This is a genomic window from Streptomyces adelaidensis (assembly GCF_016598475.1).
GTDB lineage: Bacteria > Actinomycetota > Actinomycetes > Streptomycetales > Streptomycetaceae > Streptomyces > Streptomyces adelaidensis.
The window spans coordinates 1-57,671 of sequence record NZ_JAEMUX010000024.1; the positions used below are offsets into that span (position 1 = coordinate 1).

Below are 57,671 nucleotides of genomic sequence, written 5' to 3' on the forward strand. Positions count from 1 at the left end.
AGGTCGCGGAGGTCGCGGAGGTCGCGGAGGTCCCGGAGGTCCCGGAGGTCGCGGTCACGTCCGGACGGACCTGGGCCACGAACCCCTCGGGCGGCGGCGGGAGTTGCCCACCGACCGCCGCCGCGGCGTAGACGTACCCGTCCGGCCGCAGGGCGACAGTGGCCGCGCGGTGCCCGGTCAGCCAGGCCCGCAGCACCCCGTCGCTGTCGACGACCGTGCCCTCGGCGGGCCGGGACCCGGCGGGCGTGACGGTGAGCGAGGGGACACCGGCCCGGTCCCAGGCGGGCTGCGGCCGGGGCGCTCCGGCGTGCAGCAGCAGCCAGCGGCCGCCGAGCAGGTCGTCCAGCCGCACGCGCTCGCCGTCGGGCCCGGTCACCCACGGCTGGGGTATCTGATGCCCCGAGGCCTTGGCGCGCGGCCGGGCCTGCAGGCCGTCGGCGTAGTGGGCCACGGGGATCCAGTTCGAGTCCTGAACCCACTCGGCGAAGCCCGGTACGCGGCACAGGACGCGCAGCGCGGAGTCCCGGACCCGGGCGACGGGCAGCCGCCGTTCGGTGATGATCCGCCCGACGAACACCGCCCGCCTGGTGACCTCCTTGACGTGCGGCTTGCGCTCGGTCTCGTAGGAGTCGAGGACCGAGGCGGGCAGTGCGCCCCGCAGTACGGCGTCGAGTTTCCAGCACAGGTTGGCCGCGTCCCGGACGCCCGCGGCCATGCCCTGGCCGATCCACGGCGGCATCGCGTGGGCGGCGTCCCCGGCGAGGAAGACCCGGCCCGACCGGAAGCGGGCGGCGAAGCGCACATGGTGGCTGTAGACCGTGGCCCGCAGGATCTTGATGCTGTCCCGCCCGATCCCGTACCGGGACACCATCGCGTGGATCGCGTCGTGGCTGGTCAGATACTCCTCGTCGTCCCCCGGCAGGATCGGGAACTCCCAGCGGTGGTGCCCGAGCGGTGTCGGACAGTCCACGGCCGGTCGGGCCGGATCACAGCGGAACCGCAGCTTGTCGTGGTCCGGCCACGGCTTCAGCATCTCGGTGTCGATGACCACCCAGCGGTCCTCGTACGTCCGCCCCTCGTAGCCGATGTTCAACTGTGCCCGGGTGAGGCTCGACCCCCCGTCGGCGGCGATCACATACTTCGCGCGCACCCGGCGCACCGAGTCGTCGGCGGTGCCGACCACCGTCAGCTCCACCCCGTCCGCGTCCTGCCGCAGCCGCAGACACTCGTGCCGCAGCAGCACCTCGACGTTCGGATAGCGGCCGACCCCGTCCCGCAGGACCTCCTCCACCGCCGGCTGGTAGATGAACATCTGCGGCGGATGACCATGGCCGCGCGGTGTCGGGCACGCGTCGATGAAGGTACGTCCGGACGCGTCGACGAAGTGCACCGGCCGCTCGGCCAGCATGTCCCGCTTCAGCCGCTCGGCCAGCCCGATCCGCTGCCAGACCCGCATGACCTCCTCGTCCGTGGAGATCGCCCGGGCCCGCGAGTAGACCTCGGCGTCCCGCTCCACCACGACCACGCGCAGCCCCGCCGCGCCCAGCAGATTGGCGGCGGTGACCCCGGTGGGCCCGAAGCCGATCACGGCCACGTCGTACGTGAAGCCCGGGTCCTCGTCGTTGTCGTCGCCGTTGCCGTTGTCGTCGCTGTCAGCTCTGCCCTCGGCACTGATGCCTTTCACCGGGCCACCTCACTGTCGTCCCTGCGGGTCCTGCCTGCGGCTCTTGCACGCGGCTCCTGCTGTAGCGATCGCTACAATTGGAATATTCGCTACGGTAAGGTGGGTGTAGAAGAGGGTCAAGTGGTGAGCACGACAGGAAGGGCACATCCCATGGCCAGGCCGCAGACGACCCGCAAGAAACGCGCGAACGGGGTCGAGTCGCGTCAGCGGATCCTCGACGCCGCCGTGGAGATCGCCGGCGAGCGCGGCTACGAGGGCACGTCCATCGCGGCGGTCAGCGCCAAGTGCGGACTGCCCGCCAGCTCCATCTACTGGCACTTCAAGGACAAGGACGACCTGATCGCCGCGGTGATCGAGCGCAGCTTCGGGACCTGGCTCGCGGCCGTGGAGCTGCCGGACGAAGCCGCCGGTACGCCGGTGGAGCGGGCCGCCCACATGGCGGCCGGCGTGGCCAGGTCACTCCTCGAAGCCCCCGACTTCCTCCGCCTCGGCCTCATGCTCGCCCTGGAAAACCGTCCCACCGAGCCCCGGGGCCGCACGGTCTTCCTCCAGGTCCGAGACATCGCCGCCCGCAAGATCACCGACGTCGTGACGGAACTCTTCCCCGACCTGGACGAGGAAGCCGTACGCCTCCTCACCACCTACGCCGTCGCCGGCGCCGACGGCCTCTTCGTCCAGCGCGAGATCCAGGGCGAAGCCGTCGACCTGGTCGCGATGTTCGAATTCCACGCCCGCATGGTCCACGACGCGGCCCTCAACCTGGCGGCAAGGCCGACGACATGACCCTGACGCCCGCCCAAAGGGACGAGGCCGCTCGGCTCCTCCGCGAAGCCGAGCACCACACGTCCCCCATCGCCCCCCTCTCATCCCTGTTCCCCGCCCTCGACGTCTCCGACGCCTACGCTGTCCAACAGTCGAACATCACCCGCCGCCTGCGGGACGGCGCCACGGTGATCGGCCACAAGGTCGGCCTGACGTCAGCCGCCATGCAGCGCCTCCTGGGCGTGGCCGAGCCCGACTTCGGCCACCTCCTCGACGACATGACGCCCCCGCATGGGCGCCATCGGGAGCCGTATGGCCAGCGTGACCATGACCTTCGTGGGTGCTGTCGTGCGGGGTGCCGGTGTGGTGAGCGCCGTGGTCCATGACCTTCATCCCCTGTTCCCGTCCAGTGCGGTGGCCCGTCCCGGGGCCCACGCTGACAACCTTATACCCCCTGGGGGTATTCCTGGGCTGCTGGCCCCCTGAGTGAGACCCCGGATCCGCTGGTGTCCCCCTCCCGTCGCCCAGGCATGAAGGTGGGCGCGGACAGGGCCGCAACTTCTCGCACTACCCGGACACCGTGACCGAGGTGGTGGCCCTCGCACCCGACGACACCCTGCGCGCCGACGCCGAACAAGCCGCGGCCTCGGCACCGGCACCGGTAAGGATCACGCTCGTTACCGGTGAGGCCACCGAACTCCCCAGCGAGACGGGCGAGTTCGACGCAGTCGTCGCTTCGCTCGTGCTGTGCTCGGTGGACGACGTACCCGATGTGCTGGCGGAGCTGGCCCGCGCCCTCAAGCCCGGCGGCGAGCTGCGCTTCTACGAGCACATGCGCTCGCCCCACCGCTGGGCAGGCTGGCTGAAGGCCGTACGGCGGTGCCCAGAATATGCAGCGCCTTCGGCGTGAACGTGGACGGAGAGAAGCCGAACCGGTCGACGTCGGTGATGGCGAATCCGGCGGCCCGGATGGCGACTTCGCTATCCCGTTTCGGGTGACAGCCTCCTCCGGCCCGGCTCCAGAGCAACGGTCAAAAGACCGTGTGCGTTTTGCCATGAACGCAAGAAACCCTGATCTGCATCTCTGCAGGTCAGGGTCTTGATCCGGAGTGCCCCCGGCAGGATTCGAACCTGCGCACACGGCTCCGGAGGCCGTCGGACTCCCGCGTGTTTCCCCAGGTCAGCGGCCTGCCTGACGGTCCGTTAGCCGTGCGGTCCCACGTATGTCCCGCGAAGACGAAATACCCCGTTCTGCGCGATCCGTCCAGGTTGTTTCGTTGAAGTGGTCGAATCGCCGCGGACTCCGGCGGCCTTGCGGGCCGAGGTGGCCACATGCGCTGACCGCCGAGCCAGGCCATCACAGCAGCCGCGGTCACGTCGTGGCCCGAGGTGGGAGCGGCCCGGTATCTCCGAAGCGTGGTGGCGAAGAGCGGAGCGCGCCGGGAGGCATCGGTGAGGCGGGCCACCGTCTGCCGTTCGACCTTCCGCAAGGGCGTCCTCCGCGGCCTGTCGCTCCGCCCTCCCCGTGCGGCATCAGGTGGATGACGCACGCCGCCAGGGCTCGGTGGGAGAGCGCGACCACGAGCAGATCCACCTCGCGGACGTGGCCGGTGTTCCCGGTGAAGGTGAAGTTCGACCAGGCGTGCCATGGGGCGCCGTCGGGACGCTCGGCGCGGGTGGCGTCAAGACCTCGGCGCTCATGCGGGAACTCCGAGTCCGTGACCGTCTCCCAACGACCTTTCTGCATGTGCCGTCCCCGCTTCGTGAGGTTCTGTGCAGATTGCTGCTGCTCAGCGGCAAGGTTCCCCGCTCGGATCGTAGCGGTGCAGGGTGCGGGGCGAAGCCGATCGAGGCGGGGCGCGGGCGCGGGGGGACGCGTGATTTGGCATGTGCGGAAATTCGCGCGTGTCCGTCGAAATCAGTTGGCAGTGGAAGTTAATTATTCGCATCCTATCTAGTAGCTCGCGGCTACCTAACGGACTGCTGCTCTCGAACCAAACCGACTGCTGCGTGAGCTAGGATGGCGTGGAGGCGGCGGGCGGACCCTGTCCACCTGTCTGTTTTGTGCTGTTTGGGGATGTGCAGGTCAAGGGAGGGCAGATGAACGAGCGGTTGATCATGCGCGCGGTGCTCGCCATAGCGATGGGGGTGATCTGCGCGTTGCTGGCCGCCTTCTGGCGGTTGGCGCGTACGAGCAGCGTGGATCAGGCGGTGATGACTGGTGGGACTGTGTTCGTCGGCGCGGTCATGGTGGCCTTCGTGGTGCTGACCTATCTGCGGTCCGACTGAAAGCCACCAGGCATGATGGGCGGACCGGGGCCGGCCGCCCACGGATGGAACAGAACGAGGACTGCGGGAGTCGAGGATGGAGAGAGCGTCGAAGGGTTCGTCACTGGCGCGCGCGCTGGACGCCATGCGCGGGGCGCTGGCGCCCCAGGACGCCCTCCAACTCCTCATGGTGCTGGTCCTGCTGCGCCACAAGGCCGATGCCGAACGGGCCGACGAGAAGGGCGACCACACGGGTGCCCTGCCTGCCTGGGATGCCCTCCTGACCGGGGACCTCTGGAACCGGTCGGGGCATGAGGTCATGTCGGAGGCCCTGCGTGGCCTGGAGGCGTGGGGGTCCCGATACTTCCGGCTGCCGGACCTGCCACCGGCTCTCGTGGACGTCCGCGGACCTCAGTTGGCTCCCCTGATCGAGTGCGTGGCTGCGGCACGGGATCCGGCAGCACTTTTCGAAGAGTGCATGGAACAGGCGCAGACGACGGCGAAGGGCGGCGACTACTACACACCGTTGGACATTGCCCGCCTTCTGACTGCTCTTATGGAGCCGCAGGCGGGCGAGGCCGTCTACGATCCCGTCTGTGGTTCCGGCGGCTTCCTGCTGCGGGCCCGCGAGTACGTCGAAGCGCATGGCGGACCGGCCGACGAGCCTGCCCTGTACGGACAGGACGCCAGCCGGACCGCGCTGCAGACCGCCGCAATGAATTTCACCGTGCATGGCGTTGAAGGGGTTTTTCTGTACGGCCCTTCGTCCACCTTGACCGATGACCGGTTCCCGGACCTGACGTTTGACGTGGTGGTCGCCAACCCGCCTTTCAACCAGTTTAGTTGGGAGGAAGGCGGCCACGGGCGTTACAACCGTCCTTGGCGCTACGGGATTCCTCCGGCGGGAAACGCCAACTTCGCCTGGGTGCAGCACGTGGTGAGCAAGATGATGCCTTCGGGACGAGGACGCGGTGTGCTCCTGCTGCCGACAGGGGCCGCCACCACCTCCAAGCCGGCGGAACGCCAGATCCGCGCCGGACTGGTCGAGGACGATGTCCTGAGCTGTGTGGTCGAGCTGCCTGCCGGACTGCTTCCCCACGTTCGCAACCCCGTGAGCCTGTGGCTCTTCACCAGGAGTAAAAAGCCTCATCAGGGCTGGGGCCACGAGGACCGTTCGGGCCGGATCCTGCTGATCGACGCGCGTGACACCGCGGCCAAGGTCGGGCGGGGCCGTCGCGCCCTTCCGGACGAGGCGAGGAGGCGCATCATCAGTACCTTCGCCGCCTGGCGCGGCGCACCGGGCCAAGCCCTGTACGAGGACGTGCCCGGCTGGTGCAGATCGCTCTCCACGCAGGAGATCGCATCACACGATCACGATGTACTGCCCTCCCACCATGTGGGACTGCCCGCCGCCGAGTCCGCGCACGGCGACGGGGAGGAGCTGGTGACCGACCTGACCCACGAGCTCTACTCACTCTTCGAGACGTCCCGCCACCTCGAGGCTGAGCTCCGTGACCTGCTGGGGCGGTGGTGATGCCTGACCGTCTGGAGGAGCGGCTGAGCCGGCTCCCCAAAGGCTGGGACGTGGTGCCCCTGGGCGGGCTGCCAACGGCGCGTCTGATCGGTTACGGCATCACCCGTCCCGGGGAACACACCGACAGCGGCGTGGGGATGGTCCGTGCTGCGGACGTTCGGAACGGACGACTGCACAACGGCGAGCCGAAACGGATCAGCCGACAGGTACACGAAGCCAGCCTGCGCAGTCAACTGGAAGTCGGCGATGTCGTCGTGGTCCTGGTGGGCCGGGTCGGCGAGGCGGCGGTCGTCACCGAGGAGTTCCATCACTGGAACGCGTCCCGCACCGTCGGGATCATCCGCCCCGCAGAGCCCGGCGATGCCGCCTGGCTGAAGCTGTGGCTCGGGTCGCCGGACGTACGCGAGTGGTGTGAGCGGCGCACCACCGGTTCCACGCTTCAACGAACACTGAGCCTCGCGGCGCTGCGTGACCTGCCTGTACCGATTCCACCCGCAGCGCCGAGGGCCGCCTTCTTGCGAGCGATGAGCCTCCTGGAAGCGAAGACAGCGACTAATGTGCGTATCGCTGAGTGCGCCACAGAGCTGACCGACGCGCAATTCATGGTCGAGAACCGCAACAGCGAGGTCTGGCCCGGACAGCCCTTCGGGACCCTGGCCGAGCTCGCTGCGGCGGATGCGCCTCGCCCCCCTGCGGACAAGGACGGGATGCCGAAGGAGGACGGAATCCCCTTTGTGGCGCCTGGGGACATCCTGCAGAGCGACAAGCCTCACCTGTACCGGACGGAGCGAAGACTCCCCCTCGGCCAAGCGGGCAGCGAGTGTGCCCCGGCTTCCCTTCTGGTTGCATCAAGGGAGGACGGCGTGCGGGCCGTCATGAATCGAGTGCCCGTCGCCGTCGGCCGTGGAGTTCTTGTGCTGAGGCCGAAGTCGGTGATTGACGGCTACTGGCTGCTGCATGAGATTCGTTCACGCGGTATTGAACTGGTGGCCGCCGCACAGGGATCCGCCGGGCGGGAACTCAGCCGGCGCGCATTCGGAGCGACCCAGGTGCGGTGGCCCCCGCAGGACGTGCGTGAGCGATTCGCCCGGCTCGCCGACCGCCTCCAGGCCCGGGCGCGCACCGCACACGCGGAGAACGAGACACTCCGTGTCCTGCGAGGCCAGGCTCTTGACGGTTTCCTGGCCGGTTCTTTCGGCGGGATGGCCGCAATGTGAAACTCGGTGTGTCGACGGACTCCGCCCGGTGTTTCGCGGCGAGCAGTAGCTTCGGACGGCACCCCGCCCGTCAACCACCGAGTGTCGGTGCCACCCAGCAAGGTGATCGATGTTCTGGCGGCCCGCCGGGCTTCTGCCCACGCAAGCGGACATGCCCCCACCCGCACACGCTTCTTCGTGCTGCCCGGGGATGTCCTGTGTTGCGCTTCCACGACGGGTACCACCGACGGGATTACCACTCTGACCACCTGTCAGGACTGGCTGCCGCGGTGTCTCTGGCCCTACCTTGGGCGGCTTGGTCGCGGGTCAGGTCCAGGCGGCGAGGAGGTCTTCGGGGGTGAGACTGGGGATGCCTGGGGCAGTGCAGCCGTTGCGGGTGACGGCGAGGAGGGGGGTGGTGTCGTCGGCGCCGGGAAGTTGAGAGCGGTGGGTGATGAGGCGGGCGAGGTCGCGGGTGTCGAAGGGTTTGTTCTCGAGCCATTTGATGGATCCGATGAGGGTGATCTTTTTGGCGATGGGGGAGCGGTCGGCGGCGATAATGTCGATCTCGGGGTCGTTGGTGCGGGTCCAGTAGCCGCCGATGGCGTTGCTGTCCGCGGGGAGCCGGTCGTCGGCGAGACGCCAGAGGGCTTCGCGGATGACCGGCTCGACGGCGCGTCCGCGCCATGCCGTCCAGCTGGTGCGGATGGAGTCCAGGACGCGGTCGCCGCGGCCTCGTTCGACGGCAGGGATGCCGGGGCCGATGAAGGAGAGCCAGAAGCGCAAGTAGGGGTCATCGATGCGGTAGCGGGTCTCGCGGCTAGGGCGGGTGGACAGGGGGAGTTCGGCGGCGACCATGCGGCGTGTGGTGAGCAGTTCCAGGGAGCGGGCTACGGAGCCGGGGTTGAGACCGCCGGCTGCCCGGCCGATCAGGGTGAAGGTGCGCTCGCCGTGGCCGATGGCGCCCAGTACGGTGCGGGCCTGAGCCTCGGTGGGGAACTCGGCGGCCAGGGTGCGCTCGCCGCTGACGAGGAGGGCCGAGGTCGGTCGGCGCAGAGCTGATGCGAGGTATTCCCACAGGTCGGCACCGTGCGGCCACTCGTCGAGGATGAGCGGGAGTCCGCCGGAGACGAGGTAGGCGTCGAAGGCGTCGGCTGCGGGCAGGCTGAGCATCGCGGCGACGTCGGCGGGGCTGAGCGGGGGGACGACCATGTCGGTGCCGCGCTGGTAGAAGGGCCGTCCGTAGGTGTTGAGTTTCTCCATCATGGCGATGTCGGAACCCACCAGGATCAGGAGCACGGGCAGCTTGGACAGGGTCCGGTCGAAGACCTTCTGCAGGGCGCCCTCGAAGCTGGGGTCCTCGCGTACGAGGTAGGGCATCTCGTCCAGGACGACCACGCTGGGTCTGTCCATAGGGAGCGCTCCGGCGAGCAGGCTCAGGGCCGCGTCCCAGGTCTGCGGCGCCGTGAAGTCGGCGAAGCGGGCCGCATCGGGAAGGGTAGAGGCCGCCACCTCGGCGGCGAAGCCCGCCAGATCCTCCTCCTTCGAGCCGCCGACAGCGGTGAAGAAGACGTGAGGAAGCCCGGCGCGCTCCAGGAACTCCTCCACCAGCCGGGACTTGCCCACACGCCGGCGCCCCCGCAGTAGCACGGCCCGGCCGGGCCGCCCGCTGCGTCCGCCGGTCCGCACGGGGGCGAGTAGATCGTCCAGAAGGCCGAGTTCGGCCCGGCGGCCGATGAATCCGTTCACGGCGACCGACCTCCGTCAGGATGAAACGGGAAACTTTCATCGACGATACTTTCATAGATGCATGTATTGCAAGGTCACGGCCGACAGTGACTGCCCGTCCGAATCGGCCCTGGCGGCTGCAGGGCGCACCGGCATAGCCCCGGACCGGCCCGACGCTTTCACGATGAGTGCCACCCGCTCTCTCCCGGCCCCTCCCACTACACCTCGCGAAGCTGACCGAGGAGTACTTCCTGCCGCTTGCCGTGGGCCAGTCCTCGGCTCCGGCGGCCGGGCAGGACTCTGAGTAGCCGCCTGCGACGTGACTCTGGCCGCTTCACGGTTCGCTCGAACTGTGGAGCGGCACCCGGTCGTCTCCACCAGGAGGAGGAAAGGCCCCGTATCAGCAGGAGCTTTCCGCTGGTGCCGAGGAGCGTGGCGCTCCACGGGATCTGAAGCCCGTGAGGTACTCGGTTCCAGGGTTCTGCACTCTGTCGGAACGCCTGCCGTGTTGTCCTCCGGGCCAGTTGGACGGGCTCAGAACAGAGCTGACCCGTCGGTCGAGGAAAGTGGAACGGCCCGCTATGGCGTGTGCTTTGTTCGCTTCTCTGGCCACAAACATGCAGCTCGCAAGCGCGTCGTGGCTCGAGGAACTCCGATTCCGGCGTCTCCGTCCCGCACATGTCCCGCAGGGGGCGATGTCATGGGATCGGACAATTGGGGATTGGGCTGAGCAGTGCGGTAAAACCCAGGTCGGAGTACGTGGACTAGCGAGCGCGCACGCTTGTTGGCCGTTGCTGTTTTGGCATGCACAAGAAAGGCCCTGACCGGCGTTTCCGCTGGTCAGGGCCTAAATTTCCGGTGCCCCCGGCAGGATTCGAACCTGCGCACACGGCTCCGGAGTGATTGTCGGATCATGCCCCCATTGCGCGCTGACCTGCGGCGGAGCCAGATGGGGGGCGTACCCCGACACGGAGCGTGTCGGAGGTGTGTCGCACGCCCCCGGCGGATCATCCGCGTGTGCGTCAGGCGGGTGTCGTCGGAACTCTGCCGTGCCGGGGCCGAATCGTCCCTCAAGTGTCCCCTGAAAGGTTCCGTTTCCACGGGGAGGCGGCGGGGGAGGCGCCAGGGAGGCGGGGAGTTCTCCCTGAGTGCCTCCCTGGGGTGCCTCCCCGTACTTGACCTGCGTAGATCAACGATCAGGGAGGCGGGGAGGCGCGCAGGTCACACCCCCGAAACCCCCTCTGGAGGCGTCCGGCAGGGGGTGTCCCCGCCTCCCTGGATCGTCCCCCAGATGATTCCGCTTACCCCGGTACTTGCCTGAGTCATCCCCAGGCGGCGCCCCGGGGTAAAGGGGGCCCGCGCTGCCGGTGCGGTCTGGCGCGCCGTCACCCGGGTCTGAGCGGTCTGCGCGAGGGGCGGTGGGGTAGAGGCGCCCCCTTACCCCGGTAAGGGGGCGGGTAGGGCCGTCTGAGCTGCGAGGTAAGGAGGGTAGAGGGGGGCGTCTCTTCTCTCCTGGGGGTCCGCCACGCCGCCACAGCGCAGGTCGGAGAGGGTGACCGTGTGGCGGATCGGTGCCGCCACAAGCTTCAAAGAGCAATGAGGACCGCCCTGCCGGGCGGGCGACCCCGGGCGCCTACTCGTCTGGGAGCTCCCGCCGGACCGCGACCACCACCCTGCGGCGGTCACCACGCGTCTCGTGCGGACAAGCAAGAAGAGCACCACCGCCCCTGAGGCGGGTGCTCCTCTTGCTGTTCGACGCGCAGCGTCGCGCCAAGGACGTGCCGCGTCGCGGCCCCTTCTTCACGCTCTGAGCGGCACCGCACTACACAAGAACGCCCCTTCCTCTTTTCCTAAGTAGGGAAGGCCTGCGTCATTGCGTCACATGATCATGAAAAAAGAGGCTCTGACCTGCACATACAGGGGATGACGCAGACGGAAAATCCTGCGTCATCGTGCGTCATCTGCGTCATCCCTACGTCACCCGATGACGCAAGGAATGACGCACGGATGACGCAGCCCACCCCTCTGCGACATCGAAAAACCGCAGGTGAGGAGCCTGTATGTCGCAGTGAACGCAGATGACGCAGAAATCCACACCTCGGACAGGTGTAGGGCGCCGTACCGATCCGCCACACGGTCACCCGCTCCGCCCCGCGCTGTGGCGGCGTGGCGGACCCCCCGGACGAAGGTGGGCGGCGCCGGGTACCTCGTCCACGAATCCGTGCTCCGCTGGCCGTGCAGGGCGTTGGGCCAGCCACCCCGAGACGCGCGGTCCGCCGTTGACCGCACCCCCCTGGCGGACGGTGCGGACATGCTCGAACCCTTGGCGAAGGTAGAACTGTTGGAGCCCCTCGTTCGTCGTCCAGGCATCGAGCCTGAGCCACTTCGCCTGAGCCTGGAATGCGCGATCCCCCGCCCAGTCCAGCAATCGGCCACCGAGGTTCCGCCCTGCGTGCGTCCGAGCCACGGTCAGCTTGTTGACGAACATGGACGGCTCACTCAGTTCCGCTTCCGCCCAGAGTCCTTCCTCAGCGTCAGGTGTCAGGGTGATGGTCGCTGCGGTCACCTCGCCATCGCGCACCATGAACACGCCGCCGGATTCGATGGTTGCTAGTAGCAAGTCAGCCGGATACGGACGGCTCCATTGGTCGGTGCCGAGCTTGCCGAGCCAAGCGGCAGCCTCCTCGCGGAACGCGAGGAGTTTGGGCAAGTCGTCTGGCACAGCAGGGGTGATCTTCACTGAGGCTCGCTCTCGGTTCGGGCGGACAGGTCGCCGATCTCGTAGTTCATCCGGTTCAGGTCGCCCCGGAACGTCGTGACCGTGCATCGAATCGGCCGCTCCTGCGAGTAGCCCGTCCGCGTCCACAGCAGCACCGGTACCCCTGCCCCGATCTCCAACAAACGGGCTTCATCCGGCGTTGGCATACGTGTAGCAATCTCGTCGTAGTAGCCGATTTGCTCAATGCCCAGCCCCGTCATGTAGCGGGTTGTCCCCTCGGCGATGTCGCCGGGCTCAGTGAGTCGCGGAGCCTTGGTCACGAGCCACTCGGGGTACTGCGTGGCCTGAGTCGACCACGGCACGTCATCTACGAATCGGTGGCAGAAGCGCAGTACCGAGGTGTCTCCCACCGCAACCTTGAGCCGCTGAGCGATGTACTCCGAAGCGGGAGCCAGCTCAACACGGAAGGTCTGGTGCGGCCGGCGCCCGGCGTTCGTGACGTCGGTGCTGAACGCGTCACCGTTCTGCGGGAAGGTCAGGTTCTCGAACCGAGACGCGTTCAGCTCGAACACCTCGTGCTTCCGCACCTCGTACCCGAGTCCCTGACTCGATGAAATCAGTCCTTCACTGGCCAGCAGCTTTAGCCCAGCTCGTACCGTGTTCCTGGACGCGACGAACCGTTCCTGAAGTTCGCTCTCCGACGGAAGACGCGCGCCCGGCGGGTACGTGCCGCCGACGACGTCACGGCGCAGGACATCGGCCACCTGGTGGTACTTCGGCTGCTTAGTCATGCACCCATGATGACGCACTCGTGCAACTTGTTGGTACATGACGTCGCCCACCCCTTGACGCATCGCATTCCGTCGGGGCAGCATCAGCACATCAGCTTGTACCAACAAGTTGAGCAGGTGGACCAACGGGCCTAGGTCTGTCCCATCTGTGCAGACAGGAAAGCCCCGGCAGCAAAGCTCTCGGGGCTCAGAACAGGGAGCGGCTCCCTACCGCCAAGCAGTCAGCCGCTCCCCGACCCTCGAAGGGGCAAATTCATGATGCCTGGAACTGTCGTGGAACGGCGCACCGAAGAGGTCAAGTCTCCGGTCGTCGTGCCGGTTGTCGTGGCTGACCTGACGGGCAGCGAGCGGACCGTGGCGCTGTACGCGTCTGACATGCCGACGCGTCGCAGCTACGGCACGAAGGACCAGGTCCGCGAGTGGATCGTGCAGGGTGCTGAGCGGCTCGGTGCTGAGGAACTGCGCCGCCGTGCCGAGTTCCACAACGGGCACTTCATGCTCGCCGTGGGCGGCATGGCCACGGCGGACGTGCAGGCCCGGCACGAGGAGCGTTTCCCCGACGGCCGACGCCTCGGGATTGCCGAGCTGGCCACGGCCACAAGCAAGTGCTTCGACGGTATGAGCAAGGCTGCGATCGTCAGGAACGCGGCGGCGCGGGTCGACGGCGAGTGCGCCTGCGGCGGAACCGGCCTCATCACGTTCACCGAGGACTGGGACCCGGGCGCCTCGTACAGCCTTCACTGCATGGTCCACCGTGCCGCCGTGGCCGGGGCGGACGTCTGATGACTGCCCTCGGTCCGATCAACGCGCTGTACGCCCGTGTGGCGGCCCCGGTTGCTCCCGCCGTGCCTTTGGCATGGAGGGAGCGCCGCCGGGGCGGTGAGGAGTTCCCCACCGTCCCTATCCGGGGCTTGGAGCTGTCCGTGTCCGAGGTGGCCGCTGCGCTCTTCGAGACGGAGGCTGACGAACTCGCCGTTCCGGTGCCTGACACCGATGTGCTGTACGACGCGCTCAACGGCGCGGTACGCACATTGGGCCCGGTGGGCATCGCGGACATTGTCGGGACCTTCGCGGGGCTGGACTCCGAGGAGTTCTCCGAGGTGGGTGTCTGCCGGATGTTCGCGTACCGGCTGGCCCTGTCGTTCTGGTACGAGGGGGCCCGCTCCCGTCCGATGACGGCGGGGGAAGCGGCCGTTGCCCTGTACCTGTCGGACGCCTACCGCCACCAGACCGACCCCGGTACGTTCCGGCGCTCCCCGCTGTTGGTCTCCCGCGCGATCCGGCAGGGCGCCGCCCTGGTCCCCGGTGAGACGCTGCTGAGGCTCGGGGCGGCCCTGGTACGGGAGTTCGCTGCCCCTGCCCCCTACGGGGGTGTGACGCGTACTGTGACGGCGGGAGTCACGCAGGTCAGCGGCGCGGACTGGGCGAGGTCGCAGGAAGCCGTCAAGCCCGTGACGGCGGGCCGTGACTGGCTCTACGGTCAGGCCCTGCCCGACCGGCGCCGTCGCCGGTTCTGCTTCGACCTGATGCGCTCCGACAGGCGCCAGCCGTCTCCGCTCATCGTCCGCCTGGACGGCGGGGGCTACGAGGTGGGGGCGACTCCTCCGGCGGGACCTGACGGCACGTGGACACGGTCGCTGCGGGCGGACTGGTGACCGTGACCACGGCCGCTCGCCGGATCAAGACCGAGACGCGCCGCTTACGCCGAAGGCAGCTCGCTGAGCGCTACGGGCTGCGCTGCGCCTACTGCCGCCGTCCGTTCGCCACCGTGCGGGAAGCGACGCTCGATCACATCGTGCCCAACTCGCTGTGGCGCACGGCCACGGTCACCGCGCTCGTACTGGCCTGCCTCGACTGCAACCACCGCAAGGGCGACCGCTTTCCGCTCTCCCTGGCCCTGTTGCTGCTGCGCCAGATCGACCCGACCCGACCCGTCATCCGCCCGACCGATCTGCCGGTACTGGCCCGACTTGCATACGCCAACCACCCGATCCACACGGCCAGTTCGCGGCCCGACTCGGCTGCGCGACGGTCTACCCGTGGCCTGCCCGAATCGACCCCGAACGACCCGATCGAATCCGAAAGGACGGCGGCATGAGCGCCCGCCCGATGGACGAGAAAATGACCGTTTCCGAGGTGCTCGCTGACCTGAAGGTCGCCCCGTCGACCTTCTACCGGTGGCGCCAACTCGGGAAGGGGCCCCGCGCCATCAAGCTGCCGAACGGTGACGTGCGCATCCGCCGATCCGAGTACGAGCGCTGGCTTACCGAGCGGGAGGACGCTGCGTGAGCACCGAGAACGAGCCCCCGACCGGGCGTCCCCGGGGGTCGGCACGACCGGGCTACTCCTTCGATGTCAAGCTGTGGAAGGTGTCCAAGACCGGACGCAAATCCCGCCCCTACCGCCTCCGTTGGGTGGTGGCCGGTCACGTGTACGGCGACACGTTCACCACGTCCGCTCTCGCTGAGAGTCGCCGAAACGAGCTGTGGCAAGCCATGAACCGGCGCGGTGAGGCGTTCGGGATCGACTCTGGCCTGCCTGAGTCCGAAGTGCGCGCGGCGGCGGAAGATGCCGAAGCGGCGGCTGAGGCCGAGCCGTTCTTGCGGTGGTTCGAGTTCTGCCGGAGGTACGTCGCAGGGCGGTGGCGCATGAGTGCCGCCAAGTCGCGTGAGGGCATGGCGGACGGACTCGCGGCGGTGGCGCTGGCTATGGTGAAGCGGGAGGGGGCCCCTGACGACACGCACCTACGGCTCGCGTTCCGGTGGGGGATCGTGCCCGCGAACTCGGGAGAGGAACCGCCGGCGGAACTGAAGGCCGCGTACGAGTGGCTCACGACGGAGGACCGGCCGGTTGCCGACCTGGTCGACGCGGGGGTGTTCGAAGACGTGCTGTACCGCCTCAGCTACCGCCTGGACGGCACCCCGGCGGCGGGGGAGACGCACAAGCGGCGGCGCCGTGCCCTGAACACCGCCCTCGAACACGCGGTGGCCACCAAGGAACTCCCGGAGAATCCCTTGCAGGGGGCCTACAAGAAGCGTGTGGGTTCCGGCGCGGTGGTGGACCGACGCGTTCTCGTGAACGCCGTACAGGGGCGCCAGTTGCTCACGGCCGTCTCGTACGTCGGCTCATGGGACCGCAACCGTGGGCGGCGCCTGGCAGCGTTCTATGCGGTGCTCTACTACGCGGGACTCAGGCCCGCCGAGGCGGTGGGACTGAGGCTCTCTGACTGCCACCTACCGGACGCGGGTTGGGGCACGCTGACGCTGCGGGAGACGCGCCCTGTCTCAGGCAAGCAGTGGACCGACTCGGGGGAGCGGCACGACCGCCGGGGGCTGAAGGCGCGCGAGGCGGACACGGACCGTCCGGTCCCGATCCCGCCCGTTCTGGTCGCCATCCTTCGGGCCCACCTGAAGGAGTTCGGGACCGCCAAGGAAAGGCGCGTGTTCGGCAACGAGCGCGGGGGAGTGGTCGGCTCATCCACGTACTGGCGTGTGTGGGAGGAAGCTCGGCTGTTCGCCCTCCCGCCCGATCGCGTCGCATCGCCGCTCGCCGGGCGTCCCTACGACCTGCGCCACGCCTGCATCACGCGATGGTTGAACGCAGGGGTCCCGATCGCTGAGATTGCCCGGCGCGTCGGCAACTCGCCCGAGGTCATCCACCGCCGGTACCACGGCTGCATCGACGGGCACGAGGAAGCGGCCAACGCAAAGATCACAAAGGCTCTGGAAGAGGAGGGCGACACCGCCGCGTGAGTGTGTCGGAGGTGTGTCGCGAACAGTGAGAGAGAGCAAGAAAGAGCGGGAGTCAGTGAGACTCACTCCCGCTCTCTCATGTCGGCATCCGCACTGGTCAGAGCATGATTCTTGCTGTCTGACTGGCGAGTGCCCCCGGCAGGATTCGAACCTGCGCACACGGCTCCGGAGGCCGTTGCTCTATCCCCTGAGCTACGGGGGCGTGTCGGCCGCTTTTGTGGGGCGGCGACGGGTTGAACACTACCAGCTCTCTGAGGGAGATCATGAACGGGTTTTGTGGGGGCGAAGGTGGGGGTTGAGCTGGGGGAGACCGCCCGCAGGGGGCGGAAGTGGGGAAAACCCGGACGCGGTGGTGGGTGCGGACCTACTCTCGAGTTGTGCCAGGCGCGTCCGGTCGGGTGCTTGTTGTGGACGACAACAAGGTCATCCGGCAGCTGATCAGGGTCAACCTCGAACTGGAGGGCTTCGAGGTGGTGACCGCGGCTGATGGTGCCGAGTGCCTGGACGTCGTTCATCAGGTGCGGCCCGACCTCGTCACCCTCGACGTCGTGATGCCCCGGTTGGACGGCCTCCGTACCGCCGCCCGGCTTCGCGAGGATCCCCTGACGCGGCGTCTGCCCCTCGCCATCGTCAGTGCATGCAGCCAGTACGAGGTCGAGGCCGGGCTCGATGTCGGTGTCGACGCCTTCCTCGCCAAGCCCTTCGAGCCCGCTGAACTCATCGCGCTCGTACGGCAGTTGGTGGAGCGTGAGCAGGATCGGACCGAGGGCGCCGCACCGTTCGGCGCCGGAGGCGGTGCCCCTGCCTCCGCCAGCGCCCGCCTCGGCAGCACGGGCAGCGGGAGCGAGCACACCGAGCGCGCCGGCCGTACCGGGAGCTGACTTCGCCCCCGACGTCGACTCCGCATGGCTCCCCATCGCTCCACATGCTCAGCCCGCCCCGGCCTGACCCCACCCCGTCCACATCCCGGACCCCGACCCAAACCGGCTCGCATACCCACCCCCCTCCTCCCCTACGCTTGTCCCGTGACCCCCGTCGAGCTCTCCCGCACCGTGCTGCGCGCGGTGCGTCGTGCTGTGGATGAGGGGGAGCTGAGTGTGGCCGTGCCCGTACGGGCCGTGGTCACTCCGCCGGGGCCCGGCGGGAGCGGGGACTACGCGACGAACATCGCGTTGCAGCTGGCCCGGCCCGCGGGGCGCCCGCCACGGCAGGTCGCCGAGATCCTGCGGCCCCACCTCAGCCGGACCGAGGGCGTCGCCGCCGTCGAGATCACCGGGCCCGGGTTCCTCAACATCCACCTCGACCGGGCCGCCGTCACCGCCCTCGTGCGTCGCATCCAAGGGCAGGCTCCTCTTCCGTACGGTCATGGCGACACACTCGCCGGGCAGGTCGTCCGGCTGCGGATCCCGTACGACATCCGCGCCGAAGTCGTCGCCGACGCGCTCGTGCGGATCGTCGCCAGCCAGGGCGGCCGCGCCGAGGTCGACCACGCCAGGCCCGGGCATCCCGACGAGGCCGACACGGATCACACCAACCACACCAGCCACACCAGCCACACCACCACCGGGCTCGACCGACCCGTCGACCTCCGGCCGGTCCCCGCCCCGGAAGACCCCACCCCCCTCGGCCCCGACGCCCTCCGCTGGGCCCTCCTGCACCCCGCCGCCCACGACCGCCCCCGGATCACCGCGGACCTCCTCGTGCAGCGCGTCGGCAACCCCCTCTTCCGGGTCCGTTACGCCCACGCACGAGCCCGCGCACTCACCCGGAACGCCGCGGCCCTCGGCTTCACCGGCACCCCGGGCAACCTGGACGTCCCGAGCGATGTCCCGAGCAATGTCTCGGACGACGTCCCGGACGACGTCCCGGACGGGCCCGCCACCCCCCTCACCCCCCTCACCCCCCTCACCCCCCTCATCACCGCCCTCACCGAATACCCCTCCACCCTCACCCGAGCGGCCACCCACCGCGCCCCCGACCGTCTCGCCCGGCACCTGGTCGTCATCGCCGACGCCCTGCTGGCCGTCCAGCACACGGTGCTGCCGCGCGGCGACGAGAAACCCTCGGCCGCCCACCGGGCCCGGCTGGCGCTTGCCGAAGCCGCCGGGACGGTGCTGGCCGGCGGCCTGTCCCTGCTCGGCATCGACGCACCCGAACACCTCTGAGCGAGCCGCGAAGCCCAAAGCCCGCCCAAGCCCGCCCCAAGCCCCACCGCGCAAAGCTCCAGAGATTCCACAGAAAGCCGTACAGACATGAGCCGTTCCGCACACCCCGCCGGGCCCCGTCACGCCGACGTCCTCCCCGAGGGGCACTACGCCGCCCCGCCCGCCGACCTGAACACGCTGGACCCGAAGGTGTGGGCGCAGACCGTCACCCGTGCGGACGACGGGGTCGTCAGCGTCGGGGGGATCGATGTGAAGGCGCTGGCGGAGGAGTTCGGTACGCCGGCGTACTTCGTCGACGAGGCCGACTTCCGCGCCCGGGCGCGCGCCTGGCGTACGGCGTTCGGGCAGGAAGCCGACGTGTTCTACGCGGGCAAGGCGTTCCTGTCCCGGGCGATCGTCCGCTGGCTGCACGAGGAGGGGCTGAACCTCGACGTGTGCTCGGGCGGCGAGCTCGCCACCGCCCTCTCCGCCGGGATGCCCGTCGACCGCATCGCCTTCCACGGCAACAACAAGTCCACCGGCGAGATCCACCGTGCCGTCGAGGCCGGCGTCGGCCGTATCGTGCTCGACTCCTTCCAGGAGATCGTGCGGGTCGCCCACATCGCCCAGTCGCTCGGCAAGCGGCAGAAGGTGCAGATCCGCGTCACCGTCGGCGTCGAGGCGCACACGCACGAATTCATCGCCACCGCCCACGAGGACCAGAAGTTCGGAATTCCGCTCGCGGGCGGGCAGGCCGCGGAAGCCGTACGGCGGGCCCTCAGGCTCGACGGGCTGGAGCTCATCGGCATCCACTCCCACATCGGGTCGCAGATCTTCGACACCTCCGGGTTCGAGGTCGCGGCCCACCGGGTCGTCGGGCTGCTCAAGGACATCCGCGACGAGCACGGTGTCGAACTGCCCGAGATCGACCTCGGCGGCGGGCTCGGCATCGCATACACCAGCGACGACGACCCCCGCGAGCCGCACGAGATCGCCAAGGCCCTGACGGAGATCGTCAACCGGGAGTGCGAGAGCGCCCGGCTCCAGGCACCCCGGATCTCCGTCGAGCCCGGCCGCGCCATCGTCGGGCCCACCGCCTTCACGCTGTACGAGGTCGGCACCATCAAGCCGCTGGACGGGCTGCGCACCTACGTCTCCGTGGACGGCGGCATGTCCGACAACATCCGGACCGCGTTGTACGACGCCGAGTACAGCGTCGCGCTGGTGTCCCGCGCCTCCGACGCCGAGCCGATGCTCGCCCGGGTGGTCGGCAAGCACTGCGAGAGCGGGGACATCGTGGTCAAGGACGCGTTCCTGCCGGCGGACCTGGCACCGGGTGACCTGATCGCCGTACCGGCCACCGGCGCGTACTGCCGTTCGATGGCCAGCAACTACAACCACGTGCTGCGCCCGCCGGTCGTCGCCGTCAATGATGGAGAGGCCCGGGTCATCGTCCGGCGGGAGACGGAGGAGGATCTCCTCAGGCTCGACGTCGGGTGACCTCGATGTCGGGTGACCTCTTGGGTGACTCGCCGAAAGCCCTGAAAGGCCAAATAACCGGGGCCGAAAGATCTCCCGTCTTCCGGCCCCGAGAAAATGAAATACATGTCTCACGATCCGGACGAGGGATAGAAACTCCCGTCCGGTGAGTGAGACTGGTCCCACCGTATTCGGTATGTGAGGAAACGAGGTCGGATGATGCGTACGCGTCCGCTGAAGGTGGCGCTGCTGGGCTGTGGGGTTGTCGGCTCAGAGGTGGCGCGCATCATGACGACGCACGCCGACGATCTCGCCGCCCGCATCGGGGCCCCCGTCGAGCTTGCCGGAGTGGCCGTACGGCGGCCCTCCAGGGTCCGTGCGGGCATCGACCCCGCCCTCGTCACCACCGACGCGACCGCCCTGGTCAAACGGGGGGACATCGACGTCGTCGTCGAGGTCATCGGCGGTATCGAGCCCGCCCGCTCCCTCATCACCACCGCGTTGGAGCACGGCGCCTCCGTCGTCTCCGCCAACAAGGCCCTCCTCGCCCAGGACGGCGCCGCCCTGCACGCGGCGGCGAACGAGGCCGGCAAGGACCTCTACTACGAGGCCGCCGTCGCCGGCGCCATCCCGCTGATCCGGCCGCTGCGCGAGTCCCTCGCAGGCGACAAGATCAACCGGGTGATGGGCATCGTCAACGGGACGACCAACTTCATCCTCGACAAGATGGACTCCACCGGCGCCGGGTATCAGGAGGCGCTCGACGAGGCCACCGCCCTCGGGTACGCCGAGGCCGACCCGACCGCCGACGTCGAGGGCTTCGACGCCGCCGCCAAGGCCGCGATCCTCGCCGGCATCGCCTTCCATTCGCGGGTACGGCTCGACGACGTGTACCGCGAGGGCATGAGCGAGGTCACCGCCGCCGACTTCGCCTCGGCGAAGGCGATGGGCTGCACCATCAAGCTGCTCGCCATCTGCGAGCGGGCCGCGGACGGCGGATCGGTCACCGCGCGCGTGCACCCCGCGATGATCCCGCTGACCCACCCGCTCGCCTCCGTGCGCGGCGCGTACAACGCGGTGTTCGTGGAGTCGGACGCCGCCGGACAGCTGATGTTCTACGGCCCCGGCGCGGGCGGCGCTCCCACCGCCTCCGCCGTCCTCGGCGACCTCGTGGCCGTGTGCCGCAACCGGCTCGCGGGCGGGACCGGACCCGGCGAGTCCGCCTATGCCGCGCTGCCCGTGTCGCCGATGGGCGACGTCGTCACGCGCTACCACATCAGCCTCGACGTCGCCGACAAACCGGGAGTTCTCGCCCAGGTGGCGACCGTGTTCGCCGAGCACGGAGTGTCGATCGATACGGTTCGGCAGCAAGGCCGACAAGACGGGGACGGCGAGGCCTCTCTCGTCGTCGTCACTCACCGCGCCTTTGACGCCTCCCTCAGCGGGACCGTCGAGGCGCTGCGGAACCTCGACACCGTGCGGGGTGTCGCCAGCATCATGCGGGTTGAAGGAGAGTAACCAGCAATGACCCACCAGTGGCGCGGAATCATCGAGGAGTACCGGGACCGGCTGCCCGTCTCCGCCGGCACGCCGGTCGTGACGCTCCGGGAGGGCGGCACGCCCCTCGTGCCCGCGCAGGTGCTCTCCGAGCGCACGGGCTGCGAGGTCCACCTCAAGGTCGAGGGTGCCAACCCGACCGGGTCCTTCAAGGACCGCGGTATGACCATGGCCATCACCCGGGCGAAGGAAGAGGGCGCGAAGGCCGTCATCTGTGCCTCCACGGGCAACACGTCTGCCTCCGCGGCCGCCTACGCCGTACGCGCGGGCATGGTTTCGGCGGTGCTCGTCCCGCGCGGCAAGATCGCGCTGGGCAAGATGGGCCAGGCCCTGATCCACGGCGCGAAGATCCTCCAGGTCGACGGCAACTTCGACGACTGCCTCACCCTCGCGCGTGAACTGAGCGACAACTACCCGGTGGCGCTGGTCAATTCGGTCAACCCGGTGCGCATCGAGGGCCAGAAGACCGCCGCCTTCGAGATCGTGGACATGCTCGGCGACGCGCCCGACATCCACGTCCTGCCGGTCGGCAACGCGGGCAACATCACGGCGTACTGGAAGGGCTACAAGGAGTACGCCGCCGACGGCATCGCCGCCAGGACGCCCCGCATGTGGGGCTTCCAGGCCTCCGGCTCCGCGCCGATCGTGCGCGGCGAGGTCGTCAAGGACCCGTCGACGATCGCCACCGCGATCCGTATCGGCAACCCCGCGTCCTGGCAGTACGCCCTGGCCGCGAGGGACGAGTCGGGCGGCTTCATCGACGAGGTGACGGACCGTGAGATCCTGCGCGCCTACCGGCTGTTGGCCGCGCAGGAGGGTGTCTTCGTGGAGCCCGCCTCCGCCGCCTCGGTGGCCGGTCTGCTCAAGGCCGCAGAGCAGGGCAAGGTCGACCCGGGCCAGACCATCGTCTGCACGGTCACCGGCAACGGTCTGAAGGACCCCGACTGGGCCGTCGCGGGTGCCCCGCAGCCCGTCACCGTCCCGGTCGACGCGGCGACGGCGGCCGAGCGCCTCGGTCTCGCGTAGGACGCCGCGCGAACTCGCGCCGGGGGTCGTGCCAGAGTTCGCGTATGGGTTCGAAACAGCCTGAGAGCCGCGCGTAGACGCCGATTCTCGGGGGATAACCCTGACAGGACCCGACCGGGGGTGCACAGGGGGCTTACGACACGCATCGTGCGCCTCCTGTGCGCCCTATGTCGCCACAGAACTTTCCTTCGATAAGCTGTAGTGAACCCGCCCGCCGCATATGCCCCGCAAGGGTGCGGCGCCGCGCCGTCTTCGGCGGCCCAGGGTCCTCACGCACGTATCGAAACGCATGTATCGAAACGCACGTATCGAATGTCATTCGACAATCGTCAATCTCGCAGCTCAAGGAGAGTCATCGAGCGATGGCCGGTCCAGCGTTCCGCGCCGCCGCCGTACGGGTGCGCGTCCCCGCCACCAGCGCCAACCTCGGCCCGGGCTTCGACGCCCTGGGCCTGTCGCTGGGCCTCTACGACGACGTGGTCGTCCGGGTGGCCGACTCCGGGCTGCACGTCGACATCGCGGGGGAGGGCAGTGAGACGCTCCCGCGTGACGAGCGGCATCTCCTCGTCCGCTCCCTGCGCACCGCCTTCGACCTGCTGGGCGGACAGCCCCGAGGCCTCGAAATCGTGTGCGCCAACCGCATCCCGCACGGCCGCGGCCTCGGCTCCTCCTCCGCCGCCATCTGCGCCGGCATCGTCGCCGCCCGCGCCGTGACCATAGGCGGGGAGAACCGGCTCGACGACGCCGCGCTGCTCGAACTGGCCACGGAGATCGAGGGACACCCCGACAACGTCGCGGCCTGTCTCCTCGGCGGCTTCACGCTCTCCTGGATGGAGGGCGGCGCCGCGCGGGCGATCAGGATGGAGCCCGCCGATTCCATCGTTCCGGTGGTTTTCGTCCCCGGAAAACCGGTTCTCACGGAGACGGCGCGCGGACTGCTCCCGCGCACCGTCCCGCACGTCGACGCGGCCACCAACGCCGGCCGGGCGGCCCTGCTCGTGGAAGCCCTGACCAGGCGTCCCGAGCTGCTGCTGCCCGCCACCGAGGACCGGCTGCACCAGGAATACCGGGCGCCCGCCATGCCGGAGAGCGCGGCCCTGGTCGAGCGACTGCGGGCCGACGGCGTCCCGGCGGTCATCTCCGGCGCCGGACCCACGGTTCTGGCCCTGGCCGACGAGGCCAGTGCCGACAAGGTGGCCGATCTCGCGGGTGTGGGGTGGGCCGCCAACCGGCTGGACCTCGACGCCCGAGGGGCGTGCGTCCTGCCGCTCACCACCACCGTCGCCGATACCGGCGTCGGCAGTGGCGACGAGTAAGGGCGTTCGGTTGCCGGATTTCGAGAGGGGGAATGTTTGTTGGATCCGGTAGTGTTAACCTCAAGTCTGCACCTGCCCCAGCCATGGCGAGGTGCTTATCGTCCCAGTCCGGGACAACCATTCTTCCGGGAGTCTCCCAAGCCGCACTGCGCTTCGTACGTCAAGCTGTACGCCGTACGCAGGCACTGAGCGGTCTGCCGAGCAGGCTCCGGAACCGGCGTGACCGAGCCGCGTGACACAGACACTCAGTGCCACGGCCCGGGTAAGCGCCGAATCATTCAGAAATTTCCTCCGCCGCCTTTGGCGGACCACCGCCCCGGCACGGTCCACCCGAATAGGGCCGAAGTCGGACAGCAAAACCGGTCGCCGAGCCAGAAGGCCGACGTCCGCTCCAGGGAAGGACCCTTCGTGAGCGACACCACCGATCTGATGGGCGCACGTGTCGAGGAGACCGCTGCCGCGCCCGCCACGGACGCCGCGCCTGCCAGCGGTGCCGGCTCCCGGCGGCGCCGCGGTACCGGCCTTGACGGCATGGTGCTGGCCGAGCTGCAGCAGGTCGCATCCGGCCTCAACATCAGGGGCACCGCGCGTATGCGCAAGAGCCAGCTGATCGAGGTCATCAAGGAGGCGCAGGCGGGAGGGGGTGCCCCGGCCAAGGCCGAGGCAGCCACCGAGACCAAGCCGAAGCGCCGCGCCACCTCGAAGGCGCGTACGGGCGAGGACGCCGCCCCGGCCGAGAAGGCCGTCGCCGCCAAGAAGGCCGAGGCGCCCGCCGAGAAGGCCGTGGCCCAGCAGCAGATCGAGATCCCCGGCCAGCCGGCCGGTGGCGACGAGGCGCCCACCGAGCGCCGTCGTCGTCGTGCCACCGCCGACGCGGGCAGCCCCGAGACGGTCACCGTCGAGGCGAAGAGCGAGCCCAAGGCCGAGACCCCGGTCCAGGCCGAGGCCAAGGCCGACGCCGCTGACCAGGGCGCCGAGGGCCGCCAGGGCCGCCGCGAGCGCGGCCGTGACCGTGGTGAGCGCACCGACCGAGGTGAGCGCACCGACCGGGGCGAGCGGGGTGACCGCGGCCGTCGGGGCAAGGGCGACGAGCAGCAGGGCGGCGGTGGCCAGCAGCAGCGCGACCGCGGCCAGCAGCAGAGCCAGCAGCAGGGCGGTCGTCAGGACCGTCAGGACCGTCAGCGTGACAACGGGCCGCAGGACGACGACGAGTTCGGCGATGGCCGGCGTGGCCGTCGCGGCCGTTACCGGGACCGTCGTGGCCGTCGCGGGCGTGACGAGATCGGCACCGCCGAGCCGCAGGTCGCGGACGACGACGTCCTGATCCCCGTCGCGGGCATCCTGGACATCCTCGACAACTACGCCTTCATCCGTACGTCGGGCTACCTGCCGGGCCCCAACGACGTGTACGTCTCCCTCGCCCAGGTCCGCAAGAACGGCCTGCGCAAGGGTGACCACGTCACCGGTGCGGTCCGTCAGCCCAAGGACGGCGAGCGCCGCGAGAAGTTCAACGCGCTGGTCCGTCTGGACTCCACCAACGGCATGGCGCCCGAACACGGCCGTGGCCGCCCGGAGTTCAACAAGCTGACCCCGCTCTACCCGCAGGACCGCCTCCGTCTGGAGACGGACCCGGGCGTGCTGACCACCCGCATCATCGACCTCGTGTCGCCGATCGGTAAGGGCCAGCGCGGTCTGATCGTGGCCCCGCCGAAGACCGGCAAGACCATGATCATGCAGGCGATCGCCAACGCGATCACGCACAACAACCCCGAGTGCCACCTGATGGTCGTCCTGGTCGACGAGCGTCCGGAAGAGGTCACCGACATGCAGCGGTCGGTGAAGGGCGAGGTCATCTCCTCGACCTTCGACCGTCCGGCCGAGGACCACACCACGGTCGCCGAGCTGGCGATCGAGCGCGCCAAGCGCCTGGTGGAGCTGGGCCACGACGTCGTCGTGCTGCTCGACTCGATCACGCGTCTGGGCCGTGCGTACAACCTGGCGGCGCCGGCCTCCGGCCGCATCCTGTCCGGTGGTGTCGACTCGACCGCCCTGTACCCGCCGAAGCGCTTCTTCGGTGCGGCCCGCAACATCGAGGACGGCGGCTCGCTGACCATCCTCGCCACCGCTCTGGTGGACACCGGGTCCCGCATGGACGAGGTGATCTTCGAGGAGTTCAAGGGCACCGGCAACATGGAGCTCAAGCTCGACCGGAAGCTCGCCGACAAGCGCATCTTCCCCGCGGTGGACGTGGACGCGTCCGGTACCCGTAAGGAAGAGATCCTGCTCGGCAGTGACGAGCTGGCCGTCACCTGGAAGCTGCGCCGGGTGCTGCACGCGCTCGACCAGCAGCAGGCGATCGAGCTGCTCCTCGACAAGATGAAGCAGACGAAGTCGAACGGCGAGTTCCTGATGCAGATCCAGAAGACGACGCCGTCGCCCGGTAACGGCGACTAGTCGGTCGGTCTGAAGAAGCCGAGGAAGCCGAAGAAGTAGTCGGTCGGTCTGAAGAAGCCGGGGCCACCCTCGTTGTGAGGGTGGCCCCGGTTTTTTGTGTGGCACGCGTGTACGATCACGTTCTTCACATCGCATTTCTTGACTCTCAGGGGGGACTTGAGTGGCTAGACCCTTGTCCGGAGCCGTTGCCGCCGCTATAGCCGGGGCGCTGCTGGTGTCGTCGGCGAGTGCGGCCACCGGTGCCGACGCCTCGACGCCCGACGCGCTGGACGTACGGATCGCGAAGGCGATGGCGGCGGACGACACCGCCGGTGAGACGGCCAGGACGGCGAATGAGCCGTCGGCGAGCGAGAGTTCGGACGGTCCGACCCAGGACGCCCAGATCATCGGCGGCTCGGAGACCACGATCGGCTCGGCGCCGTGGATGGCCCAGCTCTGGTACTACGACCCGACCCTGGACCTCGGCTTCTTCTGCGGCGGCACGGTCGTCGCGCCGACGAAGATCCTCACCGCCGCGCACTGCGTCGACAAGAACAACTACGACTGGGCCAGCTACGGCGCCATCGTCACGGGTACGAACCAGCTGCCCACGGCCGTTCTCGACGACGACGGCAACTACGTGAGCACGGACTACCACGGCGGAACCGCCACCGCGCTCTCGCGCCAGTGGAACCACTCCTCGTACGACGAGGACACGATCGACAACGACATCGCGGTCCTCACGCTGGCGACGCCGGTCAAGGCCACGCCGATCAAGATGACGACGTCCGGCGACACGGCCTCGTACGCGGCCGGCACGACGGCCAAGGTCTACGGCTGGGGCCGTACCAGCTCCACCACCGACGACGTCTCGCAGACGCTGAAGACGGCCACGCTGCCCGTCGTGAGCGACACGAACTGCGCGAATGTCTGGCCCGACTACTTCATCAAGGGCCACATGGTCTGCGCGGGCAAGCCGTCCGGCGGCACCGACGCCACGACCACCACCACCTGCAACGGTGACTCCGGCGGCCCGCTCGTCGTCAACAACAAGGTCATCGGCGTCGTCTCGTGGGGCGTCACGGACTGCGTGTGGGAGGGCGTCTACCCGGTCTTCGCGAAGGTCAGCAAGTACGTCGGCGTGACCTACCCGCGGATCGACGACAGCGACATCAGCCGGGACGGCAAGGCCGACGTCTTCCTGCGCAACAAGGAGACCGGCACCGGCTATGTCCGCGCCTCCAAGGGCTCCTCGCTCGGCGACCGCGCGTCCCTGAACTCCCGCGGCAGCTGGAAGGGCTACAACCTCGTCCAGCAGACCGACCTGAACCGGGACGGTCACCAGGACTTCGTGCTGCGCCGCTCCTCCGACGGTGACGTCTTCTGGCGGCGGTACGTGCCCTCGTCCAACACCTGGACGACGACGCAGATCTTCGACAACTGGAAGACCCGCACCCGGATCCTCACCCCCGGTGACGTCACCGGCGACGCCCTGCCCGACCTGCTGTCGGTCGACTCGGCGGGCGCCCTGTGGATCTACCCGGGCAAGGGCAACGGCACGTTCTCGACCCGCGTCAAGGTCGGCACGGGCTGGAACACGTACAACGCGGTGCTCGGTCACGGCGACTTCACCGGCGACGGCAAGGCCGACCTGATCGCGCGCACCAAGACCGGCTCGAACGTCTACCTCTACAAGGGCGCCGGCAAGGCCGGCACGAGCGCCTTCGCCGCCCGTGTGAAGGTCCGCTCGGACTGGAGCGCGTACAACACGCTCATCACTCCCGGTGACGTCAGCGGCGACGGCAGGGCGGACCTCCTGGCCCGTACGCCGGCCGGCACGCTGTACCTCTACAAGGGCACGGGCAAGGCCACGAGCGAGATCTTCAGCACACGGGTCTCGGTCGGCACCAGCTACGCCCAGTACGACCTTCTCGGCTGAAACACCAGGTGAGCCCGGTCCCGCCGGGCTCATCCGTCACACACGGTGCCCACCGCTCTTTACACGATGGGCACCGTTCGTCGTGCAACCCTTTCCCGGATTACTCCGTCTGACCGAACGGAGTGACCATGAAGCGGTACGGCCACATCCGACCCGACAGGCCTGGGCCTGAGCGCAGGGGGTAACCGACCGGAAGAGAACCGAGGAGCAGATGTCCGCCGAGAGCACGGCCGAGAGCACGCTGGACCCCGGCACCACCGGCCCGCGCCACCGCGCGGCCAAGGGCCGCCGCCGCAAGTCGCGCGAGGGGCACAGCAGGGCGGCGCTCGCCGTCGTCTGGACCGCCGCGGGCGTCCTGGTGCTGGGCGGTAGCGGAATCGGCTACCTGTACTTCAAGCTCAACGGCAACATCAAGAGCGTCGACATCAACCACGCCCTCGGCACCGACCGGCCTCTCGACGTCGACAACGGCTCGCAGGACTTCCTCGTCCTCGGCTCCGACACCCGCTCGGGCAGCAACAAGAAGCTCGGCGGCGGCACGGACGACGGCAGCGCCCGCTCCGACACGGCGATGGTCGTGCACGTCTACGAGGGCCACAAGCGGGCCAGCGTGGTCTCCATACCCCGGGACACCCTCGTCGCCCGGCCCGAGTGCACCGACGCGAACGGCAAGACGTATCCGGCGGCCTCCACGGCGATGTTCAACTCCGCGTACTCCACCGGTGGCGCCGCGTGCGCGGTGAAGACCGTCGAGTCCATGAGCGGCATCCGCATGGACCACTACATCGAGGTCGACTTCGCGGGCTTCGAGAAACTCATCAACGTCCTCGGCGGTGTGGACATCACCACCACCAAGGACATCAAGGACGCCGACAGTCATCTCGACCTGAAGGCCGGCGAGCACACCCTCACCGGCAAGCAGGCGCTCGGCCTCGTCCGCACCCGGCACGGCGTCGGCGACGGCTCCGACCTCGGCCGCATCCAGCTCCAGCAGGCCTTCATCAAGGCCCTCATCGAGCAGGTCAAGGAGGTCGGCATCCTCACCAACCCCAAGAAGCTGTACGACCTCGCGGACTCCGCCACCGACGCCGTCACCACGGACTCCGACCTCGACTCCGTCAAGGACCTCGCCTCCTTCGTCAACGGCCTCAAGGGCATCAGCTCCAAGAAGATGACCATGGTCACCATGCCCGTCCAGTACGACCCCGCCGACCCGAACCGCGTCCTGGTGGCCGAGGCCAAGGCCAAGCAGGTCTGGGCCGCCCTCAAGGCCGACCGGACCATCCCGAAGTCGGCGACGAAGAACACGGCGACGGGCACGGCGGACGGGGTCGTGGAGTCCGCCGCCGGATGACCGGGGGCCGCCAGGAGGCACCCCTGACGCGCCCCGGGAATACCTGACCGCACCCCCCGGTTTTGGGAGATACGGCCAGTCCTGGCAGACTGGTACGTCGGCCCCGGTTCACGCTTCCGCACCCCGCGACAGCGACCCGGCGCCCTCCCGAAACTAGGAGACACCTTGAAGCGCGACATCCACCCCGAGTACGTCGAGACGCAGGTCAGCTGCACCTGTGGCGCGTCGTTCACCACCCGCAGCACGATCCAGAGCGGCACCGTCCGTGCCGAGGTCTGCTCCGAGTGCCACCCGTTCTACACGGGCAAGCAGAAGATCCTCGACACCGGTGGCCGCGTGGCCCGCTTCGAGGCCCGCTTCGGCAAGGCTGCCGCTGCCAACAAGTAGCGAGCCCCCAGCGCCGGTCCGCGGTGCCCCCACGGGGGCGCCGGGACCGGCGCTTTGCGGTGCAGCCCACTCAAATCGTCGTACAGGGAGTCGGAGAGATGTTCGAGGCGGTCGAGGAACTGGTCGGGGAACACGCCGACCTGGAGAAGAAGCTCGCCGACCCGTCGGTCCACGCGGACCAGGCCAACGCGCGCAAGCTGAACAAGCGCTACGCGGAGCTGACCCCGATCGTCGGCACGTACCGCTCCTGGAAGCAGACCGGCGAGGACATCGTCACCGCCCGTGAGTTCGCCGCGGACGACCCGGACTTCGCCGCGGAGGCCAAGGAGCTGGAGAAGCGGCGGGACGAGCTGACGGAGAAGCTGCGGCTGCTCCTCGTCCCGCGCGACCCCAGCGACGACAAGGACGTGATCCTGGAGATCAAGGCGGGCGCCGGCGGCGACGAGTCCGCCCTGTTCGCCGGAGACCTCCTGCGCATGTATCTCCGGTACGCCGAGCGTGTCGGCTGGAAGACCGAGATCATCGACTCCACCGAGTCCGAGCTCGGCGGCTACAAGGACGTCCAGGTCGCCGTGAAGACCAAGGGCGGTCAGGGCGCCACCGAGCCCGGCCAGGGCGTCTGGGCCCGGCTGAAGTACGAGGGCGGCGTGCACCGCGTGCAGCGCGTGCCGTCGACCGAGTCGCAGGGCCGTATCCACACCTCCGCCGCCGGTGTGCTGGTCACGCCCGAGGCCGAGGAGGTCGATGTGGAGATCCACGCGAACGACCTGCGGATCGATGTCTACCGCTCCTCGGGGCCCGGCGGCCAGTCCGTCAACACCACCGACTCCGCCGTGCGCATCACGCACGTTCCCACCGGAGTCGTCGCCTCCTGCCAGAACGAGAAGAGCCAGCTGCAGAACAAGGAGCAGGCGATGCGTATCCTGCGCTCCAGGCTGCTCGCCGCGGCGCAGGAGGAGGCGGAGAGGGAAGCCGCCGACGCCCGCCGCAGCCAGGTCCGTACCGTCGACCGCTCCGAGAAGATCCGCACGTACAACTTCCCGGAGAACCGCATCTCGGACCACCGCGTCGGCTTCAAGTCCTACAACCTGGACCAGGTCCTGGACGGTGAACTCGACGCGGTGATCCAGGCCTGCGTCGACGCGGACTCGGCCGCGAAGCTGGCAGCCGCGTAAGGCACGTACGAGTTACGACGGAGGACTTGCGTGAACCTGCTGCTCGCGGAAGTGGCCCAGGCCACCCAGCGCCTGGCCGACGCCGGCGTGCCCTCGCCGCGCAACGACGCGGAGGAGCTCGCCGCGTCCGTGCACGGCGTGAAGCGGGGCGAGCTGCACACCGTCAAGGACTCCGACTTCGACGCCCGGTACTGGGAGGTCATCGCCCGGCGCGAGCAGCGTGAGCCGCTCCAGCACATCACCGGACGCACATACTTCCGCTACCTCGAACTCCAGGTCGGGCCAGGGGTGTTCGTGCCCCGGCCGGAGACCGAGTCGGTCGTCGGCTGGGCCATAGACGCCGTCCGCGCGATGGACGTCGTCGAGCCGCTCATCGTCGACCTGTGCACCGGCTCCGGCGCCATCGCCCTCGCCCTCGCCCAGGAGGTGCCGCGCTCGCGCGTGCACGCCGTGGAGCTGTCGGAGGACGCCCTGACGTGGACCCGCAAGAACATGGCGGGCTCGCGCGTCGACCTGCGCCAGGGCAACGCCCTGGACGCCTTCCGCGACCTCGACGGCCAGGTCGACCTGGTCATCTCCAACCCGCCGTACATCCCGCTCACGGAGTGGGAGTACGTGGCACCCGAGGCCCGCGACTACGATCCCGAACTCGCCCTGTTCTCAGGGGAGGACGGCCTGGACCTGATCCGAGGCCTCGAACGCACAGCGCACCGGCTCCTGCGCCCCGGCGGTGTCGTCGTCATCGAGCACGCCGACACCCAGGGCGGCCAGGTGCCGTGGATCTTCACCGAGGAGCGGGGCTGGGCCGACGCGGCCGACCACCCGGACCTCAACAACCGGCCGCGGTTCGCGACCGCCCGCAAGGCGCTGCCCTGATGAGCACGCGCCCGACGGCAGATTTTCCGGAAGCCCAGCATTACGTGTACGAGGAGGCCCGCTAGATGGCACGGCGATACGACACCAACGACGCGACCGACCGCGCCACCGGTCTGCGCGAGGCCGCGTCCGCCATCCGCCGGGGCGAGCTCGTGGTGCTGCCGACGGACACCGTGTACGGCATCGGCGCGGACGCGTTCACCTCCGAGGCCGTGGCCGACCTGCTGGAGGCCAAGGGCCGGGGCCGCAGCATGCCCACGCCGGTCCTCATCGGCTCCCCGAACACCCTGCACGGCCTGGTCACCGACTTCTCCGAGATGGCCTGGGAGCTCGTCGACGCGTTCTGGCCGGGCGCGCTCACCCTCGTCGCCAAGCACCAGCCGTCCCTCCAGTGGGACCTCGGCGACACCCGCGGCACGGTCGCCGTCCGGATGCCGCTGCACCCCGTCGCCATCGAGCTGCTGACCGAGGTCGGCCCCATGGCGGTCTCCTCGGCGAACCTGACCGGCCACCCGGCGCCGGAGAACTGCGACGCCGCGGAGGCGATGCTCGGCGACTCCGTCTCCGTCTACCTCGACGGCGGCCCGACGCCCGGCAACGAGCCGTCCTCCATCGTCGACGTCACGGGCAAGGTCCCGGTCCTGTTGCGCGCGGGCGCCCTCTCGGCGGAGGAACTGCGCAAGGTCGTACCCGACCTCGAGGTGGCGAATTGACGGCCCCTGACGCGGGGCGTGGCATATGGGACGGGGAAGAGACGCGGACCTTCACGGGTCTGCCGCGTGACACCTTCCGCATCCTCCACGTCAGCACCGGCAACGTATGCCGCTCACCGATCACCGAGCGGCTGACCCGGCATGCCCTGGCCGACCGGCTCGGGGACCCGCTGTGGGGCGGCCTCGTCGTCGAGAGCGCGGGCACCTGGGGGCACGAGGGCGCGCCCATGGAGGCGAACGCGGAGGCCGTCCTCGCGGACTTCGGCGCGGACGCCTCCGGCTTCACGGGCCGCGAGCTGCTGGACGACCACGTCATCCGCGCCGACCTCGTCCTGACCGCCACCCGCGACCACCGGGCCCAGGTCATCTCCATGGGCCACTCCGCCGGCCTGCGCACCTTCACCCTGAAGGAGTTCACCCGCCTCGTCCGCGCCATCGACCCGACCACCCTCCCTCCCCTGGAGGAGGGCATGGTCGTACGCGCGCGGGCGCTGGTCCGCGCGGCGGCGGCTCTACGCGGGTGGCTCCTCGCCCCGACGGCCGAGGCCGACGAGGTCTACGACCCGTACGGGGCGCCCCTGCCCTTCTTCCGCTCGGTGGGCGACGAGATAAACCAGGCACTGGACCCGGTGGTGACGGCGCTGACGGGGGTGCCCGCACGCGCTTGACTTACGGGGTGCCCGCGCGGGCGTGATGCCGGGCGTTCCGGGGGGTGCGGGCCTACATTGGACGTACGTCACCGTCGACGCCCCGGAGTCCACCATGTCGGTCACCCCTGTCCTCGAGGCCGATGTCCTGCGACGGCAGGACCCCCAGCTGGCCGAGATCCTGCTCGGCGAGCTGGACCGGCAGTCGACGACGCTGCAACTGGTCGCCGCCGAGAACTTCACGTCCCCGGCGGTGCTGGCGGCCCTCGGCTCGCCGCTCGCCAACAAGTACGCGGAGGGCTATCCGGGGGCCCGGCACCACGGGGGCTGCGAGATCGTCGACGTCGCCGAGCGGCTGGCCGTGGAGCGGGCCAAGGCGCTGTTCGGGGCCGAACACGCCAACGTGCAGTCCCACTCGGGGTCTTCGGCCGTGCTGGCCGCGTACGCCGCCCTGCTGCGCCCCGGTGACACCGTGCTGGCGATGGGGCTGCACTTCGGCGGCCACCTCACGCACGGGTCGCCCGCGAACTTCTCCGGCCGCTGGTTCGACTTCGTCGGCTACGGCGTCGAGGCGGAGTCGGGGCTCGTCGACCACGAGCAGGTGCGCACCCTGGCCCGTACACACCGCCCCAAGGCGATCGTGTGCGGGTCGATCTCGTACCCCCGCCACCTCGACTACGCGTTCTTCCGGGAGGTCGCCGACGAGGTGGGCGCCTATCTGATCGCCGACGCCGCCCATCCCATCGGGCTGGTCGCCGGGGGAGCGGCGCCCAACCCGGTGCCGTACGCCGACATCGTCTGCGCCACCACGCACAAGGTGTTGCGCGGGCCGCGCGGCGGGATGCTGCTGTGCGGGAGCGAGCTGGCCGAGCGGGTGGACCGGGCGGTGTTCCCGTTCACCCAGGGCGGCGCGCAGATGCACACGATCGCCGCGAAGGCCGTCGCGTTCGGGGAGGCGGCAACACCGGCGTTCACGGCGTACGCCCATCAGGTGGTCGTCAACGCGCGCGTGCTGGCCCGGGGGCTGGCCGCGGAGGGGCTGGCCGTCGTCACCGGCGGCACCGACACCCATCTGCTCACCGTCGATCCCGCGCCACTCGGCGTCGACGGCCGCACCGCCCGAGGCCGGCTCGCGGCCGCCGGGATCGTCCTCGACTGCTGTGCGCTGCCCCACGGCGACGCCCGTGGTCTGCGGCTCGGAACGGCCGCGCTGACCACGCAGGGCATGGGCGAGGCGGAGATGGCACGGCTCGCCGTGCTGTTCGCGGGGGTGCTGCGGGACGGCGGCGACGGCAAGCGGACGCGTGAAGAAGTGCGGGACCTGGCCGGAAGATTTCCGCCGTATCCGCGCTGAGGCGGGGTAGACGCACCACTGGACACAGCATCACGTGCAACCATCGTCGCTACCCGGAAGTCCCCAACCATATGCATGCATCGCTAGGGTGTGGGGCTGTGATGGCCAGCGAGACCTGTGGGGAAGCCTGTGCGTGAATACCTCCTGACGCTCTGCATCACGGCCGCGGTGACGTATCTGCTGACAGGGCCGGTACGGAAGTTCGCGATCGTGGCCGGAGCCATGCCGGAGATCCGTGCGCGTGACGTCCACCGGGAGCCCACGCCTCGCCTCGGCGGCATCGCGATGTTCTTCGGCCTCTGTGCCGGTCTGCTGGTCGCCGACCACCTGACCAACCTCAGCGAGGTCTTCGCCGAGTCCAACGAACCACGGGCGCTGCTCTCCGGTGCCGCGCTGATCTGGCTCATCGGCGTGCTGGACGACAAGTTCGAGATCGACGCCCTGATCAAGCTCGGCGGGCAGATGATCGCCGCGGGCGTGATGGTCATGCAGGGGCTGACGATCCTGTGGCTACCGATCCCGACCGTCGGCATCGTCGCGCTGACCCAGTGGCAGGGCACGCTGCTCACGGTCGCCCTGGTCGTCATCACCATCAACGCGGTCAACTTCGCCGACGGCCTCGACGGTCTCGCGGCCGGCATGGTCTGCATCGCCTCCGCCGCGTTCTTCATGTACGCCTACCGCCTCTGGTACAGCTACGGCATCGAGGCCGCCGCCCCCGCCACCCTCTTCGCGGCGGTCCTGATGGGCATGTGCCTGGGCTTCCTGCCGCACAACATGCACCCCGCGCGGATCTTCATGGGCGACTCCGGCTCGATGCTGATCGGCCTGGTGCTGGCGGCCGGCGCGATCTCCATCACCGGGCAGGTCGACCCGGACGTGATGGGCCTGTACGGCTCGGAGCGCAGCACGGTCTACTCGATGGTGCCGGTCTACATCCCGCTGCTGATGCCGCTGACCATCATCGCGATCCCGGCGGCCGACCTGATCCTCGCGATCGTGCGCCGCACCTGGCGCGGCCAGTCGCCGTTCGCCGCGGACCGGGGGCATCTGCACCACCGGCTCCTCGAGGTCGGGCACTCGCACAGCCGGGCCGTGCTGATCATGTACTTCTGGTCGGCGGTCATCGCCTTCGGCACCCTCGCCTACACGGTGAACTCGGCGTCCATGTGGATCGTCCTCGCGATCGCCATGCTCAGCGGAGTCGGCCTCTTCCTCCTCCTGCTCCCCCGCTTCACCCCCCGCGCCCCGCGCTGGGCGCAGCGCTTCGTACCGCCCCGCTACCGCCGCCGGGTGCCCACCGCCGACGCCACCCTCCAGCCCGCCCTCGACTGGACCCCGTCCCTCAACGGCGCGACCGCGATCGGCGGCCGGACCAAGGACGAGGAGCCCAGCCCAGCGGGGGCACACCGCTGAGAACGCCTGGGGGACCTCCCTTTCGGCTTTTCTCCTCTAGTTCGCTCGGCCTGACGGCGACTCAGGCCTCGGCCGAGGCCCCGCCCACCAAGACGCTCGGGTTCGGTCGCAGCTGGGCCGGAGACATCGACGGCAAGCTCAAGGGCAAGATCAAGAAGGCCTGACCCGAGCCCCCGTCGGGGGCGATCTCCAGCACCGGAGGCCGGTGTGCGTTCACTCGCACACCGGCCTCCGGCCGTCCGTCGCGCGGCGTCGAGGCGGGTCGTCGCGCTGACGGGAAGGTAAGAATCTGACTAACGCTTTGCCGATGGCATGCAACAGCCTGTCGGGGCAAAGGGTCTTATACCAGGCAAGTCGGCGCTGTTTCCGCGCAGACGGGCGAGTTCACTCTCATGTGTGACCCCTGGAGCGGCATTCAGGTAAAGACCTCATCAAATAGTTTGTGATACGGTTCACGAGAACCCGGGATGGAGCCGAAGGGCCGCGATACGACGGTCCACCGGCGTGAGATTTCCCCTCGCCCCCGGGGTCTACGCTCGTCCATGACGACACCTGCCCCCCTTGAGTAAGCGGAGTTGCCGCCATGCCGTCCAATGACGCCCGGATCCTCCTTCAGGCCGCCGTACCCACGGTAGCCGTCGGCGCCATTGCCGCTGTCATCAGCGGTGTGGCCGTCGGAGGCAAGGGAGCCGTCGGCGCCATGGTCGCGGCGGTGATCACCATCCTGTTCATGGGGATCGGGCTCTACGTTCTGCAGCGCACTGCCAAATCGCTTCCTCACCTGTTCCAGGCGATGGGGCTGATGCTCTACGCGGCACAGATCCTGCTGCTGTTCATCTTCCTGGCCGCGTTCAAGAACACCACGCTGTTCCACCCCCGGGCCTTCGCGTTCACGCTCGTCGCCACCACCCTCGTGTGGATCGGCGCACAGACGCGCGCACACATGAAGTCCAAGATCCTCTACGTCGAACCCGATTCCTCGACGGGCAACAAGCCCGAAAAATCGGGGCATTCGTCGTGAGGAGTAGGGCCGGGATAAGCGTCCGCAGGAGATCCTGCTATCGTCCGGTGCCAACTGCGGCATCGCGGGCGCGGGCAATCGAGCTGACGCCTGCCCTAGTGCGAGGCTCGATGCCCCACAGCCGCCCTCACATCCGTAACACCAGTCCAGTGCCGAACCGCGGCTGCGCGCCGCGCCGACACAACGAGGTTGCCGTACCCATGCGCCACGCTGAAGGAGCCCGCGGTGAGTGCTGACCCGACGCAGGTGCTCGCCTTCGAAACCGACTGCCACATCTTCGCCGACTGTGGCTTCGCCGAGGTTTCGCCCGGCCTGCATTCGTTCCTGTTCCAGCCCCTCCTGGGGCACCAGGACGACGCGATCTACTTCAACAAGACGATGCTGCTGGCGCTGCTCGGCTCGATCATCGTCATCGGGTTCTTCTGGGCCGCGTTCCGCAAGCCGCAGGTCGTACCCGGCAAGCTCCAGATGGTCGCCGAGGCGGGCTACGACTTCATCCGGCGTGGAGTCGTCTACGAGACCATCGGCAAGAAGGAAGGCGAGAAGTACGTTCCGCTCGTCGTCTCGCTCTTCTTCTTCATCTGGATGATGAACATCTGGTCGATCGTCCCGGTCGCCCAGTTCCCGGTCACGGCGATCATCTCCTACCCGGCGGTGCTCGCCCTGATCGTCTACATCACCTGGGTTGTGCTGACCTTCAAGCGGCAGGGCTTCGTCGGCTTCTTCAAGAACGTCACCGGCTACGACAAGTCGCTCGGCGCGGTGCTGCCCCTGTCGATGACGATCGAGCTCTTCTCGAACCTCCTGATTCGGCCGTTCACTCACGCCGTACGACTCTTCGCGAACATGTTCGCAGGCCACACCCTGCTGCTGCTCTTCACGATCGCCAGCTGGTACCTGCTGAACAGTTTCGGCATCGCCTACGCGGGTGTCTCGTTCGTGATGGTCCTCGTCATGACCGCCTTCGAGCTGTTCGTCCAGGCCCTGCAGGCGTACGTGTTCGTCCTGCTGACCTGCACCTACATTCAGGGCGCTCTCGCCGAGCACCACTGATCAGGCGCCTCTCCTACCCCCAACTCGTCCGGTGGCCAACCCCCACCGGTCCGTAAAGAAAAGGAAGAACTGGCATGTCTACCCTTGCTGCTGTCGAAGGCTCCCTCGGTTCCATCGGTTACGGCCTGGCCGCCATCGGTCCCGGCGTCGGCGTCGGCATCATCTTCGGTAACGGCACCCAGGCCCTCGCCCGTCAGCCCGAGGCCGCCGGCCTGATCCGTGCCAACCAGATCCTCGGCTTCGCCTTCTGTGAGGCGCTCGCCCTGATCGGTCTGGTCATGCCGTTCGTCTACGGCTACTGATCGCCAGACCAGACCAGCCGACTTAGACGAAAGGCACACACATGAGCCAGCTGCTCATCGCGGCGGGGGATGGGGAGAATCCCCTCATCCCGCCGATCCCTGAGCTTGGTATCGGCCTCCTCGCCTTCGTCATCGTCTTCGGCTTCCTCGCCAAGAAGCTCCTCCCGAACATCAACAAGGTTCTGGAAGAGCGTCGCGAGGCCATCGAGGGCGGTATCGCGAAGGCTGAGGATCTCCAGACCGAGGCCCAGAGCGTCCTTGAGCAGTACAAGGCTCAGCTCGCCGAGGCCCGGCACGAGGCCGCGCGTCTGCGCCAGGAGGCGCAGGAGCAGGGCGCCACGCTCATCGCCGAGATGCGTGCCGAGGGTCAGCGGCAGCGCGAGGAGATCATCGCCGCCGGCCACTCGCAGCTCGAGGCCGACCGCAAGGCCGCCTCGCAGGCGCTGCGTCAGGACGTCGGCAAGCTCGCCACCGACCTGGCCGGCAAGCTCGTCGGTGAGTCCCTGGAGGACCACTCGCGGCAGAGCCGTGTCATCGACCGTTTCCTCGAGGACCTTGAGGAGAAGGCCGAGGCGACTCGATGACAGCACACGGAGCGAGCCGCGAGGCCACTGCGGCGGCCCGTGAGCGTCTCGACGCGCTGACGGACTCCACGTCCGTGGACGCGACCCTGCTCGCCGACGAGCTGGCCGCCGTCACCGCGCTGCTCCACCGCGAGGTGTCGTTGCGTCGGGTCCTCACCGACCCGGCGCAGGCCGGCGAGGCCAAGGCCGAGCTGGTCGGCCGTATCCTCGGCGGCCAGGTCGGCACGACCACCGTCGACCTGGTGTCAGGCCTGGTGCGTTCGCGCTGGTCGCAGCCCCGCGACCTGGTGGACGCCCTGGAGCAGCTGGCCGCCGTCGCCGACCTCACCGCCGCACAGCGGTCGGACACGCTCGACGACGTCGAGGACGAGCTGTTCCGGTTCGGCCGGATCGTCTCCTCCAACACCGGGCTGCGCTCCGCCCTGACCGACCGCGCCGCGAGCGCGTCCGCCAAGGGCGAGCTGCTGCGCAGCCTGCTCAGCGGCCGCGCCGCGACCACCACCGAGCGTCTGGTGACGCGCCTGGTGACCGCGCCGCGTGGACGTAGCCTGGAAGCAGGGCTCGACGCCCTGTCCAAGCTCGCCGCGGAGCGCCGGGACCGCGTGGTCGCCGTCGTCACCTCGGCGGTCCCGCTGAGCGACCCGCAGAAGCAGCGCCTCGGCGCCGCCCTGGCGAAGCTCTACGGCCGTGCCATGCACCTCAACCTCGACGTGGACCCCGCGGCCCTCGGCGGGATCCGGGTCCAGGTCGGTGACGAGGTCATCAACGGCTCGATCGCGGACCGACTCGAGGACGCCGGCCGCCGACTGGCGAGCTAGCACAAAAACTTCATAGCAGTACGTACGTGTACCTACGGCCCGGTTGGGCCGTGCAGAGGATTCACCTCGTTCAGGGGGGAGTCCCCATCCCCCCAAGTGAAACTTCGGGCCCAACAAGGAGAGCAGGGAACCCAGATGGCGGAGCTCACGATCCGGCCGGAGGAGATCCGGGACGCGCTGGAGAACTTCGTCCAGTCGTACAAGCCGGACGCGGCCTCGCGCGAGGAGGTCGGTACGGTCACCCTTGCCGGCGACGGCATCGCGAAGGTCGAGGGTCTTCCCTCGGCCATGGCCAACGAACTGCTGAAGTTCGAGGACGGCACCCTCGGCCTCGCGCTCAACCTGGAAGAGCGCGAGATCGGCGCCGTCGTCCTCGGTGAGTTCAGCGGCATCGAGGAGGGCCAGCCGGTCACCCGTACCGGAGAGGTCCTGTCGGTCGCGGTGGGCGAGGGCTACCTCGGCCGCGTCGTCGACCCGCTCGGCAACGCGATCGACGGCCTCGGCGAGATCGAGACGTCCGGCCGCCGCGCCCTTGAGCTGCAGGCTCCGGGCGTCATGGCCCGTAAGTCGGTGCACGAGCCGATGGAGACCGGCTACAAGGCCGTCGACGCGATGACCCCGATCGGCCGTGGCCAGCGTCAGCTGGTCATCGGTGACCGTCAGACCGGCAAGACCGCCCTGGCCGTCGACACGATCATCAACCAGCGCGACAACTGGCGCTCGGGCGACCCGAAGAAGCAGGTCCGCTGCGTCTACGTCGCCATCGGCCAGAAGGGCTCGACCATCGCCTCCGTGCGTGGCGCCCTCGAAGAGGCCGGCGCGCTGGAGTACACGACCATCGTCGCCGCCCCGGCGTCCGACCCGGCCGGCTTCAAGTACCTTGCGCCGTACACCGGTTCGGCCATCGGTCAGCAGTGGATGTACGAGGGCAAGCACGTCCTCATCATCTTCGACGACCTCTCGAAGCAGGCCGACGCCTACCGCGCCGTGTCCCTGCTGCTCCGCCGCCCGCCGGGTCGCGAGGCTTACCCGGGTGACGTCTTCTACCTGCACTCCCGTCTGCTGGAGCGCTGCGCGAAGCTCTCCGACGACCTGGGCGCCGGCTCGATGACCGGTCTGCCGATCGTCGAGACGAAGGCCAACGACGTCTCGGCGTTCATCCCGACCAACGTCATCTCCATCACCGACGGCCAGTGCTTCCTGGAGTCGGACCTGTTCAACGCCGGTCAGCGCCCCGCGCTGAACGTCGGTATCTCCGTCTCCCGAGTCGGTGGTTCCGCGCAGCACAAGGCGATGAAGCAGGTCTCCGGCCGACTGCGTCTGGACCTCGCCCAGTACCGTGAGCTGGAGGCGTTCGCCGCCTTCGGTTCCGACCTGGACGCCGCGTCGAAGTCGCAGCTGGAGCGCGGTCAGCGACTGGTCGAGCTGCTCAAGCAGGCTCAGTACCAGCCGATGCCGACCGAGGACCAGGTCGTCTCCGTGTGGGCCGGTACCACCGGCAAGATGGACGACGTACCGGTCAACGACATCCGCCGCTTCGAGAAGGAGCTGCTGGAGTACCTGCACCGCAAGGAGCAGGGCCTCATGACCTCCATCAAGGAGGGCGGCAAGATGTCGGACGACACCCTCACCGCTGTTGCCGACGCGATCGCCGACTTCAAGAAGCAGTTCGAGACCTCGGACGGCAAGCTTCTCGGCGAGGACGCCCCGGCCGCGGCCAAGTGACGTAAGGAAGGGACCTGACTCATGGGAGCCCAGCTCCGGGTCTACAAGCGTCGCATCCGATCCGTCACCGCGACCAAGAAGATCACCAAGGCGATGGAGATGATCGCCGCCTCGCGTGTCGTCAAGGCGCAGCGCAAGGTGGCGGCCTCCGCGCCGTACGCGACCGAGCTCACCCGCGCGGTCACGGCGGTCGGCACCGGTTCGAACACCAAGCACCCGCTGACCACGGAGGCGGAGACGGCGACCCGTGCCGCGGTGCTGCTCCTCACGAGCGACCGCGGTCTGGCCGGCGCCTTCAACTCCAACGCCATCAAGGCGGCGGAGCAGCTGACCGCGCGTCTTCAGGCCGAGGGCAAGGAGGTCGACACGTACATCGTCGGCCGCCGCGGTCTGGCCCACTACAACTTCCGCGAGCGCAAGGTCGCGGAGTCGTGGTCGGGCTTCACCGACGAGCCCACGTACGCGGACGCCAAGAAGGTCGCGGGTCCGCTGATCGAGGCCATCGAGAAGGACACGGCCGACGGCGGCGTGGATGAACTCCACATCGTCTACACCGAGTTCGTCTCGATGATGACGCAGACGGCGGTCGACGGCCGGCTGCTGCCGCTCCGCCTCGAAGAGGTCCAGGAAGAGTCGTCCGCCAAGGGCGAGATCCTTCCGCTGTACGACTTCGAGCCGTCGGCGGAGGACGTCCTCGACGCCCTGCTGCCCCGGTACGTCGAAAGCCGTATCTACAACGCGCTGCTCCAGTCGGCTGCCTCCAAGCACGCTGCCACGCGCCGCGCGATGAAGTCGGCCACCGACAACGCGGGAGATCTGATCACCACGCTCTCCCGACTTGCCAACGCGGCCCGCCAGGCCGAAATCACCCAGGAAATCAGCGAGATCGTCGGTGGCTCCGCAGCCCTCGCCGACGCGACCGCGGGGAGTGACAAGTAATGACGACCACTGTTGAGACGGCCGTTGCCACGGGCCGCGTCGCCCGGGTCATCGGCCCGGTCGTCGACGTGGAGTTCCCCGTCGACGCGATGCCGGAGATCTACAACGCCCTGCACGTCGAGGTCGCAGACCCGGCGAAGGAGGGCGAGCTGAAGACGCTGACCCTGGAGGTCGCCCAGCACCTGGGTGACGGCCTGGTCCGCACCATCTCGATGCAGCCCACCGACGGCCTGGTCCGCCAGGCCGCGGTGACCGACACCGGCACGGGTATCACCGTCCCCGTCGGCGACTTCACCAAGGGCAAGGTGTTCAACACCCTCGGTGAGGTGCTGAACAGCGACCAGACGTACGACGGCGAGCGCTGGTCCATCCACCGCAAGGCCCCGCGCTTCGACGAGCTCGAGTCGAAGACCGAGATGTTCGAGACCGGCGTCAAGGTCATCGACCTTCTCACCCCGTACGTCAAGGGTGGAAAGATCGGCCTGTTCGGCGGTGCCGGCGTCGGCAAGACGGTGCTCATCCAGGAGATGATCTACCGCGTCGCCAACAACCACGACGGTGTCTCCGTGTTCGCCGGTGTCGGCGAGCGCACTCGTGAGGGCAACGACCTCATCGAGGAGATGGCGGAGTCCGGCGTCATCGACAAGACCGCCCTGGTCTTCGGTCAGATGGACGAGCCCCCGGGCACCCGTCTCCGTGTGGCGCTGGCCGGTCTGACCATGGCGGAGTACTTCCGCGATGTGCAGAAGCAGGACGTGCTGTTCTTCATCGACAACATCTTCCGCTTCACCCAGGCCGGTTCCGAGGTCTCGACCCTGCTCGGCCGCATGCCCTCCGCGGTGGGCTACCAGCCGAACCTGGCCGACGAGATGGGTCTCCTCCAGGAGCGCATCACCTCGACCCGTGGTCACTCGATCACCTCGATGCAGGCGATCTACGTCCCCGCGGACGACCTGACCGACCCGGCCCCGGCCACCACCTTCGCCCACCTCGACGCGACGACGGTTCTCTCCCGTCCGATCTCCGAGAAGGGCATCTACCCGGCCGTGGACCCGCTGGACTCCACGTCCCGCATCCTGGACCCCCGCTACATCGCGGCGGACCACTACAACACCGCGATGCGCGTCAAGACGGTCCTGCAGAAGTACAAGGACCTTCAGGACATCATCGCGATCCTCGGTATCGACGAGCTGGGCGAGGAGGACAAGCTCACCGTCCACCGCGCCCGTCGCGTGGAGCGCTTCCTGTCCCAGAACACCCACGTCGCCAAGCAGTTCACCGGCGTCGACGGGTCGGACGTACCGCTGGAGGAGTCGATCACCGCGTTCAACGCGATCATCGACGGCGACTACGACCACTTCCCGGAGCAGGCGTTCTTCCTGTGCGGTGGTATCGAGGACCTGAAGAAGAACGCGAAGGAGCTCGGCGTCAGCTGACGTCAGGCACTCGTGCACAGTGGGGGGCGAGGCCACACCTCTAGGGGTGCGTCCCGCCCCCCTCTGTACTCCCTCTAGAATTGAAACCAACACCCGGCGGAAGCGCCGGGTGGTGACCCGAGGAGCCACCTTGGCTGCTGAGCTGCACGTCGCGCTGGTCGCGGCCGACCGAGAGGTCTGGTCGGGCCAGGCCACCCTGGTCGTCGCGCGCACCACGTCCGGCGACATCGGCGTCATGCCCGGTCACCAGCCGCTGCTCGGTGTGCTGGAGTCGGGCCCCGTGACCATCCGTACGAGTGATGGCGCCACCGTCGTCGTCGCTGTGCACGGCGGTTTCATCTCGTTCGCGGACAACAAGCTGTCCTTGCTGGCCGAGGTCGCCGAGCTGGCCGACGAGATCGATGTCCAGCGTGCGGAGCGCGAGCTGGAGCGGGCGAAGGCGGAGGGCGACGACGCCGCCGAACGCCGCGCGGACGTTCGACTGCGTACGGTGGCGGCGCGCTGAGTTCACGCGCTGTGTGATGCTGTATCTCAGCCGCGGCTGGGTCTGGATGGCTACATCCGGACCCAGCCGCGGCTGAGGCAAATGTGGGTGTTTTTTACGTTCCATTACCTGGCAGTCGCATTACCTAGGAGACGAGGAGGTCGGTGTCGATGGTCCTCGCTCTGACTGTGTGCGGGTCGGTGATCGCTCTCGTGGTGGTGGGGCTGTTCGTCTTCGGACTGCGCCGTCGGCTGATCCAGCGCTCCGGCGGCACCTTCGACTGCAGCCTGCGCTGGGACGCCCCGGAGAAACCCGGGAAGGGCGAGGAGAACGGCAAGGGCTGGGGGTACGGCGTCGCCCGCTACAACGGCGACCGAATCGAGTGGTACCGCGTCTTCTCGTACTCGCCCCGCCCCCGCCGCGTCCTGGAGCGCTCGTTGATCGAGGTGGCCGGGCGCCGCACCCCCGAGGGCGAGGAGGAGCTGGCGCTGCTCTCCGACGCGGTGATCCTCGCGTGTCTGCACCGCGGGAACCGTCTGGAACTGGCGATGAGCGACGACGCGCTGACCGGTTTCCTCGCGTGGCTGGAGGCAGCCCCGCCCGGGCAGCGAGTGAATGTGGCGTAGCCACATTCACTCGCTGGGTGGGGGTCCCCCCGGACGAAGTCTGGGGGAGCGTCAATGTGGCTCAGCTGCTATTTGAGGCCGTTGCTGATTGCGTTCACCAGCTCACCGTTCGTGGTGTCGCCGCTGAACTCCCAGAAGAACGCGCCGCCCAGGCCCTGGTTCTTGGCCCAGGTCATCTTCGTGCCGATGGTGGCCGGGGTGTCGTAGCTCCACCAGTTGGTGCCGCAGTGGGCGTAGGCCGTGCCGGCGATGGTGCCGGTGGCCGGGCAGGAGTTCTTGAGCACCTTGTAGTCCTCGATGCCGGCCTCGTAGGTGCCGGTGGCCGCGTCGGTCGCCGTGCCGCCGGGGGCGGACTGGGTGACGCCGGTCCAGCCACGGCCGTAGAAGCCGATGCCGAGCAGGAGCTTCGAGGCGGGGACGCCCTTGGATCTCAGCTTGGCGATCGCTTCGGCGGAGTTGAAGCCGGTGGTCGGTATGCCGGAGTACGAGGTCAGCGGGGAGTGCGGGGCGGTCGGGCCGGTGGTGGCCCAGGCGCCGAAGTAGTCGTACGTCATCACGTTGTACCAGTCGAGCGAGGCCGCGGCGCCGCCGTAGTCGGCCGCGTCGATCTTGCCGCCGGAGGAGCCGTCGGCGGTGATCGCCGCGGTGACCAGGTAGTTCGAGCCGAACTCGGTGCGCAGGGCCGACACCAGGTTCTTGAAGGCGGCGGGGCCCGAGGCGTCGCAGGTCAGACCGCAGGCGTTCGGGTACTCCCAGTCGATGTCGATGCCGTCGAAGACGTCGGCCCAGCGCGGGTCCTCCACGACGGCCTTGCAGGACTTGGCGAACGCGGCCGGGTTCTGCGCGGCCTGGCCGAAGCCGCCGGAGTAGGTCCAGCCGCCGAAGGAGTAGAGCACCTTGATGTGCGGGTACTTCGCCTTGAGCTGGCGGAGCTGGTTGAAGTTGCCGCGCAGCGGCTGGTCCCAGGTGTCGGCGGTGCCGCTGACGGACTGGTCGGCGGTGTACGCCTTGTCGGTGGCCGCGTAGGCGTCGTCGAGCACGCACTGGCCGTTCTTGACGTTGCCGAAGGCGTAGTTGATGTGGGTGATCTTGGCGGCGGAGCCCGAGCTGGCCAGGTTCTTCACGTGGTAGTTGCGGCCGTAGACGCCCCACTCGGTGAAGTAGCCGAGGTTGACCTTCGAGCCGGGTGGCGGGTCGACGACGCCGCCGGTGGTGCGTACGGCGGCCGCGCCGCTCACCGGTCCGGTCTGGTCGGCGGTGTCGCGGGCGCGGACGGTGTACGAGTAGTCGGTGCCGGCGGTCAGGCCGGTGTCCGTGTGGGTGGTGCCGGTGACGGTGGCGACCTTGGTGCCGCCGCGCAGGACGTCGTAGTTCTTGACGCCCTTGTCGTCGGTGGCCGCGCTCCAGCTCAGCTTCACCGAGGTGTCGGTGACGGCTGAGGTGGTGGGGGTGCCGGGCGCCGAGGGTGCCGCGTCACCGGGGACGGTGGGGCCGCCGTCACAGCTTCCGCCGTTCAGCTCGCAGTTGGCCGGGGAGCCTGAGCCGCTCCCGTTGAAACCGAAGGAGACGGAGGTGCCCGGGGCGAGGGTGCCGTTCCAGGACTTGCTCTTGGCGGTCCAGTGGGTGCCGGAGGACGTCACGTCCGCGTCCCAGGCGGAGGTGACGGATGTGCCGGAGGGGAAGTCCCACTCGACCGTCCAGGAACTGATCGTGGTCGTCCCGGTGTTCTTGACGGTCCACTTGCATTCGAAGCCCGAGCCCCAGTCCTGGGTCTTGGCGTAGGTGGCGGTCGCTGCCGTGGCCGCGTGCGCGGGAGTGGCGAGGCCGACGAGGCCGGCGAGGGGGAGCAGTAGGGCGGCGAAGCCCGCCGCGGCTCTGTGCCTGAAGCGCATGATGCGCCTCCTTGGGGGTGTCGTGAGCATGAGCATGACGTGGCGCAGTGCCGTGAGGATAGAAAGGTCTGGACCAGAGGTCAATGGGTCTGGACCAGTGCGCTCATGCCGGCTGCCCCCGGTGAGGTCAGACGCCCAACTCCTGGGCCAGTACGGCCGCTTGGACCCGGCTGCGCAGCTCCAGCTTCCCCAGGAGCCTGCTGACGTGGGTCTTCACCGTCGCCTCGGCCATGTCGAGCCGGGCCGCGATCTCCGCGTTCGAGAGCCCTTCGCCGAGGCGGGAGAGGACTTCCCGCTCGCGCCGGGTCAGGCGGTCGAGGACGGCCCGGTCGGCCGTGGGCTCGCGTACGGGCTTGGCGGCGAACTCGGCGATCAGGCGCCGGGTGACGGCCGGGGCGATCAGACCCTCGCCGCGCCCCACCGCCCGTACGGCCGCGATGAGGTCCTTCGCCTCCGTGTTCTTCAGCAGGAACCCGGCGGCCCCGGCCCGCAGCGCCCCGAAGACGTACTCGTCGAGGTCGAACGTGGTGAGCACGAGCACGTCGGCGAGGCCCTCGGCAACGACCTGGCGGGTCGCGGACACCCCGTCCAGCCGCGGCATCTGAATGTCCATCAGCACCAGATCGGGCCGCAGCTCCCGGGCGAGCGCCACCGCCCGCTCGCCGTCCGCCGCCTCCCCGACGACCTCGATGTCCGGCGCGCTGCCCAGGATGAGCACCAGCCCGGCCCGAACGGCGGACTGGTCCTCGGCGACGACCACGCGGATCATGCGGATTCTCCTTCGGTGAGGGGGAGGGTCGCGCGGACGCTCCAGATCTTGCCGTGCGAGGAGCTCTCAGGGGCGGCCCCGAAGGTGCCGCCGAGCAGGGCGACCCGCTCCCGCATGCCGATCAGACCGGCGCCGGAGCCGGGCGCCCTCGGGCCGTCGCGGTCGCCGTACTGGCTGGTCACGGCGATGTCGAGGGAGCCGTCCGTCTGCTGGAGGAGCACCGTGACGCGGCCGGGACCCGCGTGTTTCAGCGCGTTGGTCAGGGACTCCTGGACGATGCGGTAGGCCGCGAGTTCGACGGGCGCGGGGAGGGTGTCGTCATGGTCGGCGTCGAACGCGATGTCGAGCCCGTTGGTGCGGGCGCCCTCGACGAGGGCCCCGAGGCCGTCGAGCGTGGGGGCGGCGGCGGGCTCGGTGTCACCGCTCTCGTCGCGCAGGATGCCGATCAGCCGTCGCATCTCCGCGAGCCCCTCGACGCTGTTCTCCCGGACCACCCCGAGGGCCTGCCGGGAGGTCTCCGGGTCGTCCAGGGAGAGCGCGGCCGTGGAGTGGATCGCGATCGCCGAGAGGTGGTTGGCGACCATGTCGTGCAACTCCCGTGCCATGCGCGCCCGTTCGGACACCACGGCCTGGGTGCGGTCCATCTCCGCGAGCAGCGTGGTCTGTTCGGCGCGCAGCCGGGCGGCCTCGGCGGCGTCGCGGTGGTTGCGGACGATCCAGCCGGTGGCGGCGGGTGTGAAGGTGACCAGGCCGACGACCACACCGATCAGCAGGGCTTCCGGCTCCCGGAAGGTTGCGAGGGGGACCACCGTGAAGGCCACCGTGGCCAGCCCGGCGATCCAGGGCACCCGGCGGGCCGTGGCGGGCGGGCCGTACAGTACGGCCGCGTACACCAGGTCCGTGAACATCAGGACGGTGAGCAGGTTGCCCTGGGTGATGGTGTCCACGGTCAGCGCGGCCCACCCGATCAGCAGGGCCGTGCGCGGCAGGGTGCGGCGTAGCGTCTCGCAGCCGGCGGTCACGATGAGCGGCAGCAGCACCCACCAGGGGCCGTCGAGCAGCACGATCTCCTCGTCGGCCGGGCGCGTGCCGAGGCCGAGACCCCACAGCAGCAGCCCACCGAGCAGCCCGGCGAGGGCTGCGTACATGTCGAAGCGGTGCGGGCGGGGCGGTCGTACGGCCATGCCTTACATCCAACACGGGCCGGGCGCTCGGCGCCTGATGCCAGGAGACGGTCCTGGACTGCATCTTTCGAGGTACCGCGACTTCGTCACCGCCGACGACGAATACCGCTGAGCCCGCCGGGAGCCTGGAAGGGTGACCGAGAGGAGCGAGTCGTGATCGTCGCCTTGATCATCGCCTGTGAGGTCGGCTTCTGGGTGCTGCTGGCGCTGGCCCTGGCCGTCCGCTATCTGCTGAAGCGGCGCCGGACCAGTGTGGTGCTGCTGCTGTGTGAGCCCGTGCTGGAGCTGGTGCTGTTCGTCGTGACCGCGATCGACCTGAGGAACGGCGCCGAGCCGAGCTGGGAGCACGGCCTGGCGGCGCTCTACATCGGGTTCACCGTGGGGTACGGCCACTACATGATCCGCTGGCTGGACGGCCACGCGGCGCATCGGCTGGCCGGCGGGCCCAGGCCGGCGGCTCCACCGAAGTACGGCATGGCTCGGGCCCGGCACGAAGGTGGCCTCTGGCTGCGTACCGTGGTGGCCGCCGGTGTCGCGCTGGTGCTGCTTCAGGGGGCCGTCTGGTACGTCGGTGATGGCGGGGATGTCGATTCGCTGCGGTCGTTCCAGTGGGCGGCGCTTCGGGCCGCGGGCATTCACGGGCTGGTGGCGTTGGCCTACCTCATCTGGCCGAAGAGGGCGCCGGGGAGTGGGAAGGACCCGGAGCGGGAGCGGGAGCGGGCCGGGGTGCGTTAGCGCCGGTTCGAGGCCGCGGGTCGTATGTGGCTGGTCGCGCAGTTCCCCGCGAGCCCCTAAAAACGTTGCAGTTCCCGGCGCCCCTGAAGCGTTGCAGTTCCCGGCGCCCCTAAAAGCGTTGCGGCTCCCGGCGCCCCTGAGAACGTTGGGGCGCCGGGAGTCGCAACGTGCTCAGCGTTCTCCGCCCGGCACCCACAGCACGTCCCCGACCTCCTTGTTCGCCGTCCTCGCGAGGATGAACAGGAGGTCGGAGAGGCGGTTGAGGTAGGTGGCCGTCAGGGGGTTCATCTCCTCGCCGTGGGCCTCCAGGGCCGCCCAGGTCGACCGCTCGGCCCGTCGCACGACCGTGCAGGCCTGGTGCAGTAGGGCCGCGCCCGGTGTACCGCCCGGCAGGATGAAGGAGCGGAGCTTCTCCAGCTGCTCGTTGAAGTGGTCGCAGTCCGCCTCCAGCTTGTCGATGTAGAACTGCTCGACTCTCAGGGGCGGGAACTCCGGGTTCTCGACGACGGGCGTGGACAGGTCGGCGCCGACGTCGAACAGATCGTTCTGCACCCGGACGAGGACCTTCACGACCTCCTCCGCCAGCCCGCCCAGCGCGACCGCCGTCCCGATCACCGCGTTGGCCTCGTTGGCGTCCGCGTACGCCGAGATCCGCGGATCGGTCTTGGGCACCCGGCTCATGTCCCCGAGGTTGGTGGTGCCCGTGTCGCCGGTCCTGGTGTAGATGCGCGTCAGATTGACCATGTGACCAGCGTAGTTACGCCCCGGCCGTCCGGAAGACACGTGTGCCCACCGTCACGGCGAGCGTCGTGAGGCCGACGGCGGCCAGGACGCCGTACAGCATGGACGGCGTGGCGTACGACCCGACGTACGCGTCCCGCATGACGTCCACCAGATAGCGGAACGGTACGAAGTGGGACAGGACGTCGAGCCAGCCGGGAGCCAGTGACATCGGCAGCATCAGGCCCGACAGGAGCATCGACGGCATTGTCAGGGCGTTGATCGCGGGGCCGAACTCGTGCTGCGAGCGGGCCTTCATGGCGAGCGCGTACGACAGGGAGGCGAGCGAGACCGTCAGCAGGGCCACGAAGACGAAGCCGATCAGGATGCCGGCGAGTGGTGCGCGCAACCCCATGATCAGGGCGGCGAGGACCAGCAGCACCGCTTGGAAGACGAAGACCGCCGCGTCGCGCAGCACCCGGCCCAGCAGCAGCGCCAGCCGGCTGACGGGGGTGACCCGCATCCGTTCGACCACGCCCGTCTGCTTCTCAAGGATGATCATGAATCCGGCGAACGAGGCCCCGAACAGGCTCAATTGGAGCAGCAGGCCCGGCACCAGCACCTGCCAGGAACTGCCCCGCGAGTCGAGCGGAACGCCGGTGAGCAGCGGCCCGAAGAAGAGCAGGTACAGCAGCGGCATCAGCACGCCGAACAGCATCGCGAAACGGGAGCGCAGGGTCTGGCGGGCGTAGCGCCCGAAAATCAGCGCGGTGTCGTGAAGAAGCATCAGGGGCCCTAGACGGCTACGGGGGTGGTGTCGGCGGGGGAGGGCCCGCGCCCGGTGATGGCGAGGAAGGTGTCCTGGAGCGTGGCGTCGATCGAGCCGCCGTACTTCAGCTTGAGCGCGCTCGGCGTGCCGTCCGCCACGACCAGGCCCTGGTCGACGACGACGATCCGGTCGGCGAGGGCGTCCGCCTCGTCGAGGTAATGCGTCGTCAGGAAGATCGTGGTGCCGTGCTCGTCGCGCAGTCGCCGGACCAGCTTCCACAGGTCGGCGCGGCTGGCGGGGTCGAGCCCGGTGGTCGGCTCGTCCAGGAACAGCACCATTGGACGGTGGGTGAGCGCCATCGCGATGTCGAGGCGCCGCCGCTGACCGCCGGAGAGCGCGGCGCACTTACGGTCCAGCAGCTCGGTCAGGTCCAGGTCGCGGGCCAACTCCTCGGCGCGCTCCACAGCCTGGCTCTTCGTCAGGCGGTAGAGCCGTCCCTGGGTGATCAGCTCCTCCCGCACGGTGATCTGCGGGTCCACCCCGCCCGACTGCGCCACATAGCCGCTGACCCGGCGGACCCCGGCGGGGTCGGTGGCCAGGTCGTGGCCCGCGACCGTGGCCGCGCCGCCGGTGGGGGGCAGCAGGGTCGTGAGCATCCGCAGGGTGGTCGTCTTCCCGGCGCCGTTCGGGCCGAGGAACCCGACGATCTCGCCGGGGCGGACGGTGAGGTCGATTCCGCGCACGGCCTCGACGGGGCCGCGCTTCGTCTGGAAGGTACGGGCCAGACCGGCCGTACTGATGATGGGCATGACCCAGAAAAACAGAGTCACTGAAATTTTGCAATCACACCAAACTTTCAGTTGCTCCAGTCATTGGCCGGCCGACCTACGATGTGGCCATGGCAGAGGGGCTCAGGGAGCGCAAGAAGCGTGAGACGAGGCAGCGGATCTCGGACATCGCCACCGGGCTGTTCCTGGAGCACGGCTTCGTGACCGTCACCATCGCGGAGGTGGCCGACGCGGCCGACGTCTCCGTGAACACCGTCTACAACTACTTCCCCTCCAAGGAAGACCTCTTCTTCGACCGCAGCGCGGGCGTCGTCGAACGGCTCGCCCGCTGGGTGCGCGCCCGCGACCGGGGCGAGTCGGCCGTCGCCGCCGTACTGCGCGAACTGCGCACCGAGGTCGAAGCGGTGTCGCCGCACGTCGGTCTCATGGAGGGCTACGACCGTTTCATGGCGGTCATCCACGAGTCACCCGCCCTGCGTTCCCGGCTGTGGAGCATCCAGCAGGAGATCCAGGACAACCTGGAGGCGGCCCTCCGCGAGGAGACCGGCGCCGCCGCCGGCGACTCCCTGCCCACCCTGATCGCCGGTCAGATCAACTGGGTGCACCAGACGGTGATGGCCGTCATCTCGCGCGAGATGCTCGCCGGGCGCAATCCGGACGAAGTGTCCCGAGAGGTGCTTCTGCTCCTGGACGACATGGAGGGCCTGTTGAGCGAGAAGGTGCTCAACTACGCCGTACGACTCTCCGGATGAGTGCCGCCGGTGTGACGTCCGTCAGTTGAGACGTGACTCGCGTTACTAAGCGGTCACACAGGGCCTCACGAGCGCTAGTGTCCGGCCGAGAGGTCAGTCATCGACAGCGCGTACCAGGGGAGTCGCACAGTGGCACGGAAGCTCGCCGTCATCGGAGCCGGGCTCATGGGGTCCGGTATCGCCCAGGTGTCCGCGCAGGCGGGCTGGGACGTCGTCCTGCGCGACGTCACCGACGAGGCGCTGGACCGTGGCATCGGCGGCATCACGGCGTCGTACGACAAGTTCGTGAGCAAGGGGAAGTTGGCGGCCGGGGACGCCGAGGCGGCGCTGGGGCGGATCACCGCCACCACCGACCTCGACGCGGTGGCCGACGCGGACATCGTCGTCGAGGCCGTGTTCGAGAAGCTCGAAGTGAAGCACGAGATCTTCAGGGCGCTCGACAAGGTCGTACGCGAGGACGCGGTGCTCGCCTCGAACACCTCGGCCATCCCGATCACCAAGATCGCGGCGGCCACCGAGCGGCCCGGGCGAGTGGTCGGCGTGCACTTCTTCTCGCCGGTGCCGATGATGCGGCTGTGCGAGCTGGTGCGCGGCTACAAGACGAGTGACGAGACGCTCGCCACCGCGCGGGAGTTCGCCGAGTCGGTCGGCAAGACCTGCATCGTCGTCAACCGGGACGTCGCCGGCTTCGTGACCACCCGTCTCATCTCCGCCCTCGTCGTCGAGGCCGCGAAGCTGTACGAGTCGGGCGTCGCCACCGCCGAGGACATCGACCTCGCCTGCAAGCTGGGCTTCGGCCATGCGATGGGACCGCTGGCCACGGCCGACCTGACGGGCGTCGACATCCTGCTGCACGCCACGAGCAACATCTACACGGAGTCCCAGGACGAGAAGTTCGCCCCGCCGGAGCTGATGCGCCGGATGGTGGACGCCGGTGACATCGGACGCAAGAGCGGGCAGGGCTTCTACACCTACTGATCCACCCGCACGGACGCCGGTCGCGCGTCACGGGCGGCACTTCCCACGCATGTGAACGCATGAGCCTCTCGGGCCTCACCCCTTGAGGTGAATTCGGTATCGGTTCGCTCACAGACGGCAACCTGAAGGTGTCAAACGCCGTCAGAGGTTGCATCACCCACATCACGGAGTACGAGACGCACTCACGGGGAGCGCTTATGTACATCAGGGGCGACCACGCCGAGCTGGTCGTCGGGGGCCGCCTCGACGTACGCAGCGCGGCGGACGCCCGTACGGTCCTGCACTCGGCCGTCGACGACGGAGCCGGCGACCTGGTGCTCGACCTGTCAGAGCTGGACTCCTGGGACGCCACCGGACTCGGGGTGATCATGGGAGCCCACCGGCGGGCGGGACGGTGCGGACGGCGGCTGGTGCTGCGCGAGGTGCCACCGCAGATGCAGCGGCTGCTCGTCGCCACACGACTGCACCGCATTCTCGCGATCGAGGGCGGAATCGGACTGGAGTCGTTGCCCAGAGTGTGAACGGACGTGCGGGTTCGTTCGTATCACCCGGTGGGTGCCGCCCGTGCCCCGTCAGGGGCGCGGGGAACCGCGCGATCAGCCACGAATCACCCGCAGTCTCTCAGTGGCGCCTCAAGCGGAGCGCACCCACGCAATCCTCACGAGACTGTGACGTCTCGGACGGCGCGGTACCCCGGACTGTCGGAGATACTGTGCGAAGGTTTAGGGTTCGGCTGCCCGCTGCCAGCAAACCCTCGATTCGGGCGGGTTCCGGACCAGAAGCGACAGCGCGGTGTGCGGCAAGGCCGGGAGGGGCTCCAGCACACGAGACGCTTTTGGGGGGCTAGGACCTATGGACCCGACAAACCGGGGACCCGAAGAGTACGGCCATGACGACGGACAGGCGCAGAGCAGACGTCCACCACGTGATCCGCTGACGCAGGACTTCGCCCAGCACGCTCCGGCGCTCGCCCGCACCGTCCAGCTCGTCTCGGGCGACTTCCTGCTCACCGTCAATCCCGTCGACGGCAGCGAGATAGAGAACTGCCCACCGGGCGAACTGCCTGGTCGGCCCGGAAAACACCTGGCCGCCGAGCGCGCCGAGATCGACCGCGCCGCCCGCCCGCCGGTGCCCCCGGGGCCCACCCTGCCCCGACTGCCGCTGCTCCACCGCGACGAGGAGAGAGCCCGGCTCGTACGCCTCCTCGCGCGCGGCCGCTCCGTCCGCCTCAGCGGTGCCCCCGGCTCGGGCCGCACCACCCTGCTCGACGTGGTCGCCGAGGACTGCGCGGACCTGGCGCCCGACGGCGTCGTACGCCTGAGCGGTTTCCGGCGGACGGTCGACGACCTGCTCTACGAACTGTTCGCAGCCGTGTACAGCACACCGCTGTTCCGGCCCGGCCAACGGCAGCTGCTCGACCTCGTGCGGGACATCGGCGCCGTGGTCGTCCTGGACGACCTGGAATTCGGCGGGGCCGCGCTCGACGAACTGCTCGACGCGACCCCCGAGTGCGCCTTCCTGATCGGCGCCACCCCCGACGTACCCCTGCCGTCCGCCGACGCGCCCCTCGAAGAGGTCGTGCTCGGCGGCTTCGACCGGGCGGGCAGCCTGGCGCTGCTGGAGCGTGCCGTCGGTCGGGCGCTCACCGAGGAGGAGTCGAACTGGGCCGGTGACCTCTGGTTCGAGTCCGAGGGGCTGCCGCTGCGGTTCACCCAGGCCGGGGCGCTGCTCAGGCAGCGGGACCGGCGGCGGGCCGGTGCGGACGCCGTCGACGAGTTCGGGGTCTTCCAGGAGTCGCCGTCCGTCGACGCGTCCTTCGAGGCCGCCGCGGACGGCGATGAGACATCCCTGCCGTCGCTCGCCGAGGGGGCCGCGCCCGCCGCGCTGCTCGCGTCCCGGCTGAGCGCGTCGGCGCGCGAGACCCTGCGGTTCGCGGTCGCCCTCGGCGGTGAGGTCCCGCACCAGGCGCATCTGCCCGCACTGGTGGGCGACACCCACGCCGACGCGGCTCTCGGCGAACTCGTCGGCTGCGCACTGGCGACACCTGCCGGCGCGCGCTACCGGCTCGCCGCCGGGGTACGGACCCAGCTGGAGGCCGCCGGTTACGCCGACGACGTCGAGGCACGCGCCCGCACCGCCGCCCAGCACTACGCCTGGTGGGCCGGGCACCCCTCGGTCACCCCCGAGCGGGTCGCGGTCGAGGCGGACGCCCTGCTGGCCGCCCTGAGCGCGCTGGTGCCCGGCACCGTCCCGCCCGGGGAGGACGAGGAGAGCGCCGCGGTGCGGCTGGCCCGGCAGGCGGCGCCCGCGTTCGCCGCGGGGCTGCGCTGGAGCGCCTGGGAGCGCGCGCTCAGGTCCGGCGCGGAGGCGGCCCGCCTGGCCGCCGAGACCGGCGAACAGGCCTACTTCCACCATGAGCTGGGCATCCTCGCGCTCTGCTCCGGGCAGCTCGACCGGTCCCGGGCCGAGCTGGAGGCGTCCATCGGGCTGCGCGGCGCCCTCGCCGACAAGCGCGGCGCGGTCGCCGGCCGCCGCGCGCTCGCCCTCGTCGCCGATCGCTCCGGGGCGACCCCGCCCGGCGGGCGTACGGCCGCGGGGGAGGAAGTGCCGGACGCCCGGCACGAGGAGTCGGCGTCACCGCCCGGCGGTGTGCCCTCCGGCTACACCCCGGCCGGCTTCGGCGCGACCGGGGCCGTCGGGCCGCCGCTGTCCACCAACGACACGACGCTCGTCACGCACCTGCCCGGCATCGGCTCACCCGCGCACAAGGCCGGCGGCCTCAAAGGCATCCTCGGCGGCGCCCGCCGCAATCTGGTGGCCGTAGGGGCGGGCGCGCTGCTCGCCGCCGTCTTCGGCACCGTGGTGACCCTCGGCGCGACCTCCGACCGGAACGGCGACACGCCCGCCGAGCGCGTCGGCGTCAACCCGTCCGCCAGCGAGGGCGTCGACGACGACGGGCTCAGCGCGGACCGTGCCAAGAACGACGACGACAACGAGGAACCGGGCACGGTCCCCGACCCGACCGACCCGGGCCCCGACGGCACGTACGGCACCTCGGACGACCCGACGCCGACGGACAGCGCGGGGCCTTCGGACGATCCGAGGGGGACGGAGTCGCCGACGAAGTCGTCGTCCCCGTCCCCCTCGAAGTCGAACAAGCCGAGCCCTTCCGAGTCCGAGCCCGAGTCGCCGACCCCATCCGAGTCGGAATCGGAGTCGGAGTCGGCGAATCCGACCCCGACCGAGTCCGAGCCGCAGACGGAGGACCCGACTCCGCCTGAGGACACCAACACCATGAGTGCTCCCGCCTCCAGTGCCTCCGCCGCCCCGCCGAGCGCCCCGCAGACCAGCGCCGACACCCCCGGCGAAACCGTCGCCTGAAGTCCCGTACGTACGAAAAGGCCGGGTCCGTTCCGCGGACCCGGCCCTTTTCTTGAATTGACTCAGAACAGCCGCAGCTTGTCGTCCTCGATGCCGCGCAGGGCGTTGTAGTCGAGGACCGCGCAGCCGATGCCGCGGTCGGTGGCGAGGACGCGGGCCTGGGGCTTGATCTCCTGGGCGGCGAAGATGCCGCGGACCGGCGCGAGGTGCGGGTCGCGGTTCAACAGCTCCAGATAGCGGGTGAGCTGCTCCACGCCGTCGATCTCACCACGCCGCTTGATCTCGACGGCGACCGTCGCGCCGTCGCCGTCCCGGCACAGGATGTCGACCGGGCCGATGGCCGTCATGTACTCGCGGCGGATGAGGGTGTAGCCGTCGCCGAGGGTGTCGATGCGGTCGGCGAGGAGCTCCTGGAGGTGTGCCTCCACGCCGTCCTTGATCAGGCCGGGGTCGACGCCCAATTCG

Annotated in this window: 51 protein-coding genes, 1 tRNA gene and 1 pseudogene (1 of these 53 running past the window's edge); 41 read left to right on the forward strand and 12 right to left on the reverse strand. The window is 69.2% G+C overall.

Annotated features, from left to right (window positions below; all coding sequences use genetic code 11):
* On the reverse strand, positions 1–1,594 hold a 1,594-nt coding region (locus tag I8N67_RS16230), incomplete at its 3' end, for a bifunctional 3-(3-hydroxy-phenyl)propionate/3-hydroxycinnamic acid hydroxylase (protein ID WP_200303900.1).
* Positions 1,595–1,834: 240 nt separating this feature from the next.
* On the opposite strand from I8N67_RS16230, the gene I8N67_RS16235 reads away from it, so the two are divergent.
* From I8N67_RS16235 to I8N67_RS16255, 5 genes and pseudogenes are all read left to right on the forward strand, one after another.
* Positions 1,835–2,467, forward strand: coding sequence for a TetR/AcrR family transcriptional regulator (locus tag I8N67_RS16235; protein ID WP_200303817.1), 633 nt, complete (start codon positions 1,835–1,837; stop codon positions 2,465–2,467).
* Between the two features lie 529 nt (positions 2,468–2,996).
* A pseudogene (locus tag I8N67_RS16240) lies at positions 2,997–3,356 on the forward strand (class I SAM-dependent methyltransferase); the annotation flags it as partial.
* A 1,190-nt stretch (positions 3,357–4,546) separates the two neighbouring features.
* Complete coding sequence (locus I8N67_RS16245) at positions 4,547–4,735, forward strand: hypothetical protein (protein ID WP_200303819.1); 189 nt, start codon at positions 4,547–4,549, stop codon at positions 4,733–4,735.
* 166 nt (positions 4,736–4,901) lie between these two features.
* On the forward strand, positions 4,902–6,248 hold the full coding sequence (locus I8N67_RS16250; RefSeq protein WP_200303820.1) for an N-6 DNA methylase: 1,347 nt from the start codon (positions 4,902–4,904) through the stop codon (positions 6,246–6,248).
* On the forward strand, positions 6,248–7,465 hold the full coding sequence (locus I8N67_RS16255) for a restriction endonuclease subunit S domain-containing protein (protein ID WP_200303821.1): 1,218 nt from the start codon (positions 6,248–6,250) through the stop codon (positions 7,463–7,465). The genes I8N67_RS16250 and I8N67_RS16255 overlap by 1 nt, the downstream gene beginning before the upstream one ends.
* Before the next feature lie 306 nt (positions 7,466–7,771).
* On the opposite strand, the gene I8N67_RS16260 is transcribed toward I8N67_RS16255, so the two are convergent.
* The 3 genes from I8N67_RS16260 to I8N67_RS16270 form a co-directional block, all read right to left on the reverse strand.
* Positions 7,772–9,193 carry an ATP-binding protein gene (locus I8N67_RS16260; RefSeq protein ID WP_200303822.1) on the reverse strand — a complete coding sequence of 474 codons (1,422 nt, stop codon included), beginning with the start codon at positions 9,191–9,193 and terminating at the stop codon, positions 7,772–7,774.
* Between the two features lie 2,116 nt (positions 9,194–11,309).
* Entirely contained in the window at positions 11,310–11,912 is a 603-nt protein-coding gene (locus I8N67_RS16265; RefSeq protein ID WP_200303823.1) for a GNAT family N-acetyltransferase, read from the reverse strand.
* Entirely contained in the window at positions 11,909–12,682 is a 774-nt protein-coding gene (locus I8N67_RS16270; protein WP_200303824.1) for a GntR family transcriptional regulator, read from the reverse strand. The genes I8N67_RS16265 and I8N67_RS16270 overlap by 4 nt, the downstream gene beginning before the upstream one ends.
* Positions 12,683–12,937: 255 nt before the next feature.
* Between I8N67_RS16270 and I8N67_RS16275 the strand changes: the two genes are divergently transcribed.
* The 5 genes from I8N67_RS16275 to I8N67_RS16295 all read left to right on the forward strand — a co-directional run bounded on the left by I8N67_RS16275 (position 12,938) and on the right by I8N67_RS16295 (position 16,434).
* Entirely contained in the window at positions 12,938–13,465 is a 528-nt protein-coding gene (locus I8N67_RS16275) for a hypothetical protein (protein ID WP_234045794.1), read from the forward strand.
* A complete protein-coding gene (locus I8N67_RS16280; RefSeq protein WP_234045795.1) occupies positions 13,465–14,337 on the forward strand; it encodes a hypothetical protein in 873 nt (290 codons plus the stop codon). The genes I8N67_RS16275 and I8N67_RS16280 overlap by 1 nt, the downstream gene beginning before the upstream one ends.
* The gene (locus tag I8N67_RS16285) at positions 14,334–14,780 is read left to right on the forward strand and encodes an HNH endonuclease (protein ID WP_307835256.1); all 447 of its coding nucleotides are present in this window, start codon (positions 14,334–14,336) and stop codon (positions 14,778–14,780) included. The genes I8N67_RS16280 and I8N67_RS16285 overlap by 4 nt, the downstream gene beginning before the upstream one ends.
* Entirely contained in the window at positions 14,777–14,971 is a 195-nt protein-coding gene (locus tag I8N67_RS16290; RefSeq protein WP_200303825.1) for a helix-turn-helix transcriptional regulator, read from the forward strand. Before I8N67_RS16285 ends, I8N67_RS16290 begins: the two co-directional genes overlap by 4 nt.
* 71 nt (positions 14,972–15,042) lie before the next feature.
* Positions 15,043–16,434 (forward strand): tyrosine-type recombinase/integrase, encoded by a 1,392-nt coding sequence (locus tag I8N67_RS16295; protein WP_234045806.1) that lies wholly within the window; start codon positions 15,043–15,045, stop codon positions 16,432–16,434.
* Between the two features lie 130 nt (positions 16,435–16,564).
* Here the strand turns inward: I8N67_RS16295 and I8N67_RS16300 are convergent.
* Positions 16,565–16,636, reverse strand: a tRNA-Arg gene (locus tag I8N67_RS16300).
* 196 nt (positions 16,637–16,832) lie between these two features.
* Here I8N67_RS16300 and I8N67_RS16305 point away from each other — a divergent pair.
* From I8N67_RS16305 to I8N67_RS16430, 26 genes are all read left to right on the forward strand, one after another.
* Positions 16,833–17,315, forward strand: a complete 483-nt coding sequence (locus I8N67_RS16305; RefSeq protein WP_307835257.1) for a response regulator — start codon at positions 16,833–16,835, stop codon at positions 17,313–17,315.
* Between the two features lie 144 nt (positions 17,316–17,459).
* Entirely contained in the window at positions 17,460–18,599 is a 1,140-nt protein-coding gene (gene nrtL / locus I8N67_RS16310) for an ArgS-related anticodon-binding protein NrtL (protein ID WP_200303828.1), read from the forward strand.
* Positions 18,600–18,686: 87 nt separating this feature from the next.
* A complete protein-coding gene (gene lysA / locus I8N67_RS16315) occupies positions 18,687–20,078 on the forward strand; it encodes a diaminopimelate decarboxylase (protein WP_200303829.1) in 1,392 nt (463 codons plus the stop codon).
* A 198-nt stretch (positions 20,079–20,276) separates the two neighbouring features.
* Positions 20,277–21,575: a homoserine dehydrogenase gene (locus I8N67_RS16320; protein ID WP_200303904.1), complete on the forward strand. Its 1,299-nt coding sequence runs from the start codon at positions 20,277–20,279 to the stop codon at positions 21,573–21,575.
* Between the two features lie 6 nt (positions 21,576–21,581).
* Positions 21,582–22,640 carry a threonine synthase gene (thrC, locus tag I8N67_RS16325; RefSeq protein ID WP_200303830.1) on the forward strand — a complete coding sequence of 353 codons (1,059 nt, stop codon included), beginning with the start codon at positions 21,582–21,584 and terminating at the stop codon, positions 22,638–22,640.
* Positions 22,641–23,002: 362 nt separating this feature from the next.
* A complete protein-coding gene (gene thrB / locus I8N67_RS16330; protein WP_200303831.1) occupies positions 23,003–23,956 on the forward strand; it encodes a homoserine kinase in 954 nt (317 codons plus the stop codon).
* 408 nt (positions 23,957–24,364) lie between these two features.
* On the forward strand, positions 24,365–26,410 hold the full coding sequence (rho, locus tag I8N67_RS16335) for a transcription termination factor Rho (RefSeq protein WP_200303832.1): 2,046 nt from the start codon (positions 24,365–24,367) through the stop codon (positions 26,408–26,410).
* A 172-nt stretch (positions 26,411–26,582) separates the two neighbouring features.
* Entirely contained in the window at positions 26,583–28,328 is a 1,746-nt protein-coding gene (locus tag I8N67_RS16340) for a trypsin-like serine protease (RefSeq protein ID WP_234045796.1), read from the forward strand.
* 211 nt (positions 28,329–28,539) lie between these two features.
* Positions 28,540–29,682 (forward strand): LCP family protein, encoded by a 1,143-nt coding sequence (locus I8N67_RS16345; RefSeq protein WP_200303833.1) that lies wholly within the window; start codon positions 28,540–28,542, stop codon positions 29,680–29,682.
* 165 nt (positions 29,683–29,847) lie between these two features.
* Positions 29,848–30,069, forward strand: a complete 222-nt coding sequence (rpmE, locus tag I8N67_RS16350; RefSeq protein WP_200303834.1) for a 50S ribosomal protein L31 — start codon at positions 29,848–29,850, stop codon at positions 30,067–30,069.
* A gap of 98 nt (positions 30,070–30,167) precedes the next feature.
* Entirely contained in the window at positions 30,168–31,244 is a 1,077-nt protein-coding gene (gene prfA / locus I8N67_RS16355) for a peptide chain release factor 1 (protein WP_200303835.1), read from the forward strand.
* 30 nt (positions 31,245–31,274) lie between these two features.
* Positions 31,275–32,120, forward strand: coding sequence for a peptide chain release factor N(5)-glutamine methyltransferase (gene prmC / locus I8N67_RS16360; RefSeq protein WP_200303836.1), 846 nt, complete (start codon positions 31,275–31,277; stop codon positions 32,118–32,120).
* Between the two features lie 65 nt (positions 32,121–32,185).
* Positions 32,186–32,833: an L-threonylcarbamoyladenylate synthase gene (locus I8N67_RS16365; protein ID WP_046917283.1), complete on the forward strand. Its 648-nt coding sequence runs from the start codon at positions 32,186–32,188 to the stop codon at positions 32,831–32,833.
* Positions 32,830–33,501 (forward strand): arsenate reductase/protein-tyrosine-phosphatase family protein, encoded by a 672-nt coding sequence (locus I8N67_RS16370; RefSeq protein WP_200303837.1) that lies wholly within the window; start codon positions 32,830–32,832, stop codon positions 33,499–33,501. The genes I8N67_RS16365 and I8N67_RS16370 overlap by 4 nt, the downstream gene beginning before the upstream one ends.
* Positions 33,502–33,595: 94 nt before the next feature.
* Positions 33,596–34,834, forward strand: coding sequence for a serine hydroxymethyltransferase (gene glyA, locus I8N67_RS16375; protein ID WP_200303838.1), 1,239 nt, complete (start codon positions 33,596–33,598; stop codon positions 34,832–34,834).
* A gap of 129 nt (positions 34,835–34,963) precedes the next feature.
* Complete coding sequence (locus I8N67_RS16380) at positions 34,964–36,250, forward strand: MraY family glycosyltransferase (RefSeq protein ID WP_200303839.1); 1,287 nt, start codon at positions 34,964–34,966, stop codon at positions 36,248–36,250.
* A gap of 583 nt (positions 36,251–36,833) precedes the next feature.
* Positions 36,834–37,271: a Cg1360 family ATP-synthase-associated protein gene (locus I8N67_RS16385; protein WP_200303840.1), complete on the forward strand. Its 438-nt coding sequence runs from the start codon at positions 36,834–36,836 to the stop codon at positions 37,269–37,271.
* Positions 37,272–37,496: 225 nt separating this feature from the next.
* Complete coding sequence (gene atpB, locus I8N67_RS16390) at positions 37,497–38,324, forward strand: F0F1 ATP synthase subunit A (RefSeq protein WP_200303841.1); 828 nt, start codon at positions 37,497–37,499, stop codon at positions 38,322–38,324.
* A gap of 74 nt (positions 38,325–38,398) precedes the next feature.
* On the forward strand, positions 38,399–38,626 hold the full coding sequence (gene atpE, locus I8N67_RS16395; RefSeq protein ID WP_124436723.1) for an ATP synthase F0 subunit C: 228 nt from the start codon (positions 38,399–38,401) through the stop codon (positions 38,624–38,626).
* A gap of 41 nt (positions 38,627–38,667) precedes the next feature.
* On the forward strand, positions 38,668–39,210 hold the full coding sequence (locus I8N67_RS16400) for a F0F1 ATP synthase subunit B (protein ID WP_200303842.1): 543 nt from the start codon (positions 38,668–38,670) through the stop codon (positions 39,208–39,210).
* The gene (locus tag I8N67_RS16405) at positions 39,207–40,028 is read left to right on the forward strand and encodes a F0F1 ATP synthase subunit delta (protein ID WP_200303843.1); all 822 of its coding nucleotides are present in this window, start codon (positions 39,207–39,209) and stop codon (positions 40,026–40,028) included. The genes I8N67_RS16400 and I8N67_RS16405 overlap by 4 nt, the downstream gene beginning before the upstream one ends.
* A gap of 135 nt (positions 40,029–40,163) precedes the next feature.
* Positions 40,164–41,753 (forward strand): F0F1 ATP synthase subunit alpha, encoded by a 1,590-nt coding sequence (gene atpA / locus I8N67_RS16410; protein ID WP_200303844.1) that lies wholly within the window; start codon positions 40,164–40,166, stop codon positions 41,751–41,753.
* Positions 41,754–41,774: 21 nt separating this feature from the next.
* Positions 41,775–42,692, forward strand: coding sequence for a F0F1 ATP synthase subunit gamma (locus tag I8N67_RS16415; RefSeq protein WP_200303845.1), 918 nt, complete (start codon positions 41,775–41,777; stop codon positions 42,690–42,692).
* Positions 42,692–44,128 (forward strand): F0F1 ATP synthase subunit beta, encoded by a 1,437-nt coding sequence (atpD, locus tag I8N67_RS16420; protein ID WP_200303846.1) that lies wholly within the window; start codon positions 42,692–42,694, stop codon positions 44,126–44,128. Before I8N67_RS16415 ends, atpD begins: the two co-directional genes overlap by 1 nt.
* A 130-nt stretch (positions 44,129–44,258) precedes the next feature.
* Entirely contained in the window at positions 44,259–44,633 is a 375-nt protein-coding gene (locus tag I8N67_RS16425) for a F0F1 ATP synthase subunit epsilon (RefSeq protein ID WP_200303847.1), read from the forward strand.
* Positions 44,634–44,782: 149 nt separating this feature from the next.
* Positions 44,783–45,238, forward strand: a complete 456-nt coding sequence (locus I8N67_RS16430) for a DUF2550 domain-containing protein (RefSeq protein ID WP_200303848.1) — start codon at positions 44,783–44,785, stop codon at positions 45,236–45,238.
* Positions 45,239–45,306: 68 nt separating this feature from the next.
* Here the strand turns inward: I8N67_RS16430 and I8N67_RS16435 are convergent, their stop codons facing one another.
* The 3 genes from I8N67_RS16435 to I8N67_RS16445 all read right to left on the reverse strand — a co-directional run bounded on the left by I8N67_RS16435 (position 45,307) and on the right by I8N67_RS16445 (position 49,083).
* Positions 45,307–47,130 (reverse strand): glycoside hydrolase family 18 chitinase, encoded by a 1,824-nt coding sequence (locus I8N67_RS16435; RefSeq protein WP_200303849.1) that lies wholly within the window; start codon positions 47,128–47,130, stop codon positions 45,307–45,309.
* A gap of 127 nt (positions 47,131–47,257) precedes the next feature.
* The gene (locus tag I8N67_RS16440) at positions 47,258–47,899 is read right to left on the reverse strand and encodes a response regulator (RefSeq protein WP_200303850.1); all 642 of its coding nucleotides are present in this window, start codon (positions 47,897–47,899) and stop codon (positions 47,258–47,260) included.
* Positions 47,896–49,083 carry a sensor histidine kinase gene (locus I8N67_RS16445; protein WP_200303851.1) on the reverse strand — a complete coding sequence of 396 codons (1,188 nt, stop codon included), beginning with the start codon at positions 49,081–49,083 and terminating at the stop codon, positions 47,896–47,898. The genes I8N67_RS16440 and I8N67_RS16445 overlap by 4 nt, the downstream gene beginning before the upstream one ends.
* Positions 49,084–49,236: 153 nt before the next feature.
* Between I8N67_RS16445 and I8N67_RS16450 the strand changes: the two genes are divergently transcribed.
* Positions 49,237–49,818, forward strand: a complete 582-nt coding sequence (locus tag I8N67_RS16450; RefSeq protein ID WP_200303852.1) for a hypothetical protein — start codon at positions 49,237–49,239, stop codon at positions 49,816–49,818.
* A 171-nt stretch (positions 49,819–49,989) separates the two neighbouring features.
* Here the strand turns inward: I8N67_RS16450 and I8N67_RS16455 are convergent, their stop codons facing one another.
* The 3 genes from I8N67_RS16455 to I8N67_RS16465 are packed head-to-tail and all read right to left on the reverse strand — an operon-like array spanning position 49,990 to position 52,116.
* On the reverse strand, positions 49,990–50,562 hold the full coding sequence (locus I8N67_RS16455; RefSeq protein WP_200303853.1) for a cob(I)yrinic acid a,c-diamide adenosyltransferase: 573 nt from the start codon (positions 50,560–50,562) through the stop codon (positions 49,990–49,992).
* Between the two features lie 13 nt (positions 50,563–50,575).
* Positions 50,576–51,325, reverse strand: coding sequence for an ABC transporter permease (locus tag I8N67_RS16460; RefSeq protein ID WP_200303854.1), 750 nt, complete (start codon positions 51,323–51,325; stop codon positions 50,576–50,578).
* A gap of 8 nt (positions 51,326–51,333) precedes the next feature.
* Positions 51,334–52,116, reverse strand: coding sequence for an ABC transporter ATP-binding protein (locus I8N67_RS16465; RefSeq protein ID WP_200303855.1), 783 nt, complete (start codon positions 52,114–52,116; stop codon positions 51,334–51,336).
* 89 nt (positions 52,117–52,205) lie between these two features.
* On the opposite strand from I8N67_RS16465, the gene I8N67_RS16470 reads away from it, so the two are divergent.
* The 4 genes from I8N67_RS16470 to I8N67_RS16485 all read left to right on the forward strand — a co-directional run bounded on the left by I8N67_RS16470 (position 52,206) and on the right by I8N67_RS16485 (position 57,206).
* On the forward strand, positions 52,206–52,847 hold the full coding sequence (locus I8N67_RS16470; protein WP_200303856.1) for a TetR/AcrR family transcriptional regulator: 642 nt from the start codon (positions 52,206–52,208) through the stop codon (positions 52,845–52,847).
* A 129-nt stretch (positions 52,848–52,976) separates the two neighbouring features.
* The gene (locus tag I8N67_RS16475) at positions 52,977–53,825 is read left to right on the forward strand and encodes a 3-hydroxyacyl-CoA dehydrogenase family protein (RefSeq protein ID WP_200303857.1); all 849 of its coding nucleotides are present in this window, start codon (positions 52,977–52,979) and stop codon (positions 53,823–53,825) included.
* Positions 53,826–54,022: 197 nt separating this feature from the next.
* Positions 54,023–54,346, forward strand: a complete 324-nt coding sequence (locus I8N67_RS16480; RefSeq protein ID WP_005480213.1) for an STAS domain-containing protein — start codon at positions 54,023–54,025, stop codon at positions 54,344–54,346.
* 331 nt (positions 54,347–54,677) lie between these two features.
* Positions 54,678–57,206 (forward strand): ATP-binding protein, encoded by a 2,529-nt coding sequence (locus I8N67_RS16485; RefSeq protein WP_200303858.1) that lies wholly within the window; start codon positions 54,678–54,680, stop codon positions 57,204–57,206.
* A 62-nt stretch (positions 57,207–57,268) separates the two neighbouring features.
* Here the strand turns inward: I8N67_RS16485 and nucS are convergent, their stop codons facing one another.
* Positions 57,269–57,671 carry the 3' portion of an endonuclease NucS gene (nucS, locus tag I8N67_RS16490; RefSeq protein WP_200303859.1) on the reverse strand. 269 nt of this gene lie beyond the right edge of the window, so the window shows 403 of its 672 coding nt (coding positions 270–672); the start codon falls outside the window, past its right edge; it ends in the stop codon at positions 57,269–57,271.

Coding starts and splice junctions, on each gene's coding strand:
- I8N67_RS16235 (WP_200303817.1), top strand. CDS start 1,835: ATGGCCAGGCCGCAGACGACCCGCAAGAAACGCGCGAACGGGGTCGAG.
- I8N67_RS16245 (WP_200303819.1), top strand. CDS start 4,547: ATGAACGAGCGGTTGATCATGCGCGCGGTGCTCGCCATAGCGATGGGG.
- I8N67_RS16250 (WP_200303820.1), top strand. CDS start 4,902: ATGGTGCTGGTCCTGCTGCGCCACAAGGCCGATGCCGAACGGGCCGAC.
- I8N67_RS16255 (WP_200303821.1), top strand. CDS start 6,248: ATGCCTGACCGTCTGGAGGAGCGGCTGAGCCGGCTCCCCAAAGGCTGG.
- I8N67_RS16270 (WP_200303824.1), bottom strand. CDS start 12,682: ATGACTAAGCAGCCGAAGTACCACCAGGTGGCCGATGTCCTGCGCCGT.
- I8N67_RS16275 (WP_234045794.1), top strand. CDS start 12,938: ATGATGCCTGGAACTGTCGTGGAACGGCGCACCGAAGAGGTCAAGTCT.
- I8N67_RS16280 (WP_234045795.1), top strand. CDS start 13,465: ATGACTGCCCTCGGTCCGATCAACGCGCTGTACGCCCGTGTGGCGGCC.
- I8N67_RS16290 (WP_200303825.1), top strand. CDS start 14,777: ATGAGCGCCCGCCCGATGGACGAGAAAATGACCGTTTCCGAGGTGCTC.
- lysA (WP_200303829.1), top strand. CDS start 18,687: ATGAGCCGTTCCGCACACCCCGCCGGGCCCCGTCACGCCGACGTCCTC.
- I8N67_RS16320 (WP_200303904.1), top strand. CDS start 20,277: ATGCGTACGCGTCCGCTGAAGGTGGCGCTGCTGGGCTGTGGGGTTGTC.
- thrC (WP_200303830.1), top strand. CDS start 21,582: ATGACCCACCAGTGGCGCGGAATCATCGAGGAGTACCGGGACCGGCTG.
- thrB (WP_200303831.1), top strand. CDS start 23,003: ATGGCCGGTCCAGCGTTCCGCGCCGCCGCCGTACGGGTGCGCGTCCCC.
- I8N67_RS16345 (WP_200303833.1), top strand. CDS start 28,540: ATGTCCGCCGAGAGCACGGCCGAGAGCACGCTGGACCCCGGCACCACC.
- prfA (WP_200303835.1), top strand. CDS start 30,168: ATGTTCGAGGCGGTCGAGGAACTGGTCGGGGAACACGCCGACCTGGAG.
- I8N67_RS16365 (WP_046917283.1), top strand. CDS start 32,186: ATGGCACGGCGATACGACACCAACGACGCGACCGACCGCGCCACCGGT.
- glyA (WP_200303838.1), top strand. CDS start 33,596: ATGTCGGTCACCCCTGTCCTCGAGGCCGATGTCCTGCGACGGCAGGAC.
- I8N67_RS16385 (WP_200303840.1), top strand. CDS start 36,834: ATGCCGTCCAATGACGCCCGGATCCTCCTTCAGGCCGCCGTACCCACG.
- atpE (WP_124436723.1), top strand. CDS start 38,399: ATGTCTACCCTTGCTGCTGTCGAAGGCTCCCTCGGTTCCATCGGTTAC.
- I8N67_RS16400 (WP_200303842.1), top strand. CDS start 38,668: ATGAGCCAGCTGCTCATCGCGGCGGGGGATGGGGAGAATCCCCTCATC.
- I8N67_RS16405 (WP_200303843.1), top strand. CDS start 39,207: ATGACAGCACACGGAGCGAGCCGCGAGGCCACTGCGGCGGCCCGTGAG.
- atpA (WP_200303844.1), top strand. CDS start 40,164: ATGGCGGAGCTCACGATCCGGCCGGAGGAGATCCGGGACGCGCTGGAG.
- I8N67_RS16415 (WP_200303845.1), top strand. CDS start 41,775: ATGGGAGCCCAGCTCCGGGTCTACAAGCGTCGCATCCGATCCGTCACC.
- atpD (WP_200303846.1), top strand. CDS start 42,692: ATGACGACCACTGTTGAGACGGCCGTTGCCACGGGCCGCGTCGCCCGG.
- I8N67_RS16430 (WP_200303848.1), top strand. CDS start 44,783: ATGGTCCTCGCTCTGACTGTGTGCGGGTCGGTGATCGCTCTCGTGGTG.
- I8N67_RS16435 (WP_200303849.1), bottom strand. CDS start 47,130: ATGCGCTTCAGGCACAGAGCCGCGGCGGGCTTCGCCGCCCTACTGCTC.
- I8N67_RS16440 (WP_200303850.1), bottom strand. CDS start 47,899: ATGATCCGCGTGGTCGTCGCCGAGGACCAGTCCGCCGTTCGGGCCGGG.
- I8N67_RS16445 (WP_200303851.1), bottom strand. CDS start 49,083: ATGGCCGTACGACCGCCCCGCCCGCACCGCTTCGACATGTACGCAGCC.
- I8N67_RS16455 (WP_200303853.1), bottom strand. CDS start 50,562: ATGGTCAATCTGACGCGCATCTACACCAGGACCGGCGACACGGGCACC.
- I8N67_RS16460 (WP_200303854.1), bottom strand. CDS start 51,325: ATGCTTCTTCACGACACCGCGCTGATTTTCGGGCGCTACGCCCGCCAG.
- I8N67_RS16465 (WP_200303855.1), bottom strand. CDS start 52,116: ATGCCCATCATCAGTACGGCCGGTCTGGCCCGTACCTTCCAGACGAAG.
- I8N67_RS16470 (WP_200303856.1), top strand. CDS start 52,206: ATGGCAGAGGGGCTCAGGGAGCGCAAGAAGCGTGAGACGAGGCAGCGG.
- I8N67_RS16480 (WP_005480213.1), top strand. CDS start 54,023: ATGTACATCAGGGGCGACCACGCCGAGCTGGTCGTCGGGGGCCGCCTC.
- I8N67_RS16485 (WP_200303858.1), top strand. CDS start 54,678: ATGGACCCGACAAACCGGGGACCCGAAGAGTACGGCCATGACGACGGA.